52 protein-coding genes and 1 tRNA gene (1 of these 53 only partly in view) are annotated in these 55525 nt (G+C 64.6%); 22 read left to right on the forward strand and 31 right to left on the reverse strand.

What is annotated here, in order from left to right:
* Together J7I12_RS10085 and J7I12_RS10090 are read left to right on the forward strand one after the other, a co-directional pair.
* Positions 1-201: the 3' end of an adenylate kinase gene (locus J7I12_RS10085; RefSeq protein WP_118229929.1), read on the forward strand. The gene continues 471 nt to the left of window position 1, outside the view; only the last 201 of its 672 coding nucleotides appear in the window; its start codon lies off the left edge, out of view; its stop codon occupies positions 199-201.
* Positions 202-470: 269 nt separating this feature from the next.
* A complete protein-coding gene (locus tag J7I12_RS10090) occupies positions 471-692 on the forward strand; it encodes a TraR/DksA family transcriptional regulator (RefSeq protein ID WP_118229930.1) in 222 nt (73 codons plus the stop codon).
* 644 nt (positions 693-1336) lie between these two features.
* On the opposite strand, the gene J7I12_RS10095 is transcribed toward J7I12_RS10090, so the two are convergent.
* A tRNA-Phe gene (locus J7I12_RS10095) sits at positions 1337-1412 on the reverse strand.
* Between the two features lie 170 nt (positions 1413-1582).
* On the opposite strand from J7I12_RS10095, the gene J7I12_RS10100 reads away from it, so the two are divergent.
* Together J7I12_RS10100 and J7I12_RS10105 are read left to right on the forward strand one after the other, a co-directional pair.
* Positions 1583-2923, forward strand: coding sequence for a chloride channel protein (locus tag J7I12_RS10100; protein ID WP_118229931.1), 1341 nt, complete (start codon positions 1583-1585; stop codon positions 2921-2923).
* A 158-nt stretch (positions 2924-3081) separates the two neighbouring features.
* The gene (locus J7I12_RS10105) at positions 3082-4347 is read left to right on the forward strand and encodes a phenylacetate--CoA ligase family protein (protein WP_118229932.1); all 1266 of its coding nucleotides are present in this window, start codon (positions 3082-3084) and stop codon (positions 4345-4347) included.
* Positions 4348-4647: 300 nt separating this feature from the next.
* Here the strand turns inward: J7I12_RS10105 and J7I12_RS10110 are convergent, their stop codons facing one another.
* From J7I12_RS10110 to J7I12_RS10125, 4 genes are all read right to left on the reverse strand, one after another.
* On the reverse strand, positions 4648-4938 hold the full coding sequence (locus J7I12_RS10110) for an HMA2 domain-containing protein (RefSeq protein ID WP_242621239.1): 291 nt from the start codon (positions 4936-4938) through the stop codon (positions 4648-4650).
* Positions 4913-7051, reverse strand: coding sequence for a heavy metal translocating P-type ATPase (locus J7I12_RS10115; protein ID WP_288908598.1), 2139 nt, complete (start codon positions 7049-7051; stop codon positions 4913-4915). The genes J7I12_RS10110 and J7I12_RS10115 overlap by 26 nt, the downstream gene beginning before the upstream one ends.
* Positions 7052-7062: 11 nt before the next feature.
* On the reverse strand, positions 7063-7320 hold the full coding sequence (locus J7I12_RS10120) for a hypothetical protein (RefSeq protein WP_118229934.1): 258 nt from the start codon (positions 7318-7320) through the stop codon (positions 7063-7065).
* A gap of 259 nt (positions 7321-7579) precedes the next feature.
* Positions 7580-7828, reverse strand: coding sequence for a FeoA family protein (locus J7I12_RS10125; protein WP_118229935.1), 249 nt, complete (start codon positions 7826-7828; stop codon positions 7580-7582).
* A 241-nt stretch (positions 7829-8069) separates the two neighbouring features.
* On the opposite strand from J7I12_RS10125, the gene J7I12_RS10130 reads away from it, so the two are divergent.
* The 6 genes from J7I12_RS10130 to J7I12_RS10155 all read left to right on the forward strand — a co-directional run bounded on the left by J7I12_RS10130 (position 8070) and on the right by J7I12_RS10155 (position 16414).
* The gene (locus tag J7I12_RS10130) at positions 8070-8606 is read left to right on the forward strand and encodes a hypothetical protein (RefSeq protein WP_288908596.1); all 537 of its coding nucleotides are present in this window, start codon (positions 8070-8072) and stop codon (positions 8604-8606) included.
* A 203-nt stretch (positions 8607-8809) separates the two neighbouring features.
* Positions 8810-10930, forward strand: a complete 2121-nt coding sequence (locus J7I12_RS10135) for an AsmA family protein (protein ID WP_498793651.1) — start codon at positions 8810-8812, stop codon at positions 10928-10930.
* Positions 10931-11219: 289 nt separating this feature from the next.
* Positions 11220-12068, forward strand: a complete 849-nt coding sequence (gene motA, locus J7I12_RS10140) for a flagellar motor stator protein MotA (RefSeq protein WP_118229938.1) — start codon at positions 11220-11222, stop codon at positions 12066-12068.
* Positions 12069-12200: 132 nt separating this feature from the next.
* On the forward strand, positions 12201-12911 hold the full coding sequence (locus tag J7I12_RS10145; RefSeq protein ID WP_118229939.1) for an OmpA/MotB family protein: 711 nt from the start codon (positions 12201-12203) through the stop codon (positions 12909-12911).
* A complete protein-coding gene (locus J7I12_RS10150) occupies positions 12911-14668 on the forward strand; it encodes a glycosyltransferase family protein (RefSeq protein WP_302413134.1) in 1758 nt (585 codons plus the stop codon). The genes J7I12_RS10145 and J7I12_RS10150 overlap by 1 nt, the downstream gene beginning before the upstream one ends.
* Before the next feature lie 186 nt (positions 14669-14854).
* Positions 14855-16414, forward strand: coding sequence for a lipopolysaccharide biosynthesis protein (locus J7I12_RS10155; RefSeq protein WP_288908017.1), 1560 nt, complete (start codon positions 14855-14857; stop codon positions 16412-16414).
* 82 nt (positions 16415-16496) lie between these two features.
* Here the strand turns inward: J7I12_RS10155 and J7I12_RS10160 are convergent, their stop codons facing one another.
* The 3 genes from J7I12_RS10160 to J7I12_RS10170 all read right to left on the reverse strand — a co-directional run bounded on the left by J7I12_RS10160 (position 16497) and on the right by J7I12_RS10170 (position 17989).
* On the reverse strand, positions 16497-17147 hold the full coding sequence (locus J7I12_RS10160) for a Maf family nucleotide pyrophosphatase (protein ID WP_118229942.1): 651 nt from the start codon (positions 17145-17147) through the stop codon (positions 16497-16499).
* A 63-nt stretch (positions 17148-17210) separates the two neighbouring features.
* A complete protein-coding gene (gene yfcE / locus J7I12_RS10165) occupies positions 17211-17768 on the reverse strand; it encodes a phosphodiesterase (protein ID WP_118229943.1) in 558 nt (185 codons plus the stop codon).
* Positions 17768-17989: a Trm112 family protein gene (locus J7I12_RS10170; protein WP_118229944.1), complete on the reverse strand. Its 222-nt coding sequence runs from the start codon at positions 17987-17989 to the stop codon at positions 17768-17770. The genes yfcE and J7I12_RS10170 overlap by 1 nt, the downstream gene beginning before the upstream one ends.
* A 183-nt stretch (positions 17990-18172) precedes the next feature.
* On the opposite strand from J7I12_RS10170, the gene J7I12_RS10175 reads away from it, so the two are divergent.
* Positions 18173-19048: a PHP domain-containing protein gene (locus J7I12_RS10175; RefSeq protein WP_118229945.1), complete on the forward strand. Its 876-nt coding sequence runs from the start codon at positions 18173-18175 to the stop codon at positions 19046-19048.
* A 4-nt stretch (positions 19049-19052) separates the two neighbouring features.
* On the opposite strand, the gene J7I12_RS10180 is transcribed toward J7I12_RS10175, so the two are convergent.
* Positions 19053-20867, reverse strand: coding sequence for a KUP/HAK/KT family potassium transporter (locus J7I12_RS10180; protein WP_130958011.1), 1815 nt, complete (start codon positions 20865-20867; stop codon positions 19053-19055).
* Between the two features lie 190 nt (positions 20868-21057).
* On the opposite strand from J7I12_RS10180, the gene J7I12_RS10185 reads away from it, so the two are divergent.
* Complete coding sequence (locus J7I12_RS10185; protein WP_118229947.1) at positions 21058-21834, forward strand: helix-turn-helix transcriptional regulator; 777 nt, start codon at positions 21058-21060, stop codon at positions 21832-21834.
* 231 nt (positions 21835-22065) lie between these two features.
* Here J7I12_RS10185 and J7I12_RS10190 read toward each other — a convergent pair whose 3' ends face one another.
* Both J7I12_RS10190 and J7I12_RS10195 read right to left on the reverse strand, forming a co-directional pair.
* The gene (locus tag J7I12_RS10190; RefSeq protein ID WP_302548517.1) at positions 22066-23733 is read right to left on the reverse strand and encodes a cobyrinic acid a,c-diamide synthase CobB; all 1668 of its coding nucleotides are present in this window, start codon (positions 23731-23733) and stop codon (positions 22066-22068) included.
* Positions 23734-23736: 3 nt separating this feature from the next.
* On the reverse strand, positions 23737-25014 hold the full coding sequence (locus J7I12_RS10195) for an IMP cyclohydrolase (protein ID WP_288907963.1): 1278 nt from the start codon (positions 25012-25014) through the stop codon (positions 23737-23739).
* A gap of 141 nt (positions 25015-25155) precedes the next feature.
* On the opposite strand from J7I12_RS10195, the gene J7I12_RS10200 reads away from it, so the two are divergent.
* The 5 genes from J7I12_RS10200 to J7I12_RS10220 all read left to right on the forward strand — a co-directional run bounded on the left by J7I12_RS10200 (position 25156) and on the right by J7I12_RS10220 (position 32497).
* Positions 25156-25572, forward strand: coding sequence for a hypothetical protein (locus tag J7I12_RS10200; protein WP_242621238.1), 417 nt, complete (start codon positions 25156-25158; stop codon positions 25570-25572).
* A gap of 339 nt (positions 25573-25911) precedes the next feature.
* Positions 25912-27189 (forward strand): adenylosuccinate synthase, encoded by a 1278-nt coding sequence (locus tag J7I12_RS10205; RefSeq protein ID WP_118229950.1) that lies wholly within the window; start codon positions 25912-25914, stop codon positions 27187-27189.
* A gap of 19 nt (positions 27190-27208) precedes the next feature.
* Entirely contained in the window at positions 27209-28111 is a 903-nt protein-coding gene (locus J7I12_RS10210) for a DNA polymerase III delta subunit-related protein (protein WP_118229951.1), read from the forward strand.
* A gap of 271 nt (positions 28112-28382) precedes the next feature.
* The gene (locus J7I12_RS10215; protein WP_288907871.1) at positions 28383-31430 is read left to right on the forward strand and encodes a transporter substrate-binding domain-containing diguanylate cyclase; all 3048 of its coding nucleotides are present in this window, start codon (positions 28383-28385) and stop codon (positions 31428-31430) included.
* A 5-nt stretch (positions 31431-31435) separates the two neighbouring features.
* Complete coding sequence (locus J7I12_RS10220; RefSeq protein WP_118229953.1) at positions 31436-32497, forward strand: asparaginase; 1062 nt, start codon at positions 31436-31438, stop codon at positions 32495-32497.
* Between the two features lie 442 nt (positions 32498-32939).
* Here J7I12_RS10220 and J7I12_RS10225 read toward each other — a convergent pair whose 3' ends face one another.
* Positions 32940-33797 (reverse strand): tRNA (adenine-N1)-methyltransferase, encoded by an 858-nt coding sequence (locus tag J7I12_RS10225; protein WP_118229954.1) that lies wholly within the window; start codon positions 33795-33797, stop codon positions 32940-32942.
* A gap of 247 nt (positions 33798-34044) precedes the next feature.
* Here J7I12_RS10225 and panC point away from each other — a divergent pair, with 247 nt between their 5' ends.
* Together panC and metK are read left to right on the forward strand one after the other, a co-directional pair.
* The gene (gene panC / locus J7I12_RS10230; RefSeq protein WP_118229955.1) at positions 34045-34893 is read left to right on the forward strand and encodes a pantoate--beta-alanine ligase; all 849 of its coding nucleotides are present in this window, start codon (positions 34045-34047) and stop codon (positions 34891-34893) included.
* Between the two features lie 39 nt (positions 34894-34932).
* On the forward strand, positions 34933-36105 hold the full coding sequence (gene metK / locus J7I12_RS10235; protein ID WP_288907870.1) for a methionine adenosyltransferase: 1173 nt from the start codon (positions 34933-34935) through the stop codon (positions 36103-36105).
* A gap of 244 nt (positions 36106-36349) precedes the next feature.
* Here the strand turns inward: metK and J7I12_RS10240 are convergent, their stop codons facing one another.
* The 19 genes from J7I12_RS10240 to J7I12_RS10330 all read right to left on the reverse strand — a co-directional run bounded on the left by J7I12_RS10240 (position 36350) and on the right by J7I12_RS10330 (position 52059).
* Positions 36350-36925, reverse strand: coding sequence for a virion core protein, T7 gp14 family (locus tag J7I12_RS10240; RefSeq protein WP_288907869.1), 576 nt, complete (start codon positions 36923-36925; stop codon positions 36350-36352).
* Complete coding sequence (locus tag J7I12_RS10245) at positions 36925-37380, reverse strand: GNAT family N-acetyltransferase (RefSeq protein WP_242621237.1); 456 nt, start codon at positions 37378-37380, stop codon at positions 36925-36927. Before J7I12_RS10245 ends, J7I12_RS10240 begins: the two co-directional genes overlap by 1 nt.
* A 198-nt stretch (positions 37381-37578) precedes the next feature.
* Entirely contained in the window at positions 37579-40065 is a 2487-nt protein-coding gene (locus tag J7I12_RS10250; RefSeq protein WP_302548799.1) for a phage tail protein, read from the reverse strand.
* A 3-nt stretch (positions 40066-40068) separates the two neighbouring features.
* Entirely contained in the window at positions 40069-40503 is a 435-nt protein-coding gene (locus J7I12_RS10255; RefSeq protein ID WP_302548801.1) for a tail fiber assembly protein, read from the reverse strand.
* Between the two features lie 17 nt (positions 40504-40520).
* Positions 40521-42131 carry a hypothetical protein gene (locus tag J7I12_RS10260; protein WP_302548803.1) on the reverse strand — a complete coding sequence of 537 codons (1611 nt, stop codon included), beginning with the start codon at positions 42129-42131 and terminating at the stop codon, positions 40521-40523.
* A 22-nt stretch (positions 42132-42153) separates the two neighbouring features.
* Entirely contained in the window at positions 42154-42744 is a 591-nt protein-coding gene (locus J7I12_RS10265; protein WP_118229748.1) for a phage connector family protein, read from the reverse strand.
* A 108-nt stretch (positions 42745-42852) separates the two neighbouring features.
* On the reverse strand, positions 42853-43296 hold the full coding sequence (locus tag J7I12_RS10270; RefSeq protein ID WP_118229747.1) for a hypothetical protein: 444 nt from the start codon (positions 43294-43296) through the stop codon (positions 42853-42855).
* A gap of 96 nt (positions 43297-43392) precedes the next feature.
* Positions 43393-44382, reverse strand: a complete 990-nt coding sequence (locus tag J7I12_RS10275) for a major capsid protein (protein WP_118229746.1) — start codon at positions 44380-44382, stop codon at positions 43393-43395.
* Between the two features lie 44 nt (positions 44383-44426).
* Positions 44427-44927: a hypothetical protein gene (locus J7I12_RS10280; protein WP_288907864.1), complete on the reverse strand. Its 501-nt coding sequence runs from the start codon at positions 44925-44927 to the stop codon at positions 44427-44429.
* Complete coding sequence (locus tag J7I12_RS10285; RefSeq protein ID WP_302548608.1) at positions 44908-45252, reverse strand: Bbp19 family protein; 345 nt, start codon at positions 45250-45252, stop codon at positions 44908-44910. Before J7I12_RS10285 ends, J7I12_RS10280 begins: the two co-directional genes overlap by 20 nt.
* Complete coding sequence (locus tag J7I12_RS10290) at positions 45252-47054, reverse strand: portal protein (protein WP_288907862.1); 1803 nt, start codon at positions 47052-47054, stop codon at positions 45252-45254. Before J7I12_RS10290 ends, J7I12_RS10285 begins: the two co-directional genes overlap by 1 nt.
* A 2-nt stretch (positions 47055-47056) precedes the next feature.
* On the reverse strand, positions 47057-47803 hold the full coding sequence (locus J7I12_RS10295) for a GNAT family N-acetyltransferase (RefSeq protein ID WP_302548607.1): 747 nt from the start codon (positions 47801-47803) through the stop codon (positions 47057-47059).
* A complete protein-coding gene (locus tag J7I12_RS10300; protein ID WP_302548606.1) occupies positions 47803-49125 on the reverse strand; it encodes a terminase large subunit domain-containing protein in 1323 nt (440 codons plus the stop codon). Before J7I12_RS10300 ends, J7I12_RS10295 begins: the two co-directional genes overlap by 1 nt.
* Positions 49126-49277: 152 nt before the next feature.
* Positions 49278-49538 carry a hypothetical protein gene (locus J7I12_RS10305; RefSeq protein ID WP_288907860.1) on the reverse strand — a complete coding sequence of 87 codons (261 nt, stop codon included), beginning with the start codon at positions 49536-49538 and terminating at the stop codon, positions 49278-49280.
* Positions 49538-49942: a DUF2730 family protein gene (locus tag J7I12_RS10310; protein WP_118229740.1), complete on the reverse strand. Its 405-nt coding sequence runs from the start codon at positions 49940-49942 to the stop codon at positions 49538-49540. The genes J7I12_RS10305 and J7I12_RS10310 overlap by 1 nt, the downstream gene beginning before the upstream one ends.
* 53 nt (positions 49943-49995) lie before the next feature.
* Positions 49996-50319 carry a hypothetical protein gene (locus J7I12_RS10315; protein ID WP_118229739.1) on the reverse strand — a complete coding sequence of 108 codons (324 nt, stop codon included), beginning with the start codon at positions 50317-50319 and terminating at the stop codon, positions 49996-49998.
* Between the two features lies 1 nt (position 50320).
* Entirely contained in the window at positions 50321-51007 is a 687-nt protein-coding gene (locus J7I12_RS10320; RefSeq protein WP_302548605.1) for a glycoside hydrolase family 108 protein, read from the reverse strand.
* 256 nt (positions 51008-51263) lie between these two features.
* Positions 51264-51827: a Mor transcription activator family protein gene (locus J7I12_RS10325; protein WP_118229737.1), complete on the reverse strand. Its 564-nt coding sequence runs from the start codon at positions 51825-51827 to the stop codon at positions 51264-51266.
* Positions 51814-52059 carry a hypothetical protein gene (locus tag J7I12_RS10330; RefSeq protein WP_118229736.1) on the reverse strand — a complete coding sequence of 82 codons (246 nt, stop codon included), beginning with the start codon at positions 52057-52059 and terminating at the stop codon, positions 51814-51816. Before J7I12_RS10330 ends, J7I12_RS10325 begins: the two co-directional genes overlap by 14 nt.
* Positions 52060-52437: 378 nt before the next feature.
* Here J7I12_RS10330 and J7I12_RS10335 point away from each other — a divergent pair, with 378 nt between their 5' ends.
* The 3 genes from J7I12_RS10335 to J7I12_RS10345 all read left to right on the forward strand — a co-directional run bounded on the left by J7I12_RS10335 (position 52438) and on the right by J7I12_RS10345 (position 55319).
* Positions 52438-53118 carry an XRE family transcriptional regulator gene (locus J7I12_RS10335; RefSeq protein WP_118229735.1) on the forward strand — a complete coding sequence of 227 codons (681 nt, stop codon included), beginning with the start codon at positions 52438-52440 and terminating at the stop codon, positions 53116-53118.
* Between the two features lie 332 nt (positions 53119-53450).
* On the forward strand, positions 53451-54902 hold the full coding sequence (locus J7I12_RS10340) for an SLC13 family permease (protein WP_242621242.1): 1452 nt from the start codon (positions 53451-53453) through the stop codon (positions 54900-54902).
* Positions 54903-55001: 99 nt separating this feature from the next.
* The gene (locus tag J7I12_RS10345) at positions 55002-55319 is read left to right on the forward strand and encodes a P-II family nitrogen regulator (protein ID WP_118229733.1); all 318 of its coding nucleotides are present in this window, start codon (positions 55002-55004) and stop codon (positions 55317-55319) included.
* Positions 55320-55525: the final 206 nt, after the last annotated feature.

Consider the following 55525-nt stretch of genomic DNA (forward strand, 5'->3'; position numbering starts at 1 on the left):
CTTTCTTCTCGTTCCGACGACCAGGACGAGGCCGCCATCAACAAACGGCATGACATCTATTACAATACCACGGACGGCACCCTGGCTGCCGCCTATTTCTTCAAAAATCTCGCCGCTCAAGGCAAGACCAAGTACATTGAGCTCAACGGCGAAGGCAGCATTGATTCCATCAAGGAAACTCTGCTCTCCAAACTGGCCTGACCTTTAACGCCCTCCACCCCCCCCGATGACGCGCGTGCTCATGGGGGGTGGGGCGGCGTTTGTGTCGTCCGCACGGGGTCCAAGCCCCCAGGCCCCGGCCATGGGACTTTACAGAACCCGTCCGCTGGAATACATATCCGACTTCGCGCTGCCTGGCGCGACACGGCAACCCTGCTTCTGGAGGGTTGCCGCTTGCTTTAACGCCGTCCAACTGCGCTGTCGGGCGGCGTCAACATACCGAACGCAAAGTCCTTTTCAAGGAGTCACGCATGGATGTGTTTGATCAGGCCACAGAATTGGAACGTCTGGACCGCGAATCGGCCCTGGTGCGGGCGCGCGCCGCAATTGACCGAGGCGGCCCGGAATGGATAGACGGCGTGGCCTGCTGCCGCGAGTGTGGGGATCCCATCCCCCAAAAGCGGCTGGACGCGCTGCCCGGAGTGGGGTTGTGTCGCGCCTGTCAGGAAGAACGCGAGGGCGAAGGGCAGTAGTTTTTTTGCTGCCGCCAGGGTGGGCTCTACGCCCGGCAGATTTTCCCCTTGCGGGGGAGCCCCTTGCCATTTTTTTATTGCCCTGCGGGCACGGCGGCTTTTCTGCATACAGCGTTTAGGCCGCCTCCGGCGAGGGCAGGGGGCCAAGGGCGGGACTGCGTCCCCCCTTAGGCCCCCCACACCCCCCATAACCCCCGCTTCCAAAGACAGCCCGACCATGGCCGGTGCGGCTGGGACGCGGCGCATAAGCGCCGTACCCCCTTATGCCGGGCACAACAGCCGCAGCCCCCACAGCCCGTAGCCGCAGCCGCGGCCCATGACTGGCCAGCAGCGTTGCCCCACAAGCTGTCACAGCGTTTGCCGTCAGCCTTTCCTCAATCCTGACTGGGCGATAGCGGAACTGTGCCCCTTTATGTCGCGCTCAACTTCCCCAAAAACTGCCCGTTGAAGGGGCTTGCCCCCGTCTTTGGTGTAGACCCAGAAACCTGTCGGAAAAACTGCCCGTTGAAGGGGCTTGCCCCCGTCTTTGGTGTAGACCCGGCTTGCCCCCGTCTTTGGTGTAGACCCACCCGTAGACCCGGAGAGGGTTTTATCCAAACGAAAAAAGGGCTCAGGTATTTCTACCTAAGCCCTTGATTTCTATGTGGTGCCGAGGGACAGAATTGAACTGCCGACACGGGGATTTTCAGTCCCCTGCTCTACCAACTGAGCTACCTCGGCCCGCAGGCTGCCGCACTTCAGTTGAAACATTCAGCGGCTGGAAAAGTCTTGTACCCGCTTGGGCCTCCTTTGGCAAGTGTTTCGCGCCATATTTTTTTGCCAACGGCTTGAAAAGCCCTCGACTTCCGGCCATACTGCCCCTGTTGTCACCCCATCCCAAGGATACTCACGTGCCTTTTCGTGCTCCTATTCCGCCCACGCTCCGCGATCTGCAGGCCCTGCGCAATCTGAGCGTGCGGCGGGTTGCGGCCCAGGCTGTCCTTACCGGCGGCGTTACCGGGGCCGTTATCGGCTTATTCCGCGCGGCCTACGATCTGATCAACGAGCGGGCCACGGCCCTGCTGCGCGCTTACGACCTTCACGACCCGCTGGTCATGGGCCTGATCGGCGCAGGCCTTGTCCTGCTGGCGGGGCTGGCCCTGTTGGCCCTGCGGCTGGAGCCGCTGGTGGGCGGCAGCGGTATCCCGCAAGTGGAACTTATGGTGCGCGGGCAGGCCCGCATGTGCTGGTGGCGCGTGCTGCTGACCAAGTTCTGGGGTACGCTGGTTTCCCTTACCGGCGGGCTTTCCGTTGGGCGCGAGGGCCCCTGCATCATGATGGGCGCGGCCGTGGGTGAAGGCGTGGGGCGTCTATGGCGGGAAAGCGACGCCCGGCACATGCCCCGTTACCTGGTGGGCGGCGCTGTGGCCGGCATGACTGCCGCCTTTGGCGCGCCCCTGGCCGGCATGTGCTTTGCCTTTGAGGAAATGAAGACCATCCTCAGCGTGCCGTTGCTGCTGTTTACCGGGCTGTGCGCCCTTTCTTCCTGGTATGTCATTGAGGGCCTGTTCGGTTTTGGCCTGGTGTTTCCCTTCCACAGTCTGGCGGCCCTGCGCTGGGACCAATGGTGGCTTATCCCCACCCTGGGCCTGAGCATGGGGGCTCTGGGCGCGCTCTATAATGTGGCGCTGCTGCGGCTGACCCGTTTTGAAGACCGCTGCCGTCTGCTGCCCCGGCCTTTGCGGGTGCTGCTGCCTTTTGCCTGCGCCGGGGCCTTGCTCTACGTCTACCCTCAGGTGCTCGTTGGGGTGGGGCTGAGTGCGACGGCCCTGGAGGCGCTGCCCTTGCCTCTGGACGCGCTGCTGCTTCTGCTGGCCGTCAAAATGGCTTTTTCCTGCCTGAGCTTTGCCTCCGGCGTTTCCGGCGGTCTGCTTATGCCCCTGCTGCTCATGGGCTCCCTGGCCGGGGCCTGCGCCGCGGCCGCGCTCAACCTGGCCCTGCCTATCCCCCCCGCACAGACTGCCACCGTGCTGACCCTGGCCATGTCCGGTCTGTTTGCCGCCTCAGTGCGCGCTCCCCTTACGGGCGCGGCCTTGCTGCTGGAAATGACCGGGGCCTTTCATAACGCGCCGGTGGTGGTGCTTACGGCCTATATAGCGGCCTTTACCGCCAATGCCCTGCATGTGGAACCCGTCTATGATAGCCTGCGCCGTCGCTGTCTGGACTTGGCCGGACCGCCCGCCATGTCTTGATCTCTGGGCGACGGGCCCTGCGAGCCACCCCGACGACACGACTTTATTGGCATATATCATGGTGAAATAACTGATTTTTTAAAAAAATGCTTGCGCTTTGGTTTTTGAATGGCTATGGTCACCGTTTATAAAGCCAACTAGGCTCTTGTGGAGTAGCTATGACCCGTAAAGACCGCACCGAAGGCATTTTCAGCCGTCGCGAAGTGCTGGACGAAAGCGAACGTCGCCAGTACTGCCTTATTCAGCTCAAGGAGCTGCTCGCCTATGCGTACCGCTATTCCGAAGACGTAAAAAAACGCTTCGACCGTGCGCAGTTCAATGTGGAAAAGTTCAAGACGCTCTCGGACATCAAGCACATTCCCATTCTGAAAAAGAAGGAACTTATCTTTTTGCAGTCTATGGGACCGCGTCTGGGTGGGCTGCTGACCAAGGACATTGGCGAACTCAAGCGTGTTTTTCTTTCCCCCGGTCCCATTTTCGACCCCGAAGACCGTGGCGAAGACTACTGGGGGTATACGGAGGCCTTCTACTCCGTGGGCTTCCGGCCCGGCGACGCGGTGCAGAACACCTTCAACTACCAGCTGACCCCGGCGGGCCTCATGTTTGAAGAGCCCCTGCGCAACCTGGGCTGCGCGGTCATCCCGGCCGGGCCCTCGGACGCCGCCACCCAGCTGGACATCATGCAGAAGCTGCGCGTTTCCGGCTATGTGGGCACGCCCAGTTTTCTCATGCACCTGGCGCAGAAGGCCGAAGAAAAAGGCCTTAATCTGCGTAAGGATCTCTTTCTGGAAGTGGCCTTTGTTACCGGCGAGCGCCTGTCCGAAAAAACCCGTTCGCAGATGGAAAAAAAGTACGACCTGGTCATGCGCCAGGGCTACGGCACGGCGGACGTGGGCTGCATCGGCTATGAATGCTACCACAGGACCGGCCTGCACATTGCCAACCGCTGCTATGTGGAAATCTGCCATCCGGATACGGGCATTCCGCTTAAGGACGGCGAGGTGGGCGAGATTGTGGTCACGGCCTTTAACAAGACCTATCCGCTCATCCGTCTGGCCACGGGCGACCTTTCTTATATTGATCGCAGCCCCTGCGCCTGCGGCCGCACCAGCCCGCGTCTGGGCAGCATTGTGGGCCGCGTGGACACTACCGCCCGCATCATGGGCATGTTCGTCTACCCGCACCAGGTGGAGCAGGTCATGAGCCGGTTTGAGGAAATCAAACGCTGGCAGATTGAAGTCACCAACCCCGGCGGCATCGACGAAATGACCCTTTATGTGGAGACCAGCGGCTTCAAGCGCGAGGAAGAACTGCTGCACCAGTTCCGTGAGAAGATCAAGCTGCGTCCGGAACTGCGCGTGCTGGCGCCGGGCAGCCTGCCGCCGCAGATCCGTCCCATTGAGGACAAGCGGCACTGGGATTAGCTCTTTTTCGTCTCCGGCGAAGTCCAGAGGCCCTTGGCGGCCGGGGCGCGTAGACCGCGTTTCCCGCCCCCAGGGGCCTTTGGCGTCTGGGCTCCGACCGCCGCGCAGAACGCTGCCTGCCGTACCTATTCTGTACGCAACCAACACGATTTGCCAGAAACAAACCCGGCCAGGGTACGCACGCCGCAGTCGCGTAGGGAAAAACGTTTTTTGAAGGATGAGGGGCGTGGGGGGAAGGGAACTTTTGTTCACAAAAGTTCCCTTCCCCCCACAAAAATGGTTTCTTCCCCTACGCCTTTCCTACGCTTGCGGCGGGGTGGCGGGCTTGCCGGCCAGGACGGCGTCCAGGTATCGGGCCCAGGCTTCGCCGAGGGCAAAGAGGCGTTCGCGGGGCAGAGCGCTGCTGTCGTAATGGATGAGCAGGGAGCCGCTCAGGGTATTGCACTCCACGGCATGTACGCCGGGCACGGCTTCCATGCCGGTTTTGGCGGTATGGGCCACATGGTCGTGCAGCAGGGCAGGATGGCGGATGCGCACGCGGCCGTCCATGAAGCTGCGTACGTATTTAAGCAGATGCAGGGGGGCGCTCAAAGCGTATCTCCTCTTCCGGCAGGGCAGGGGGCAGGTGGGGGCGCATGGCGTTGAGGGCCACGCCCAGGGTAGTGAGGTTGTGCAGCAGGGCCGAGAGGCCTGGGCCCAGAACCATAAACATGCCGCCCAGCAAAAAGAGGCTGTTGAGAGTCATGGTGGCGGCGAAGTTGTAACGGATGCGCTGCAGGGTGCGCTGGCCCAGTAGGCGTGCGCTGACCAGTCCTTCCAGGCTGGGATGGGTGAGCAGGACGTTGGCCACCTCGCGGGCCAGGTCCGTGCCGTCGCTCATGGCCACGCCCACGTGGGAGGCTGAGAGGGCCGGGGCGTCGTTGATGCCATCGCCCACCATCAGCACCTTGCAGCCCTGGGCCGTAAGCTCCTGAACAATGCGGGCTTTGTCGGCGGGCAGCACCTGGGCGCGGAATTCTTTGATGCCGACGCTGGCGGCCACGGCGCGGGCCGTGCGCTCGTCGTCGCCCGTAAGCATGAGCACGCGTTTGACGCCCAGGTCCTGCAGGCATTGCACCACGCGCGGCGCTTCAGGGCGCAAGGGGTCTTCAATAGCCACCATGCCGGCCACGCGGTCGTCCTCGCTCATAAAGAGCAGGGAGCGGCCCATGGCGCTTTGGCGTTCCATTTCTTCCCGCAGGGGGGAGAGGTCCACGCCTTCGTCATGTTCCACATAGTGGCGGCTGCCCACGCGGATTTTTTTGTTGTGCAGGGTGGAGGCCACGCCGTGGGCCACCACATAGTCCACACGGGCGTGTTCTTCTTCGTGCTGCAGGCCCTCCTGCGCGGCCTGGCGCACCACGGCACGGGCCACGGGGTGGGGAAAGTGCTCTTCCAGGCAGGCCATGACGCGCAGCACTTCGTCCCGCTGAAAGCCCGGCGCGGGAAAGACCCCGGCCACGGCGGGGCTGGCCTGGGTGAGGGTGCCGGTTTTATCAAAAACCACGGTATCCGCTTCGCTGAGGGCCTCCAGGTAGCGGCCTCCCTTGATGGCCATGCCGTGGCGCGCGCCTTCGCGCATGGCGGCCAGCACGGCCAGGGGCGTGGCCAGCTTGAGGGCGCAGGAGTAGTCCACCAGCAGGACGGCGGAGGCCCGGCGGAAGTTGCGGGTCAGCAGCCAGACCAGACCGAAAAGGCCAAAGGTAAAGGGCACGGCCATGTCGGCCAGGCGTTCGTACTTGCCCTGGATGCCGGCCTTGAGGGCTTCTGATTCTTCAATAAATCTGACGACCTGACGCAGGCGGGTGCCGTCGCCCACGCTTTTGGCGCGGATGACCAGGCGGCCTTCCTCCACGGCGGTGCCGGCGTAGACCGTGGCTCCCGGCGTGCGGCGCACGCCCAAGGGTTCACCGGTCATGGAGGACTGGTTCACCAGGGCGCAGCCTTCCACCACTTCGCCGTCCACGGGGATGGAACCGCCGTCGCGCACCACCACCAGGTCGCCTTCGCGTACCTGGGAGAGGGGTACGGAAACTTCCGTGCCGTCCACCAGCAGCCAGACGTTTTCTACATTGAGGGCCAGACTTTCGGTGAGCGTGGCCATGGAGCGGCGACGGGTCCAGTATTCCAGGGTTTCGCCCAGGCCCAGCAGTACGGTGAGCATGCTCACCGTGCGGAAGTCGCGCATGACGAGCGAAGCCCCGATGGCGGCCGCGTCCAGCACGTCCACGCTGAGCCGGCCGTGCAGCAATGCGCCTACCCCTTTGCAGAGAAAGGGTACGGCCGCGGCCACGGCGGTAACGATGCGCAGGGCAAAGGGCAGCAGAGGGCGTACAAAAATATAGCGGAACAGAGGCATGAGCCCTTGCACGGGGGTGAGCTCGCCTTCGTCCGGTCCCTGGGGGATATCCAGGCTGTCGTAAGATGCGGCCGCGCCCACCAGCAGGGTCAGGGCATCGGTGCGGGCTTTGTCATCGGCATAGAACAGCAGCAGGCTGCCCGTAACGGGGTTGCAGCGCACGTCCTCAATGCCGGGCAGGGTGGCCAGGGCTCCGGCCAGAGCCGCGCCGCTGGCCGGAGCAAGAGGGGAAGAAGCGCGCACGCGCATTCTGCCGGAAGCGGGCGTGGCAAGGCCACGCAGTTCATGGACAATGTAGAAACGCATGCGCGGTCCGCCTACGCCTTGGCGGCGTCCTTGGCGGACGTCTTACGTTTTTCGGAAGCCTGGCGCGCCTCGGCGGTCAGATCTTCCACATCTTCCTTAAGGGCCTCCACCTTGCTCATGAGGGCGTCCTTGACGTCTATGCCCCGGCTGAGGAGGTCCGTGGCCAGAGGTTTAAAATTCACCTTGCCGCGCGACACGGCCACAGCGCCCACAGCACCCACGACCACGCCGCCCACAAACCACAGCGCATACTTCCAGCCATTATTCATGATAAAATCTCCTGGCATTACAGTGACAAAACCTCAATGACGGTCGTAAGCCAACGAACTGCGCCCCGGCAGACCGTACGGCGAACATCGCCTTGAAGCAGACCCCAAACGCGGTTCTGAGGGAAAACACAACAGACGCCCCGACGCCTGATGCTTCCGTCCCGCAAGGGATGGCTACGGCGTCGGGGATTCGCCTGCGCCCTCCCGCAGTACGGAATCCGAGGACTACGGGAGGGGAAGGAACCCCTGCTGTGTCAAATTAGCCGGCAGCACCGGAGAGGTCAACCTTGATGTAGTCGGCCTCACTGTTGCGCAGCGAAATAGTGACGCCCGAAAGGCGCAGGGCCACGGGGTCTTTGAGGGGCGCGCGGCCCACTATGGAAACCGTGGTGCCGGGGATGAGGCCCATGTCGCGGATGCGACGGTTCATTTCGCCCAGGGCTTCCACAGCGGCGATCTTGCCCTGCTGGCCCACCTGCATCTGACGCAGATTGACAATCTGGCTCATGCGTGTACTCACTTGATAAAATGCCCAAAGCGACGTGTTGCCCCGCGCCGGCCCGCTCCGCGACGCCGCCCGAACGCGGAAGTCATGGCGGTGCTGCCCGCCAGGGGCACGGCTCGCCAAGCAGCTTGCCCTCATGCCGGACTTGTGTCAAGAGAAAAGAAAATCAATTTCAACGCACTCTTCGCGTCCTCCGGGTGGGCCGACGGTTCTCGGGTAGCGGCGCGAACGTCAAGGAGATGTCATGAAAGAGGCTTTGGAACGCCCGTATGTGGCGCATGTGATGGAAGGCCGGGCGCGGCTGCGCCACCCTGTTCTGGCCGACGCCGCCAGGCGCGCTGCGGCGCGCGATCTGGCCTTGGGGCAGCCCGGCGTGCTGGAAGTGCGGCCCGGGGCGGCCTCGCTTTTGCTGCTGCTGCGTCCAGAGGCGGATTTCCCCGCCGTCTGCGCCGCTCTGGAAGCCGCCCTGCCCGATCTGCGCAGGCCCGTGGCTGAAGTGGTTGCCGCGGAACGGGCGGCAAAGCGCGCCCTGCGCCGGTCCCGCGCCCGGGCGGAAGTCCGCCAGGGCAGCCCTGCGCCGCTCTGCAGCAGGGATAAAAACGGTCGCGTTGTCATTTGCGGCGTCCCGCAGCGCAAGGTTGAAGTCCGCGCCCTGCTGGGAACCGCTGCCGTCTGTCTGACCGCCGGCCTGGCCGGAGCGGGGCGGCTGCATGTGCTGGCCGGCGCGGCCTGGGCGGCCCTGGCCGTCCACCACGTCTGGGTCCGCCGTAAAGCCCTGTAGCGTCCGGCAATTTAAAGAATATACATTCGCAGAACTGCCGGAACGTCTCCTTGACGTGCCACAGCGCAGAGGCGCGGCGTTTGCGCCCCTGTGGCGGGCCTGCCCCGCGCCTTGCCTAACCGGGACGCATCCCGTATACTCAGAATGCTGCCGGTAACTGTTCGCGCTTGCGGCGGACGGAACCGGCGGCCCAGGGAGACGGGATGCGAAGGGTTCTGCTCGCCGTACTGGCGCTCATCATACTCTTGGGGGCCGCGGGGGCCGTGCTGCTGGGCCGGGTGGACACCGACTTTGTGGTGCGCCGCATTGCTGCAGCCACGGCCCAGGCCACGGGGCAGCCGCTGGTTTTTGCCAGTGCGCCGCACATCGCTTTTTTCCCGCCCGGCGTGCGTTTCGGCGCGGCCCGCTGGGGGGCCGACCCGGCCGCCGCCAAGGCTGATGAAGCGTCGCGGGCCGCCCGCGGCCCCACGCTGACTGTCAAGGGCGGCATGGCCCAGCTGGAGTGGGCCGCCCTGCTCGCCGGCAAGGTGGTGGTGCGGGAAGTGCGCCTGGACAACCCCGTGCTGCGCCTGGACGCCACCGCTTTTGCGGCGCGCGCGCCTCATGAGACGAGCCTTGCGCCCGCAGCTGCTCCACAGGCCGCCAGGGAGCAGCCCGGCGCGCTGCCGGTGGAGCTGGACCGCCTGGTACTGCGCCAGGGCAGCGTGCTCTGGACCGACGCCGCCGGGCGGACGGCCCAAATTGACAGCATCAATTTTTCGCTGGAAAATCTGCGCCAAGGCCAAGAGGCTACCTTGCAGTGCGACTTTGTTTTCAGTCTGTCGCAACAGGCTGTGGGCGGGTCTGAGCCTACCGCCGTTGGGAGCGGCAGTACGGCCCCGGCCGAAGAAACCGCCGCGGCAAGGCCTGCCGCAGCCCTGACCGGAACCCTGGCCCTTTCGGCCAAGCTGAGCTATGCCCCGCCCCAGCTGCTTTTTCGGCAGGCTTCCGTCACCGTGACGCCCTTGGGCGGCCCCCTGCCGGAAAAAGCGGGCCCCCTGCAGCTGGCCGTGGAAGGCGCGCTGCTGCCTCTGGATGCGGCCGGCCCCCTGTTGCGGCTGGACAAGGCCCGGCTGACCACGCCCCAGGCCCACGCGGAGGCCCGCGGCAATGTGCGGCTGACGCCGCTTGCCGCCAACGTGGACGTTACCGTTGAAGCCGCGCCGCGTGCCCTGGCAGCGCTCTGGGGGCGGACCTTTAAGCCTGCGTCCGCAGGCGACAAGGACGCGCTTACAGCTGCGGCCCGCATAGCCTACGCCCCCCACGTTCTGACCATCAATGATTTGAAGGCGCGCTGGGACGCGGCTACCCTTACGGGCACGGCGCGCCTGACCCTGCCGGACGCAGGCCCGGCGGACCTCAAGGCCGACCTGCGCGCGGACACCCTGGACCTGAAGACTCTGCCCGCCGCTGCCGGGCCCGCCGCGCCCCAGACCGCTGACGGCAACGATAAGGCACAAAGCGTCGCCGCCGCTCCGGCCGCCCCCCCCACGCCCCAGCGCTCGACCCTGCCCGGCCTGGACCTCAACCTGGCGGTGGAGCGCCTGCGCTACGAGGCGCTGACGCTGCACGCCGTGCGGCTGGCCCTCAAGGGGAGCGCCGGGCGCTACGACATCGCCGAGGCCGCCGGAATGCTGGACACCGGCGGCACGCTGCGGGCCACGGGCAGCGTGGACGTGCCGGACCAGCGCTGCGCCCTCAAGGGCACAGCCGCTCAGGTGCGTCTGGGCCCGCTGCTGGAAGCCCTTGGCAAAGGAACATCGGTGGACGGGCTGGCGGATTTGCGCCTGGACCTGCGCGGCCACTGCGCTTCAGCGGCGGCCCTGAACAGCAGCCTTACGGGCGACGGCCTGCTGGAAATCCGCCGTCTGCGCCCCGGCGCCGCCGCGTCCCAGCCCATTCCCGGCCTTACCGGCAAACGGGCCCTGGTACCGGAAACCTTTGACCTGGTGCGCGCGCCTTTTACGGCCAAGAACGGGCAGCTGACCGCCCGGCCCGTCACTGTCACGGCCACGGATTTCAACGCCAGGGGCGAGGCCCGTCTCAGCCTGCCGCGCCAGTATCTGGAGGCCGAAGCCGAAGTGCGCACCTTGGGCCTGAGCGTGCCGGTGGTGGCCAAGGGGCCCTTGCAGCATCTGAGCTACGGCGTGGACCCCCGCTTTGCCCTGGACATGGCCGTCAAACTGCCCGGCGCATTGCTGGACACGGGCGGCAAGGCGGGCAAAGCCGGCGGCGAGGCCGTCAAAGACGCGGGCGGACTGCTGCGTCGGCTGCTGGGCAGATAATCCTTTGCGAAAAAAGAATTTTCTATTGTCTTGCCTTTTTGTGTATATGGACTAAATATTTTAGGCACTGTGACGTTAAGAATGGAGACGTCCCGTTTCCGTCGGCGGATTTTTCGTCGGGGCGGGAACGACGCGGCGCGGCGCACTCCACGCGCGGGGCCCACCATGACGTACAAATCGGCCCGTAAGGCCGGCGCGCTCCACACGGCCCCCAGGGCCGGAACGCCGGCCCCATAGCCCCCGGACAGCGGGGCCACCACTGGCAAGCCCTGAGCCCACAGGCGGCAGTATGTATCTAGTTATCGGTCTGGTCATAGTCGCGCTTTCGGTGTTTACCGGCTACACGCTCTCCCACGGCGAGTGGGCGGTGCTGTTCCAGCCTGCTGAATTCATCATCATTCTGGGCTGCGGCCTGGGCGCGTTTTTCGGTTCGCAGACCAAGTACACCTTCGGGCTCATCGTCAAAAGCCTCAAGCACCTTTTTGCCGACCCCGGCTCCAGCAAGGGGCGCTATCTGGAAACCCTGGCCCTGCTCTACGCCCTGTTTTCCAAGATGCACCGCGAAGGCGTCATCAGCATTGAAAGCGACGTGGAAAAGCCCGAATCCAGCCCCATTTTCAGCAAATATCCCAATATTTCCAAAGATTCCAAGGTAGTCAATTTTATTGGCGATACCCTGCGCGTCTACCTGACCACCGGCGACCCGGCCGATATTGACAGCCTTATGGACGTGGACATCAACACCATGCGCGAAGAAGGCATTCTGCCGGCGCACGCCGTATCACACATGGCTGAATCCATGCCCGGCATGGGCATTGTGGCCTGCGTGCTGGGTGTGGTGCTGGCTATGGGCAAAATCAACGAGCCGCCGGAAATCCTGGGCCACTACATTGCGGCCGCCCTGGTGGGCACCTTTTTCGGTATTTTGTGCTGCTACGGGCTGTTCGGTCCCATGGGTTCCAAGCTGGAAAACTACGTGGCCGAAGAACATTTTTATTATCATTCGGTCAAGGAGGCCGTGGCTGCGGCCATTCGGGGTTCCACCCCGCTCATCGCCGTGGAGTACGGGCGCAGGGCCATTCCCTATCCCTTCCGCCCCGCCTTTGCGGAGATGGAAGAACGCCTCAAGAGCGGCTAGCCCGGCGGGCCTGCGTCTGGCCCCCCTGCATGAGGCACGCCCGGGCGTGCTCCGGTTTTGCCGGCGGCCGGCCCCGCAACCTTGCGTGACGGCGCGCTTGGCTCGGCAGACCATGACCAACACGGAGGAAGTATGGGTGGCGGCGCATGGAAAGTGGCTTACGCCGACTTTGTGACGGCCATGATGGCCTTTTTTTTGCTGCTTTGGGTGCTCAGCATGGTGCCGCCCGACACCAAGGCGGGCCTTGCCGCCTATTTCAGCGGCGACCGCAACTTTGACTCCAGCTCCACATCGCCCATTTCCAACAATCCCTTTATTCAGAATACAGACAAAATCGACACCCGCGACCTTAAAATCAGCGAAGTGGAAAAATCCCACTACGCCATTGCCCAGAAAATCAAGCAACTGCTTATGGCCGACGCTGTCCCGCAAAGCGCTTCGGGCATCAGCGCCGATGATGTGGGCGTGCAGCTGCGGGTCAATTCCGACGTGTTGTTCAAGCCCGGCAGCGTGGAGCTGCTGCCCCAGGGCGACAAAGTGCTGCAGTCCGTGCTGCAGCTCATGAACGAGTACAATCTTTATCTGGTGGTGCGCGGTCACGCCGACGCCACTGAAACACGCCCGCCCTTCACCTCGGCCTGGGAGCTTTCGGGCGCGCGCGCCGCCGCTATGGTCAATTATCTGGCTACCAATGGCGTCAAGCCCACCCGCATGCGCGCCGTGAGCTACGGCGATACCCGTCCCCTGCGTCCCGGCCTGGACGAACAGAGCCGCGCCGCCAACCGGCGGGTGGAATTTTTCTTCCACCGGCCAGAGGTCATGTCCTACAGCGTGGTGTACTGATGGCTCCACGCAGTCCTGCCGCAGGCTTAGCCCCTCGCCGTGTCTGTCTGCCCGACCACACGGGCGTGGACGTGCATTTGCCGCACAGCCCGCAAGCCTGGGAATGCCGGGGCCAGGGGGCGGCCGTGCTGCTGCTGGGCCTGGGGCCGGGCCGGCCGCAGGATCTGCCCTTTGTGCGCGACGCTGCCGCCGTGTTCTGGCTGGAGGCCGCAGTCACCCAAAAAAATCTGGAAGCGCGCGCCCCTGAGGCCGCCGCCGCCCGCCGTCCGCTGCCCGCGCACTGGCGCGAGGTTTCGCCCCGCGCAGCCGCGGCCCTGGCCCCGCGCTGTCGCTGCTGTTTTTACCTGCCCGGTCTGCGGCTGGCCCCGGACTTCTGGGGCCCTCTGCTGGGCCGTCTGGACGCTGCGCTGCTCTCGGCGGACGTCGGCGACGTCGCGGCCACGCCGGCCTGGACCAGACAGACGGACGCCGTACGCCCCGACTCCTTGTCGGCCGCCGATCTTGCCGATAGTACGGGCCCCGGCCCCATTTTGCTGCCGGGCGGCGCGGACCAGCTGCTGCACGCCGAGCTTTGTCAGGCCTGCGCGGCCTGCGGCTACAGCCCCGTGCTCACCAATCTGCCCCGGCCGGAGCAGGGACGGGATCTGCAGCCCGGCCGACACGCCCGCGCCGAGGACGCCCTGGCGGCCTGGCGGGATCTGTTGCCCGCGCGGCGGCCCGCCATGCTGCTTTCCGTCAACCTGCGCGGCCTGGACCCACAGGGCCGGGTTTTCCACCTCTGCCGCGCCCTGGGCATTCCCGTGGCCATCTGGCTGGTGGACAACCCCTGGCATGTGCTTTCCGCCCTGCGCCTGCCCTGGTGGCGCGAGGCGCACCTTTTTGTCACCGATTCCGGCTTCATCCCCGGACTGCGCGCCTTGGGCGCCTGGGACGTAACCCATCTGCCCCTGGCCGCAGCCCCGCACATGTGGCGCGGGGAGGACGCGGACCTGCCGGAAGGCACGGCCCCGCCTTTGTTTGTGGGGCGCTCGGCCTTTCCCGAAAAAGAGCGGTTTTTTGCTGCCGTGCGCCTGCCGCAGGCCGTCGGTGAAGAAGCCGCCGCCCTGCTGCAGCAAAGCCAGGGCCCGGCCGACGGTCCCAACTTTTTTTGGTGGCAGCAAAGCCTGGGGCTGCGCAGTCCCTGGCCCGGCAATGAGGTGCGCCGCGCGGGCCTCGGTGCAGAGCGCTGTTCCCAGGCCAACCGTGCGCGCTGGCTCAAGGCCGCCGGGGCCTGTTCCGACGGAGAATTGCGCGTGGTCGGCGACGGCGGCTGGCGGGCCCTGCTGCCCGGAGCCGCTCTGCTGCCGCCCGTGGACTACTATACCCGCCTGCCCCAGCTCTACGCCACGGCAGCGGCCGTGCTCAATGTCACCAGCCTGTTGTTGCCCCACAGTCTGAGCCAACGCCACTTTGATGTCTGGGCCGCCGGAGGCCTGCTGCTCAGCGACGCCACGCCAGGACTGGACCTCTTTCCCCGTGAGTTGACGGAACCCGTTACCCTGCGCGGCCCGGAAGACTTTGCCCGTCGCCTGGCGGAACTGCGTTCCCGGCCTCAGGAGGCCCACGATTTGCGTCTGGCTTGGCGGCGGCATCTGCGCGCCCGGCACAGCTATGTCCAGCGCCTCCGGCGCATAGCCGACGTGCTGGGCGAGCCTCTGCCTCCGGAGGAGGGCGAGGAGGGGGAAAAAGGGCTTTGCAGGGGAAGCGGGCGGCTGTAAAAAAACGTATTCGCCTTTCCGGCGCACCCCGCAAAAAATTTTATTTCTGCTGCAGTCTGGCGCAGGGTCTTCCGGGCGCGATGGGGGCAGAGGGGCCGCCTGGCTTTGGCCGGCCCGCATGGGCGTGCGCCCCGGCCCCGCGGCGTTTTCCTTGTAGCCCGTCCGGAAGTGCGGTAATTTCCGGCCATGCAAAGCGCCACCCCCACCCTGGCCCGCCGTTACGTTTTCAAACTGCTGGCCAATGTCGCCTCCGTCCCGGTCTATCTGGCTATGGAAGCCATTTTGCCGCGCGCGCTGGGGCCGCGCATGTACGGCAACTACAGCTTTGCCACCAATCTCTTTCAGCAGCTTTCCGGCTTTCTGGACATGGGCACCTCTACCTGCTTTTATAATGCCCTTTCCCGGCGGCAGGAAGAATGCGGCCTCATCGCCTTTTATTTACGGGTAAGTCTGCTGGTGCTGGGCGTCAGCGCGTTGGCCGCCCTCTGCCTGCAACTGCCGGATGTGGGCGGGCTGCTCATGCCCGACGTGCCTCTGTGGCTGGCCCCCCTGGCCGCCCTGTGGGCTTTTCTGACCTGGTGGGGACGCGTGCTGCGTTCCATGAACGACGCCGTGGGCGTCACCGTCTCCTCAGAGCTCACGCGCACGGTCCTTTCCCTGCTGGCCGTGGGCCTGCTGGGCCTGCTGTTCTGGATGGACTGGCTGAACATCTACAGCCTTTTTGTCCAGCAGTACTTCATGCTGGGGGCCACGGCCCTGGGCTACTGGCTGGTGACCCGCGCCTATTGGCGCAGCCGCAGCCAGGTTCTCAGCCTGACCTTGACCCCGGCGCAGACCCGTGCCTACGGCCGGGAATTTTTCGCCTACAGCCATCCTCTGTTTGTCCAGGCTCTGCTCTCCTTCCTGCTGCTCTCGGCGGAACGCTGGCTTTTGCAGTGGTTTGACGGCAGCGTGCAGCAGGGCTTTTTTGCCTTGTCGCAAAAGGTGAGCATGGCCTGTTTTCTGTTTGTTTCGGCCATGACGCCCCTGATCATGCGTGAGCTTTCCATTGCCTGGGGCCACAACGACCGCGCGGCCATGGGCCGCCTGCTGGACCGCTTTGCCCCGCTGCTCTATGTGGTGGCCGCTTATTTTTCCTGCTTTACCCTGGCGGAAGGCGCGACTCTGGTGCGCTTTTTCGGCGGCGCGGAGTTTGCCGCCGCCACCCTGCCCGTGCAGATCATGGCCCTTTACCCGCTGCATCAGGCCTACGGGCAGTTGGCGGGCTCCGTCTTCCACGCCACGGGGCGCACCCGCGTGCTGCGCAACATGGCCGCCCTGGAATGCGTCTATGGCTTCAGCACGGCCTGGTTTCTGCTGGCCCCGCCCGATCTTTGGGGCTGCAACCTTGGGGCTGTGGGCCTGGCCATCAAGACCGTGGCCGTGCAGATAGTCACCGTCAATCTTTATCTCTGGCTGGCCTCGCGCTTCATTCCCCTGCACTTCTGGCGCAATCTGGCCCACCAGGTCTGGAGTCTGGCCGTGCTCCTGGCTCTGGCCTTTGCCTGCCGGGAGGGCACCCTGTACCTGGCCCCCAGCCTGGGCCTGGGTGGGGTGGATTCCATCCCGCGCTTCATCCTTTCCGGCGCGGCGTACACCTTCTCCCTGGGGGCGCTCTGTCTGGGCGTGCCGGCCGTATTGGGCCTGTCTCGTCAGGATGTGCGGGAATTGCGGGCCCGTTTCCAGGCCAGGGGACGTCATCTGTGAGGAATTTGCCGTAAGGACGCGCCACGGGCGGCGCAAAAAATCTGAAGGCGGCAGAACAACCTGACCCCCAAAACGCGGAGCGTCAGGCCCCCTGCCCGTGCCCGTCTGCGGGCCGCATCCAGCCCATTGCCAGCAGGGCCTGCGCCAGCGGGGCCAGCGGCAGGCCCACCACCGTGCTCCACGAACCTTCCACCCTGTCCACAAGAAAAGCTCCCTGCCCCTGAATGGCGTAGGCCCCGGCCTTGTCGTCGGGTTCGCCCGTGTGGGCGTAGGCCCGCAACGCCGCCTCAGGCCAGCGTCCGAAGCGCACCCGGCTTACGTCGCTGAAGACCCGCACTGTCCCTTGCGGCGGCGTCAGACACACGGCGCTGACTACCGTATGTTCACGGCCGTTGAGGCGCAGCAGCATTTCCAGCGCGTGCGCCCTGTCGCGAGGCTTGCCCAGGATGTCGCCTTCCAGGGCCACCACCGTATCCGCGGCCAGCACCAGGCTGTGGCCCCGCTCTGTTGCGGCAAGCCCCTGGGCTGCAGCCGTCGCCTTGGCTGCCGCAGCCCGGCAGGTGTAGGCCTCAGGGGTTTCGCCGGGCGCGGGGCGCGGTTCTGCCCCCGTGGGCTGGGCCAGGGTGAAAGGCAGCCCCCATTCTTCCAGGAACTGCCGGCGACGGGGTGAAGCCGAAGCCAGCACGAGGCGGCAGCCGGGCCGGAGCGTAAACAGCGGGGCCCATGCTTTCATGCCGCAGCACCGTGCCGCGTCGGGGCAGACAAGAGGGGATGACAGGAGGCGGGCATGGGAGTTTCAGACCGTGGGGGCGTGGCGCAGCACTTCGCCGCCGTGCGTGTCCAGAACGCGGAAGACGCCGTCCGCATACAGCCCGTAGCTGGGCGGAAAGCCGCCCTTGGGCAGGGCCAGGGAGCCCGGATTCCAGAAGTGCAGCCCGTCCAGGGTTTCGCCGCGCGGCACGTGGGTGTGCCCCCGCAGCAGCACCGTGCCGCGCGCAAAGCCGGGGCAGGGCGGCCGTTCGGGCACATGGTGCCCGTGGCTGGCAAAGACGCGCAGGCCGTCCACGGCGATCCAGGCGTTGTCCGCCACGGGAAAGGGCAGCAAGGCCAGGTCCACTTCGGCGTCGCAGTTGCCGCGCACGGCGGTGACCGGGCAGGGCAGAGCGGTCAGATCCGGCATGGTACGCAGCAGTTGCGGCGTGTCATAACCCGCAGGCAGCGGATTTCGCGGCCCGTGGTAGACCAGATCGCCCAGCAGCACCAGCAGGTCCGGGCGCAGCTCATTGGCCCGCTCCAGCAAAAAATGCAGGGCCGGCAAGGAACCGTGCAGGTCCGAAGCTACCAGCAGGCGCATCAGCCGCGCTCCACGGCCTGGGGATGGCCGGCATCCCATGTGGGGCGGTCCTTGGCCTCTTCGTCCAGCATGATGGGGATGTCCTCCCGCACGGGGTAGACCACCTTGCAGGCCGGGCAGGCCAGACCAACGGTTTCACCACTTTCTTCCAGGGCTTTGAGCCCGCCCAGGCAGCGCGGGCAGGCCAGAATACGCAGCAATTCTCCGGTTTCCAGGGGCATGGGTTCCTCCAGACAGGTAAAAAAACAGTATAGGCGCTTGTGTCGGCGAGTTCAAGACTTGCCCGCTTGCGCCTCATTGCGGTATACTGGTATCTTCGCAGTGCCCGGCAGCGCCGGTGCGACTCCGCGTCAGGGGTCGGCGACGCGGCGGCTGACCAGGGAAATCTGCAACCAGGACGCGCCATGCGACGTATAGATCTCCACACCCACACCACCGCTTCAGACGGCACCGACACCCCCGCCGAGCTCGTGCGCAATGCGGCCAAAGCCCAGTTGGCCGCTGTGGCCGTAACCGACCACGATACCCTGTCCGGCCTGGACGAGGCCGCCGCCGCAGGCAGAGAAGCGGGCGTCATGCTGGTGCGCGGCTGCGAAATATCCACCGGCACGGAGCTGGGCGAGCTGCACATTCTGGGCCTCTGGCTGCCGCAGAACGTTGCCCCCCTGCAGGAAAAACTGATCTGGCTGCGCGCTAAAAGGGACGAGCGCAACGTGGGCATTGTGGCCAAACTCCAGGCCCTGGGGCTGGAGGTGAGTATGGACGAGGTGCGGGCCGAGGCCAAGGGGGAAAGCGTGGGCCGCCCGCACATTGCGGCCGTGCTGGTGCGCAAGAACTATGTGCGGGACCCCGGCGAGGCCTTTCGCGTTTATCTGGGATGCAAGGGCAAGGCCTATCTGCCCAAGGCCGTACTGGAGCCCGAAGACGGCGTGGCCTTGCTGGCCCGTCTGGGCGCCACCGTGAGCCTGGCCCACCCCTTGCTCTGGAAGGCTCCGGAAGGCTGGCTGGAAAAAATGCTGGGCCGCCTCAAAGACTGCGGCCTGGACGCCATTGAAGCCTACCACAGTGAGCACTCGCAGCAGGATGTGCGCACTTGCCTGGCCTTGGCCAAGCGCTTCGGCCTGGGCGTCAGCGGTGGTTCCGATTACCACGGGGCCAACAAACCTGCCATCAGCCTGGGCAAGGGCTACGGCGGCTTGTTTGTGGGCTGGAATATTCTGGAAGACTTGCTGGCCCGCCGCCGCGCCGCCGGCCTGCCCTGCCCGCAGGAAGCCGCCTGATTTTTTACAGCGTCACCCGGCTTACCACCCCATGCACCGCATGGCTGGGCAGTTTGTAGAACTGCACAAAAGAGGGGGCCAGGCGCTTGATCAGGGCATAAATCCTGCCCAGAGGTCTGGTGGTGATGATGTCCTCCACGCCATAGAAGATGGCTCTGGGCCGGATGCCCGCCGCTGCCAGAATGGCGGCGATATCCACAACCTCCATATATCCCGCGCTGATTGCAAATACGCTCAGCCCGTCCGCAGGGCCCGCCGTCATCTGCCATTCCAGCCCCAGGGGCTCATACGTGCGCGCCACGCTCAGCATGATGTTGCGCTCGTACATGATGCCGTTCATGAAGATGGTCTTCACAATATAAGGCGAAACAGTGTCCAAACTGCGCAGAAAAAAGATGGCCGTGCCCGAAATGGGGCGGTTTTTGCGGCGCAGGGCCGCAAAAGCGGGCAGAAAGATCTTCTGCCGCATGGGCCGCATGCGCGCGTACACGGCCCGTTGCCCCCAAGTATAAATCAAAATGAGCGAAAGGGGCGCCAGCGCAATGACGATGGACCAGTAGCCCCCGTGCGGCAGCTTGTAAAAGTTTGCCAGCAGGTAAACCACGTCCAGGGCGCAGATGCCCAGAGCCAGGGCGCAGTGCCCCTTTCGGCCGCGCAGGCCAAAAATCCAGACCATGAATACGGCCGTGATGGTCATGCTGCCCGTGACGGCCAGACCGTAGGCGGCGGCCAGCCGGTGCGACTCTCCGAAGCCGCAGATGACCATGATGACAGCCAGGCAGAGCGCCCAGTTGACCGTATTGATGTAGATCTGGGAGTGCAGCTCCGGCGAGGTGTAGTCTACCTTGAACAGGGGCATGATGTGGGTGGCCATGCTCTGGTACATAATGGAAAACAGCCCGCTGATGAGCGACTGGGAAGCGATGACCGTGGCCAGAAGACAGAGCGTCAGAAAGGGGATGTAGAGCAGCGGCGCCTGGCTGTGAATCAGGGAAAACAGCACGTTGTCCACTTGTGGGTGCCCGATGAGAAAGGCCGTCTGGCCCATATAGTGCAGCACCAAAGCGCAGAAAACCATCCCCCAGGCTACCAGAATGGGCTTCCGGCCCATATGCCCCATATCCGCATAGAGAGCCTCGCCGCCCGTGGCGCAGAGGATGACCTCGGAAAGCACAAAAAAGCCTTTCAGCCCGTTGTGCAGCATGAAGTCCAGTCCATACCAGGGGTTCAGGGCCTTGAGCACCTGCGGGGCCTGCGTCAGGGCCACCAGGCCCGATGCGGCCAGAACCGCGAACCACAGGGCCATGACCGGCCCGAACACAGCCGCCAGCGCGCCGCTGCCCCGCCGCTGCAGGGTAAACAAAATCAGGGCGATGCTCAGGGCAATGCCCACCAGCACGCCGCGCGGCAGACCCTCCAGGCCGGGAATGACGGTCAGCCCCTCTACGGCGGAGAGGATGCTGATGGCCGGGGTGATGACCCCGTCGCCCATAAGCAGTGAAATGCCTACATAGGCCAGCAGGGTGGCCGCGCGCGCGGAGCGGTTTGACCGCAGCAGCGGCCGCAGCAGCGAGAGCAGCACAATGGTGCCGCCTTCGCCTCCCTTGCTCAGGCTCATGGCCAGCCAGGCGTACTCCACGGTGACCAGCAGCAGCAAAGTCCAGATGATCAGGGAAAGAATGCCCACAAAATGGGCCTCGGTACGCGCCGTAAGCATAAAGACTACGGCCAGAGTATAGATGGGGCTGGTGCCGATGTCGCCAAAAACAAGCCCCAACGATTTGATTACATTGGCTGGAGTGGCTTTTTGCTGTTCCATACCTTCTCCTTGCCGCGCAAACGCCCGTAGAAGCCGCCCCCCAGGGCGCGGCGGGGACGTCAGTATGGGACCATAGAGCAGCCCCGCTCGGCTGGCAAGTCTGCCGCCGCTGCAACAAGGGGTAGGCAAAATCGCTTTATTGGTATATGCTATACAAAATCCATAGTCCTTTTCCCCACGGGAGGCCCCCATGTCTAAGCAAGAAGCCGCCCCGCCCCCTCCGGCGCCGCCCCGCCCCCAAACCTCTGCCGCCGTAAAACCCCGCTCCCGCCGCCCCGGCGTCGCCCTCCACAAGGGCGAAAGTGGCCCCATCTTCGCCAATGCCGTGCGCGTGGCCGGCATGGTGGCCCGCACCCTGGGGCCTTTTTGCGAAGTGGCCGTACATGATTTCAGCGATATGCAACATTCGCTCATTCACCTTGAGGGTTCTTTGACGGGACGGCGCGTGGGCGCGCCCGTCGCCAGCATGGTAGCCAAGGCCCTGCGTCGGGGCGGCGACGCGGTGGAGGACGCCTTTGCCTTTGCCTCCACCACGCCTTCGGGCCTGACGCTCAAGTCCTCCATCTGCTTTCTGCGCAACGGTCGGGACGAGGTGGTGGGCGCCATTTGCCTGCACTTTGACCTTACGGATCTGGAGCGTTTTCAGGGCGTGCTGCACGGGCTGATGCGCTTTGAAAACGCTCCGGGCAGGGAACTGACCGAGCTTTTTCCCGCCTGCCTCAGCGACACCAGTGATTCCATCATTGAAACGGCTATCCGCAAGGCGGGCAAGCACCCCGCCGCCATGAACCGGGAAGAAAAAAAACAATTTGTGCGCATGATGGACGAAGAAGGCGCGTTTCAGGTCAAGGGCATGGTGCAGCACCTGGCTCGCGCCATGCGCATTTCCATCTACACCGTCTACAATTATATGCGCCAGATCAAGGAAGAGGAGCAGGGCAAGGGCTTGGGCGGGATGGAGGAATAGACCTTGCGCAGCAGCGCAGATTGCCTTTGAGGATAGGCATTCGCAAAGATTGCGGCACGCGCGTTCCGGCGCTTGCCAGCACAAATGTGGTGCGCTTGCGCCTCCACGGCGGGCGGCTGCTTACGCAAGCGTCAGGGCATTGCAATGGTGCAATGCCTGGGCCGCGCGCGGTGGCCGGACCAGCCGGCGGCGCAGAGCCAAGGAGGGAATGCCGCCGCAGACGCACAGGCTTCAGCCGCGGGCCTGGCCACTGTTTTCGCGTTTTTCCCGGGCGCGTTCGGCAAAGGCCCGGGCCGCGGCTGCAAAGTTGTGTGCCCAGCAGGGCACGGCCGGGGCAAAAATGTGGGTATAGGAGGCCCAGACCTGCCCGCGCGTCAGGCCGTCCAGGGTCTGCCCCTGTGCCCGGCCCATACCAACGCCCTTGTCCAGGCGCAGGGCAAAATGCGGCGGGTTGCCTTGCCAGCGACAGCGGGAATAGTGGAACTCATGCCCGCGCAGTTCAAGCCCCAAGGGGAAAAACGGATTGGCCGCCGTAACCCGGCCGCAGACATAGCCGAGGCCCTGGGGCCGGGGCAGGAACTGCGCCGTCACGGGGAAAATTCCGGCCATGGGCCACAGTCTGCCTTCGCGCTCAATGCCCTGGGAGAGCAGCATGAAACCGCCGCATTCGGCGTAGATGGGCAAGCCCGCGTCTGCCAGGCGGCGCAGGCCCGTGAGCTGCGGCGAAAGGCTCAGTTCCGCCGCACAGTCTTCAGGGAAGCCGCCGCCAAGGTACAGGCCGTCCAAAGCGGGCCAGGGGGCCGCGTCCAGCGTGGAAAGCCGGATGAGCCGCGCCCCGGCGCGTTCCAGGGCTTCCAGATTTTCGCCGTAATAGAACCACAGGGCCGCGTCCCGCACATAGCCGATGCGCGGGGCTGTCTCCCGTGCCGGAGCGGGCGCTGCGCAGGGCGCGCGCTCTGCGACAACAGGGGGCACAACAAGCGCGCGTGGCGCGGCGCTGCAGATGCAGACCGCCGGGGCGGGGTCGGGGGGGGGCGTCCCCGTGGCGTGGGGGGCGCTTGTTGTCTGGTCCGCAGAAACTGTGGCCGCTAGTTCGGGCGTAGCGGGCCAGAAGGCCGCCGCCGTGAAGGGCGGGGCGTGACGGGCCAGGCCCAGCACGGCGGGCAGGTCCAGATGTTCGCGGGCCAGGGCGGCCAGACGCTCCAGAGCGTCGGCGGCCTGCGGCCCCAGGGCGTCGCCGCGGGCGGCCAGGCCCATATGTCTTTCGGGCAGGGGGTTGGCGGCCAGACGGGGCAGCGCGCCCAGCACGGGCAGATCCGTATAGGTTTCCAGGGCGCGGCGCAGCAGATTTTCATGCCGGGCTGAGCCCACCCGGTTGAGCACCACCCCCACCAGGGGCACGTCCGGTTCAAAGGCCTGCACCCCGCGCACCACGGCCGCCGCCGTGCGGGTCATCTTGGTGCAGTCCAGGCTGAGCAGCACGGGGCAGGCCAGCTCTCGCGCCAGGGCCGCCGTGGAGCAGCTGCCTGCCACGTCCAGGCCGTCAAACAGGCCCCGGTTGCCCTCCACCAAGCCCAGCACGGACGCCGCCTGTCCGGCGGCGTCTGCGCCGCCGGGTCCGGAAAAAACCGCGCAGGCCGTGCGCAGGGTGTGGACAAACAGGGCGCGCAGCCGTTCCGGCGGCAGAAAGTAAGGGTCCAGGTTGGTGCAGGGCCGCCCGGCGGCCAGGGCAAGCCAGGCCGCGTCAATATAGTCCGGCCCTTTCTTGAAGGGCTGCACCGTAAGCCCCTGCCGGCGCAGAGCCCCGGCCAGCCCCAGAGTCAGCAGGGTCTTGCCGCCGCCTCCGGCCAGGGCCGTGACGCAGAGCCGGGGCAGGGCGCAGGGACCGGAGGACGGCATGGCCTAGTGCTTGAAGGAGCGCTGGCCCGTAAAGACCATGGCCACCTGGGGTTGGGCTTCGTTGCAGGCCATGATGACCTCGGCGTCGCGCAAGGAGCCGCCGGGCTGGGCAATGGCCCGCACGCCCTGAGCCACGGCCACGTCCACCCCGTCACGGAAGGGGAAGAAGCCGTCTGAAACCAGCACGGAACCCGTCAGCCCGCCGCGGGCTTCTTCGGTGCGGCGCGCAATGTCTTCCAGGGTGCGGGCCGCGTCCGCATCGGTAGCGGCCTTTTGTTTGAGCTCGTAGAGGGACAGGCCTTTTTCACGAAAGGCCAGCATATCTGCATACTTGGTACGCGCTTTGTGGGCCGCCAGTTCCACGCAGCCCACCCGGTCCTGCTCGCCGGTGCCGATGGCCAGGGTGGCTCCGTCGCGGGCAAAGATGACGGAATTGGAGGTCACTCCGGCCTCCACGGCCCAGGCAAAGCGCAGATCGTCCAGCTCCGCCTTGCTGGGCGCGCGGGCGGTGACGGCAAGGCCCTCTCTGGTGGAGGCCGTGGCGGGCAGAAAGTCCGCGTCCGTGAGAATGCGGTTCACAAAGGATTTCTGCACAATGATGCCGCCGTCCGCCAGGCTTTTGACGTCCAGGAAGGCCGAATGGGTCAGCTCTTCCAGCCGCCCCAGGCCGGGCAGTTCCATAATGCGCAGATTTTTGCGGCTCTTGAGGATGTCCACTGCGCCTTCCTCAAAGGCCGGGGCGGCCACCACTTCAAAGTAGTTGGCGGCCACCATTTCTGCAGCCTCACGGGTAAAGGGGCGGTTGACCACCACAGCCCCGCCAAAGGCGGCGATGCGGTCGCACCAGAAAGCCTTGTCCAGGGCCGTACCCAGGCCCTCGCGGCTCCAGGCCGCGCCGCAGGGATTGTTGTGCTTGAGGATGAGCGCGGCCGGGCGGTCCGTAAGGTACTGCAGAATGTTGGCCCCGTTGTCCACGTCCGTGAGGTTTGTCTTGCCGGGGTGCTTGCCGGCCTGCAGCATCTGCCCTTCAGTCAGGGCCGAAACAATGCCGTTGCCCGGTCCCCGCCAGTTGAGGCCCCCGCAGCTCAACGAACCCTCCGCCAGGGCGTAGAGCGCGGCGGGCTGGTCCGGATTTTCGCCGTAACGCAGGCCTTTTTCCTCCTTGTCGAGGGTCCAGGTGCGTTTGTGGTAGACGAGTTTTTCGTCCCCCAGCAATATGGTCAGGGTATCGGGGAAAGCGTCCTTGTGGACGGTGCTGTACATGGATTTGAGGTCCGCCATGAGTGCCTCCGCGCTTGACTGGTAAGAAAGTCGGTGCATAGCACAAAGCGCCGCAAACAGCCAGCCCCGCGCACTGGCGCCCCTCCCGCGTTGACGCGGCGGCCAGGGCGACGTACACTATCTCGCCCAATGGGAGGAATCATGGAAAAGCTGCTGCTCCGTCTGGCCCGACAACTAGACGCCATTGACGAAGCCTCGCTCATGTCGCTGTGGAGCAAATACGCCACCCAGACCAGCCGGTTCGAGCCCACCAAGCGTTGGGAAGAGGCCGCTCTGGTCTTTTCGCTTATCCAGGCCAAGCGCTGGAAAAATCAGCTGTTCAACTATCACTGGGCCCGGCAGAGCCAGGCCCCCGACGCCGATCTGCCCGGTGCGGCCCCCCTGCTGCCCGACTTTGACCTGCAGCAGCCTGAAACCCCGCCCCCCAGTCACTGCCGCGTTTTGGCCTTTCGCCCTGCCCGTGAAGACGCGGACGCGACGGGCAACCCGGGCGTGAACCCTGATGTGGACCCCGCCCCCGAAGACTCGGATCCCACCCCAGAAACCCCGCCCCTGTAGGTCCTGCTGCCGGGCGACAGCCGCAACCGCGCGCCAGACGTCCGCCCGGCCTCAACCGCCCAGCACCCGCTCCGCAACCGCGCAGACAGCCGCTTTTGCGCCTAGGACGGGGCCGTTGCGCGTCCCGCAGCGGGTTGCCCTGGGCCCGCCCGGCCCCCACACGACCGCCGCAGGCATGTGGTCCGCCGCGTTATTCGGGCATTTGACTTGCCCGTGCATCCGGGATAGGTATCCTCAAAGGCTTTGCGTCCCGTTTCCGGGCCGACGCGCCACTACTCGGACGTGGACGCGGTTTTTACTATCCGCCGCCCTTGCGCGGCCTTTCAGGCAGGGAGAATCATGGCGAATACGGTCATCATCGGCGCTCAGTGGGGCGACGAGGGCAAGGGCAAAATAGTGGACATGCTGAGCGCCCAAAGCCGCGCCATAGTGCGCTTTCAGGGCGGCAACAATGCCGGGCACACTATTAAGGTGGGCGGGGAGGAAACTATCCTCCACCTCATCCCTTCGGGCATTCTGCACGCGGACAAAATCTGTCTGATCGGCAACGGCGTTGTGCTGGACCCCCACGTTTTTCTTGAAGAAGTAGACCATCTGGCCGCCCGTGGCGTGGACGTGAGCCCCGCGCGCCTGGGCATCAGCAAAAAAACGCACCTCATTCTGCCCTACCACAAAAGCCTGGATCAGGCCCGCGAAGCCCGCCGCGCCGGTCATAAAATCGGCACCACCGGCCGGGGCATCGGCCCCTGTTATGAAGACAAGGCCTCCCGCGTGGGCCTGCGCGCCGGCGACCTCCTTGCGCCCGACCTGGTGCGCGCCAAGGTGGCTCACGCCCTGCAGGAAAAAAACGTCCTTCTGCGGGATCTTTATAAATTTGAGCCCCTGGACCCCGCCGCCGTGGCTGACGAGCTGCTGGCCCTGGCCCCGCGCCTCATCCCTTACCTCACAGATGTGGAGGCCCGTCTGCAGGAAGTGCAGCGCCAGGGCGGCGACATCCTCTTTGAAGGCGCGCAGGGCACGCATCTGGATATCGACCACGGCACCTATCCCTTCGTGACCTCTTCCAATACCGTGGCCGGCAACGCCGCCGCGGGCGCGGGCGCGGCCCCTTCGGCCCTGACCCGCGTGGTGGGCATTGTCAAGGCCTACACCACCAGGGTGGGCTCCGGCCCCTTTCCCACCGAGCTTCTGGACGACACGGGCAGCTACCTGCGCACGCAAGGGCACGAATTCGGCGCCACCACGGGCCGCCCCCGCCGCTGCGGCTGGCTGGACGCCGTGGTCCTGCGCGAAAGCGTGCGTCTCAATGGCCTTACGGATATTGCCCTGACCAAACTGGACGTTCTGCAGAATCTGCCTGCCCTGCGCATTTGCGTGGCCTACGAATATGAGGGCCGTCGCCTGGAGTATCCCCCGCAGGAAGAAGGCGGCCTGGGGCGGGTAACCCCCGTGTATGAAGAACTGCCCGGTTTTGAGGAGGACATTGCCGCTTGCACCGCCTTTGAGGCCCTGCCCCCCACAGTGCGCGCCTATGTGGAACGCATTGAGGCGCTCACGGGCGTGCGCGTGAGCCTGGTTTCTGTGGGCGCGGAGCGTCGACAGACCATCGTGCGCTGAGGGTTTGCGGGCTGCCCCCATGGACGCGCTGCTGCCCGCGCTGGCCTCTCCGGCCTTTGACGCTTTCAAGGCCGTATTGTGCCGCCTGGCGGCCGCCCCGCCGCAGGTGCTTCTGCTGGAAGGCGGCAGTGCGGCCCAACGTCGGGATATGGCGCTCTACTGGGCCATGTGCTGCAATTGTGCGCAGGTCGCTGTCGCGGGCGCACCCTGCCTGGCCTGCCCCGTATGCCGCCAGATGGCCGGCGGCGAGCATCTGGATCTGGCTGCCTACGATGGCGGCATCAGCAACCGGGAAGATACGGAAAACCCTGGCCTGGTGCGCGCCTTTACCATGGAAAACGTGCGCCTGCTGCGTCGGCGGCTGCGCGACGCTCCTCACGGCGGGGGCCGCCGGGTAGTTTTGCTCATGGGGCTGGGCCAGACCAGGGACGAGGCTGCCAACGCCCTGCTCAAAGCGCTGGAGGAGCCCTCGGCCACCACGGTTTTTGTGCTGCTGGCCCCCCAGCGGGAACAGCTCTTGCCCACCCTGGTTTCGCGCGCTTTTTGCCTCACGCTGCCCTGGCAGCCCGATACGGCGGCTGAAGCCGCCTTGGCCCCCTGGGAGGACGCCCTGGCCGTTTTTTTGGAGACCGGGCAAGGCTTTCTTGAGCGCGCCTCGGCCAAGGGCGCCATGGATGCGGCCGGCGCCGACGCCTTGCTGCTGGCCTGTCAGAAAGCCATGATCCGCGTTCTGGCGGCCAATGCGACGCCGCAACGGCTGGACGCGGCCCTGGCTCCGCTGGATGCGACCGGGCGCGCCGTAGCCTGCCGCTGGCTTGCGGAAGCGCAGGAAGCCCTGCGCTATGGGGTCACTCCCGCCAGAGTGCTGGAGGCCCTGGCCGCGCGCCTGTTTGTGCTGCGGCGGCAACGCGGCGTGGCCTGAAGGTTTTTCCCGGCCCGTTTTTCGCCGGGCCGCGCGACCCGTCAAGGGCATGCGCTCTTTGATGTCCCGCGCGTTTTGAGGCCCGCGCGCCGCAGGGCGGAAAGGCGGCACCCCGGCTGCGCTGCCTCTGGCCGGGCTCCCGGCGTGGTTTCCGCCCGCTCAGCGCGTCGTTGCGCGCCAACGTCTACCACCACGAAGGCCGCCTATGCTCCGGCACCTCAGCCTCCTGCTCCTCGCCCTCCTGTCTGTTTTGGCGGCGCCTGTTTCCGCCATGACTCAGGAATCCCGCGTGGTCCGGGTGGGGGTGTTCCCTATGCCCGGCTTCAACCGCATAGAAGACAACGTTGTTACCGGGTACAACTTTGCCTATCTGGAGCAAGTGTCCAAGTACACGGGCTGGACCCTCGCCCCCGTGGTGCTGAACAACTGGACAGAAGCTCAGAAAGCCCTGGACGAGGACCGCATTGACCTGCTGGGGCCCACGCTGCATTCGCCCGAAAGGGAAAAACGCTACCTGTTCTGCCTCTACCCCAGCGGCACCACCTTTACGGCCCTGGTCACCCTGAGCAAAAATACCGCACTTACCTATGAGGATTTTCCGGCTTTTGCCGGGCTGCGCATCGGTACGGCGCGCGCTCCCTTCTGGCGCCAGAACTTTGCCTCCTTTGCCCGGCGCAATGACTTCAGCCCCCCCCCGCTGCAGGTCTTTGAAGACATGGAGGACGCTCGCCAAGCCATGCGCGCCGGCACGGTGGACGCCATCCTGGGCATTGTCTTCAACCTGCGCGATGACGAAAAGCTGCTGGCCAAATACGACCCCGCGCCTTTCTACTACATCACCACGCCGCAACACCAGGCCCTCATGGCTGAAATGAACCATGCCGTGGCCCAGATAAAGCTGGAACAGCCCGACCTGGAAAACCGCCTGGCCCGCAGCTACCTGGTCCGCAGTTACCAAACCCCCCTGAGCAGAAGCGAACAGGACTTTATTGCCGCCGCGCCCTTGCTGCGTGTGGGCTACAACCCCGACCGCAAGCCCCTGTCCTGGCGCGACCCCGCCACGGGTCTGGCCCGCGGCATCCTGCCGGACATTGTCCGTCTGCTGGGCAAGCGCAGCGGCCTGAACTTCACCTTTGTGCCGCTTACGGATAAAAAACGGGATCTGGAAGAATACTTCGCCAACGACAGCATAGGCCTGGGCGTCGGCCTTATGTATCTGGACCAGCTCAAACAGGCCACGTTGCAGCGGCTTTCCGCCCCTCTGCTGCGCAGCAGCCTGCACCTCTATGTGCGCCGCGGCACAGTCCTGACCCCGGACAAACCCTTCACGCTGGCCCTGCTGGACGGCTGGCGCGGCGGCAGCCGCTATGGGCGCGCCACCTTCCCCAAAGCCCGGCTGCGACGTTATCCCGACGCGGCCGCCTGCCTGGACGCCGTGGTTCGCGGAGAGGCCGACGCCCTGCTCTATACCTCGCTGGAAGTCACCTACCTGCTCACCCGCCCACAGTACAAGGACATCACCTTTCTGACCGAATATCAGGACCACGAGGACGACCGTCTGGCCCTGAGCCCCTCCATGCCGCCCCAACTGCTTTCCATCCTCAACAAGACTCTGAACGACCTGGACGAGCGGGACAAGAGCCAGATCATTTCCGATAACATTTCCAGCATGGTGGCCCCAAGTTCCCTGAAGGATCTGCTCTATGAGCACCGTGCCGCAATTCTGCTGGCAGTGGAGCTGGTGCTGTTTTTGGCGGTCTTTGCCACCTATGCCGCATATCTGCGCCGACGTTCGCACAGGGCCACGCAGGAAAGCGAACGCCGCCTGAGCGCCCTGACGGCCAATATCAACGGCGGCGTCATCAGCCTCCTGGCGGATCCGTCCCTGCATATCGCTCAGGCCAATACGGGTTTTTGGCGGCTGTTGGGCCACAGCGCGCCGCCCCAGGAAGACGCCCTCGTCACCTGGCTGCCCCCGGAAGACGCGGACAGGCTGCGCGCGGCCATGAGCAACAGCACGACCGCCCTGAGCCTGGAGCTGCGCCTGCGCCACCGCGGCCAGACCTGGCTGCCCGTGCTGCTGCGCGGCGCGCCGGCGCCGGGAGAAGACGGTCCCGCCCCCCTCTTCCATTGTGTGGTAGTGGACATTACCGAACAGAAACATATGCAGGACGAACTGGAACAGGAAAAAGAACGCTACCGCATCCTGGTGGAGCAATCCCAGGACATTATCTTTGATGTGGATACGGAAAAACGTCAGTTTCAGTGCTCCCCCAACTTTTTCGCCAAATTCGGGCGCGAGGCCACCCCCTTGTTCAATTCCGGCGGCCGCCCGCGCAATGCCCATGTGGTGCACCCCGACGACAAGCCCGCCTTGCTGGAACTGCGCCGCAGGATCTATGCGGGCGAACACACCGCCTTCAGCGTCATGCGCATTCCCACCGTGGAGGGCCGCTACATCTGGTGCCGCATTCAGGTCACGCGCATCAGCAGGGACGGCGCGCCGCTGCGCCTCATCGGCAAAATCGTGGACATTGATGAGGAGGTGCGGCGACGGGCCGAACTGGAACGCCGTTCGCAACGCGACAGCCTTACGGACCTCCTGAACAAGGCGGCCTTCAGAGAGCAGGTGCGCTCCTGTATGCCCGCGCGTCCCGAAGGCAACCGGACGGACGCACTTATGTTCATGGACCTGGACAATTTTAAGGTGCTTAATGACACTCTCGGCCATGTGGTGGGCGATGTGGCCCTGGTGGACGTGGCCGAGGCCCTCAAACGCACATTCCGCAATGTGGATATTCTGGGCCGCTTCGGCGGCGACGAATTTTGTATCTTTTTGCGCGGCATCACCCGTGAGGTGCTGCAGGCCAGGGCTGAGGCCGTGCTGGCCGCGTTGCGCCTTTCCTACGCCCGCGAGGGCCAGAAGGTGGATGTTACCGCCAGCATCGGCGTCTATCTCTTTGACGGGACAGAAAGCAATTATGAAGAGGCCCTGCAGCGCGCGGACGCTGCCCTCTACTATGCCAAGGAAACGGGCAAAAACCGCTACACCTTCTTTGACGAGGTGACGGACATTGCCGGCACAGGCTCCTTCCACGCCTTTTTCCCGGATATGTCCGCCCAGGACGCGGCCCTGCCCCCGGCGGATGCGCCCCATGCCCCTGAAACGCCAGCCGTGAACGCCCCGCAGCCCCACGTCGCAGCGCCCCATGCCGCAGCGCCCCATGCCGCAGCGTCGGGAGCCGCACAGCCGGACCCGGACGCCGCCCCCCAGGAAGCCGCAACGCGGCAACGGCCGCACCCCTCCAAGGAGTCCTGACCCGTATGTCCCCTCTGTGCCCCTCTGTTTCCCACGTGCAAACCGCCGCCCCCGCCGTCAGCCTGCCCCAGGTGGCCCTGCTGGCCACGGGCGGCACCATCGCCGGCGTGGCGGCTTCCCCCCTGGAACAGATCGACTACGCCGCCGGCGTGCTGGGCGTGGAACGCATGCTCGAAAGTCTGCCCGGCATTGAAGGCGTGGCGCGCATTGTCCGCCGCCAGTGCGCCAACCTGCCCAGCGAAAACTGTACTCCAGAGCACTGGGCCCTGCTGGCTCAGGGCTGCGCTCTGGCCCTGCAGGATCCGGAAACCTGCGGCGCAGTGCTCACCCACGGCACGGACACCCTGGAAGAATCCGCCTTCTACCTTTACCTGACTCTGCCCCCCGAAAAACCAGTGGTCCTCACCGGGGCCATGCGCCCGGCCACCTCCCTCAGCGCAGACGGCCCCATCAACATCCGCGACGCCGTGGCCGTGGCCGCCAGCCCCGCCGCCTGCGGCCGGGGCGCGCTGTTGGTCATGAACGGCCGTATCCTTTCCGCCCGCACCGCCATAAAAATCGCCACCGTGGACGTGGAAGCCTTTGCCGCGCCCGAATCCGGCGGCCTTGGGCGGGCCATCAACGGGCAGGCCCTCTTTTTCGCCGACTGCGGTGGCCCGGCCCCCCTGGCCGGCGCTTATGCCGCCCTGGCCGGCCGGGCCGATCTGCCCCGGGTGGACGTGCTCTACGCCTGCGCCGGCATGGCCACAGATCTGGTGCGTCACAGCGCCGCCCACGCCCAGGGCCTGGTGCTGGCCGGCATGGGCAATGGCTCCATGCCCAGCGCCGTGCGCGACCTTCTGCGTGAGGCCGCAGGCCAGGGCCTTACCGTGGTCCGCGCCAGCCGCACCGGTGCGGGGCCCGTCACCCCTTTGCCGGGCTACGCCCCTTTCATCCCCTCCGGTATGCTTTCCCCTGCCAAGGCCCGCGTCCTGCTGATGCTTTCCCTCGCCGCCACCGCCCACCTGCCCCCGGCCCACCGCCAAGCCGCCGCCGCCGCGGCCTTTGCCCAGGGCGGACGACTGTAGAGAGGGAGAAGTCTGTGGGACGGTTGTGGGGAAAGTTGTGGGGGAATGCTTGTGGGGGAAAGGGAACTTTTGATCGCGGCTGCCTTCATCCGTAGCTTTTTTCGTCGCAGAGGCTGCAGCTGACCAAACGTTTTCTCCCTCCCCCCATCCTTCAAAGAATTTTTTCCTCAGACAGCAGGGCATTGCAACTTTAGAGCAGTTAGCGAATGAAATGAGCTAACTGCTCTGCAAGGATTTTCTTGAAAATCCTTGCCACGAAATGCGAGAAGGCAGGCTTTTGCCTGCCGTAAGCGAGCATTTCAAGTGTTAAATGCTCTAAATGCCCGGGCGACTGCGTACGCGGACGCCCGCCGTGGAGGCGATTTTGCGTCCTCCTGCCAGTGTGCGCCGGAAGGCGGAACGCAACGTTGGGCTGTGGTCCTGGCTGGACCGGCAGTGGCGTTTATGCTTCGTCGCCTTCTTCCAGCCGGGCGCGGCGGGCGGCTTCCTGTTTGCGTTCGCGGGTGCCCAGGGGGCGCAGAGCGAGGAAGTCGGCGTTCTGGTCTTGTTGGCGGCAGAAGATAAGAAAACCCGTGTGGGCGATCATGCGGTCTTCGGGGCGCAGGCGGTCGGCCAGGGGCTTCCAGCGGCGCATGAGGATTTCGCAGACTTCCACATCGCCGAAGGGGCCGCGCTCCAGCCCCAGCAGGAGTTTGCCCACCTGGTCCACTGTGGGCAGCAGAAAGCCCAGGGTGGCCCCGGGGCGCACGGCGGTCAGGGCGTGGTCCAGGTATTCCCAGGGGGTGCGCACGTCCAGAAAAAGGGCGTCAGCCCCGCTTATGGCAAAGCCGTTGGCAATGTCCTGGTGGTGCAGCTCCACGTTCCGGCCCACGCCGGCCCACGTCAGGTTGCGGCGGGCCAGGGTCAGAAATTCCTCGCGGGCCTCGTGGCTGACCACCCGGCCCGTGGGGCCGCAGAACCAGGAAAGCCCGGTGGTCAGCCCGCCGGAACCGCAGCCCGCTTCAATGATGGTCCGCCCCGGCCCGGCCCCCAGGCGCAGGCAGATGTAGGCGATGTCCTTGGGGTAGATGATCTGCGTCTGGCGCTTGAGCCCCTTGAGGCGATCGTGGAGGGTGGCCTCCTGCACCTGCATGGGCACGCCCGTATTGGTATAGAGCACGTCGCCGTAGTGGGACGCGGCCACATCCGCGGCGCGCAGCACGCCGTCGTTGCCGTGCCAGTCTTTGCCTTCTTCCAGGAGTTTTATGTAGCGGCGGCCCTTGGGCGTCACAAAAACAACAAGCGAACCGTAGGGGATCATGCGTTTCCTTCTGGCTTGAATAAGGTGGAGCGGGGGCCGGGCCCCACGCTGCGGGACGCCGCAGGCTGGCGCGGCGGGACGGGACGCCGCAGGCGCATGGTGCGTCGGCGTTCTGGTTTTGTCCGCGTCCTGGGGCTTGTGGTCAGAAAAGCGTCCTCTTGTCAACGGTGGACGGCGCTTTTCCTTTACAAGAGCGCGCGGCCCGTGTATAAGGGGGAATCCATTAACTATATCACAATACCTTGATATGCAGATATTAACTACACCTCACGAATTGGAAGCGCAGTGCCGCGCCTGGCGTAAAGCCGGGGATGACATCGCCCTGGTGCCCACCATGGGCTACTACCATGCCGGGCATGAAGACCTTATGACCCACGCCAGGGGTCTGGCCCGGCGGCTGGTGGTGAGCCTGTTTGTCAACCCCACCCAGTTTGGCCCCGGCGAAGATCTGGAGGCCTACCCGCGCGATCCGGAGCGCGACGCAGCCATTGCCGCCGCACACGGGGCGGACGTGTTGTTTCGGCCCGAACCCGGCCTGATGTACGCTCCGGACCACGCCACCTGGGTGGAGGTGCCGGAGCTGGCCAAAGGCCTGTGCGGGCAGACCCGGCCCGTGCACTTTCGTGGCGTGTGCACTGTGGTGCTCAAGCTCTTTTTGCTCACCGGGGCGGACGTGGCGGTGTTCGGCCAGAAGGACTGGCAGCAGCAGGCCATTTTGCGCCGCATGGCGCGCGATCTCAATGTGCCCGTGCGCATCGTGACCCGTCCCACCGTGCGCGAGGCCGACGGCCTGGCCCTTTCTTCCCGCAACCTTTACCTGACGCCGGAGGAACGCGCCCAGGCTCCGGAAATTCGCCAGGGCCTGCTCTACGCCCGTAAGCTGGCGGAAGAAGGCGAAACCAGCGTCAGTCTGCTGCGCGAAGCCGTACTGCGCCGTTGGGCCGAGCGCCTGCCCCTGGGCCGGTTGGACTACCTGAGCGTGGTGCACCCCGAATCCCTCGCGCCCCTGACCGAAGCGGGGGACGCCGCCCTCATGGCCTGCGCCGTGCGCATGGGCAAGGCCCGGCTCATCGACAACATTCTGCTCCGTCCGTAACCCCTTCGCGTCGCGCTCGGCGCACCCAAGGAGAATCGCATGCAAACCAAGGGCAAATACTACTTTACTTCCGAATCCGTCACCGAAGGTCATCCCGACAAGGTGGCTGACCAGATTTCCGACGCCGTGCTGGACACCCTGCTGGCCCAGGACCCCGACGCCCATGTGGCTTGCGAAACCCTGGTGACCACGGGCATGGCCCTTATAGCCGGAGAAATAACCACCAGCGGCTACGCCGACCTGCCCAGCGTGGTGCGCGAAACCATCAGAAACATCGGCTACAGCAATTCCGGCATGGGCTTTGACTGGCAGACCTGCGCGGTCATCAACACCATCGGTCATCAGTCGCCGGATATTGCCCAGGGCGTGCGGCGCGAAAAGCCCGAAGACCAGGGCGCGGGCGACCAGGGCATGATGTTTGGTTACGCCTGTGACGAAACCGCCACCCTTATGCCTGCCCCCATCTACTGGGCGCACCAGCTCTCTCAGCGCCTTTCCCAGGTGCGTAAGGACGGTCTGGTGGACTTTTTCCGCCCTGACGGCAAGACTCAGGTTTCTTTTGAATACCAGGACGGCAAGCCCGTGCGCATCAACAACGTGGCGGTTTCCACCCAGCATGCGGAAAGCGCCAGTCAGGCCGATGTGGCCGAAGCCGTGAAAAAACTCGTCATCCGGCCTGTACTGGAACCCACCGGGTACTTTGATGAAAAGCACTGCGAAATTTTCATCAACACCACGGGCCGCTTTGTGGTGGGTGGCCCCATGGGCGATTGTGGCCTCACCGGGCGTAAAATTATTCAGGATACCTACGGCGGCAGCGGCCACCACGGCGGCGGGGCTTTTTCCGGCAAAGATCCCTCCAAGGTGGACCGTTCCGGCGCGTACATGGGCCGCTACATTGCCAAAAACGTGGTGGCCGCCGGTCTGGCCCCGGTCTGCGAAGTGCAGATCGCCTACTGCATCGGCGTGGCCCAGCCCGTGAGCGTGCTCGTCTCCTCCCAGGGCAGCGGGCACATCCCCGACGAAGTGCTTACCCGCGCCGTGCGCGAGGTTTTTGACCTGCGCCCCTACTTCATCACCAAGCGCCTGGACCTCAAGCGCCCCATCTACCAGAAAACCTCCTGCTATGGCCATTTTGGACGTGAACTTCCCGAATTTACCTGGGAAAAAACCGACGCTGTGGCCGACCTGCGCACCGCCGCCAAGGTGTAAAGGGCGGGGGAAGGGCGCTTCTGTTTCGTTGCGCCCTTGCGTGTTTTGGCAAGAAAAAACGCCGTTGCGGGCCGGGGAAAGTACCTTTGGTACGGTCCCGACCGCAACGGCGTTGTGTTTTGTCTGGAGAAAAAAGAGGCCCGTAAACTTTGAACATACCTATTTATAAAGGGAATCGGCTCAGGGATGGGGGCTGCATCCGCTGGTCGCCGGAGGCGGCCTGTTTTTCTCCTTTTCTCCGTTGTCAGCGCAACTGCGCGCCGCGCGCGCCGATGGTGTAGAAGTTGCGTCCCACACGGGAAGCGCCGTTGAGCAGTGTGCTGGTAAGGCCCAGGTAGTCGGTCTGGGCGCGGCTGTTACTGTATTGCGACTGCAGCTGAGCGTCGGTGGCCTGGTTGCGCAAGGCCCAGGCGCGCACGTCCTGATTGGAGGCGTTGTTTTCGGCCTGTTGTCGGAGGGAAAGGGCGTCCAGTTCGCCTTTTTCGGCCGTATCCAGGTTGCGGTCCAGGGTGGAGCCCACGTCTACGGTCGCGCCGCTGGCTCCGGCTTCGGCACGTTGGCTGCCGATGATGCGGGCGGCCTCCTGACGTTTTTTCACGGCGTCTTCATAGCCCTGACGTCGCTCGGCGCGGGCGGCTTCTTCTGCCACCTGGGCGTTTTGCTCGGCAACCTGGGCGTTGCGGCTGGCCAGCCGGGACTGGTAGTCGTTCTGGGCCTGCTGGTTGGCAGACTGCTGCAGGGCGCTGGCCGTGCCCGCCACAGCTCCGGCCAGGGCCACGGCGGCGGTAATGGCGGCGGCCGTGCTGGTGGCTATGGCCATCAGCGCACCTCCTTGTGCCAGACGGTTTCTGTAAGGCGCGCGCCCAGCCGACGGTAGAGGGCGTCGCAGGGGCGCGAGGCCGGAGAGCTGTACTGGATGAGCCCTACGCCCCGTTGGCGCAGGGCGGTTTCGGCGTGGTGCAGCAGGTGCAGGGCATTGGGACCGCGCCGGAGGTCGGGGCGCAGATAAAGGCCGTCCAGGGCGGCCAACAGCAGGCCCCGGCGGTGGGGACAGGGCACCAGGGTAAAGGCGGCGTAGCCCGCCAGCGTTCCGTCCTGCCGGGCCGTGCTCAGGTGCAGCATATGCAGGGCTTCCAGCTCGGCGTAGCGGGCCAGGTCAAGCACCTTGTTTTGCGGCCCGTGCAAGGGGGCCTCCACCTCCTGCCAATGGGCGTCGGCCAGGGCGCGGGCTTCCTGTCCGGCGTCGGCCAACGTTTCGCTTTGTACGCAGAACACAACTGCCTCCTTGAAAAACAGGTTCATGATCGGGCGCTGTTTGCCAATGCCGCCACAAAAAATTCTATTTCCCCTAGAGCAGTTAGCGAATGAAATGAGCTAACTGCTCTACAAGGATTTTATTGAAAATCCTTGCCACGAAATGCGAGAAGGCAGGCTTTTGCCTGCCGTAAGCAAGCATTTCAAGTGGTAAATGCTCTAGCCGAAGGCCGTATCCACCACCAGGGCCAGGAGCCGCCACGGCAGGGGCCTGTCCTGCACCAGCCATACGGAGGTCTGGGCGTCCTGACCGCCGCCGGGGGTGAACTCCAGGTCGCCGGAGAAAGGTTCACAGGGCGCGCCATACGTTGCGGGCAGGAAGGGGAAGTCGTAGAGGATTTCCCGGTCCGGGCCGTATTTGCCGCCCACGCTGCGGTAGAGGCGCACGGCGCAGCGACCGTAGGCCCGGCGCTTGCCCAGGGTGGAACCGGTCTGCGCGTCGGCCTCCACGGGCAGAGGGGCCAGGGCGGCCGTGTAGGCCAGGCCAGCGTGCACCACCTTGGCCGGGTAGGGCAGGCTGATTTGCCCGCCCTGTACCACGCAGCCTTCCACAGGACTGCCGTCGGCCAGCACGGACACTTCCCGCCCCTCCAGATGGTCCAGCCCCGTCACCACGTCCAGGCCTGTTTCACTGCGCTGGGTGATGCCGCAATCCACAAAGAAGGCCTCTTCAATGGCCGTATCCTGGCCGAAGGGCGCTTCCAGCTTTTCCAGAAAATGACGGGTGACGCCGTTCACCTGCCGTTCCACCACCAACAGCAGCACGTCCGAATCTTCGCCGGAGAGGACGGACACGGAGCGCACCTTGCCATCCGTGGGGTGGCGGGACCAGCCATAAATTTCGTGCTCCTTCATGTAGGTGAGGGCCAACAGCGTGCCGTCGTTGCGCACGCACCAGATGGTAGAACTTGGGGTCTGCTGGTAGGCCCACTGCAAGATGCTGTAGCCGTCAAAAAGGTGCGGGGCCATGATGGAGAGGTCGTTGCCCGCGTAGCCGTCTTTTTCCAGCGAATAGAACAGGTCGCGTACCCGCGAACCGTGGCGCTGCACGTGCATGACGGAGTTGCCGATAATGAGCGGCGCAAGCCCGCCGGAGCTGCCCCAGTAGCTTTGGGCCACAATGCTCACGCCCGAAGGGGTGATGACGCCGTCTGTGCCCGTGGCCTTGTATTCGCTGCCGGAGGTGCCCAAAAGCAAATCGCCAAAACTGGCTATCCACTGGATGCTGTCAATGGAGCCGGAGGCAATCATGTATTCCACGGGGTCGTCGTCCTGCAGGGGGCGGGACTTGCGGAAGTTTTCAAAATCCCCGGTGCGGGACATGTAAAAGTAGCCGGGGCTTTTTTTGCCGCCGCCCAGAGCCATGCGCTGCTGATGAAAGGCCACGACGCCGGGGTTGTTGCCGTCGGCAAAGGGGTCCCAGTCTTCCTTGGGCGTATCAGAGGTGTCGGCTTCGTAATTGTTATCGATAAATTTCAGGGTTGCGCCGGCGGCAAACACGGGGGAAACGGCATAAGCCCCCACCGTGCCGGAGGGGTAGGCCGCTTTGTTGCCCAGCTGGCCGGTGGTATAGGTGCTGTATGTGCCACTGGGGTCGCCGTCTTCGCAGGGCAGCATGACCCAAAAATAACTTTTGCTCGTGGAGGAGGAAGAAAGCCAGGTTTTTGTCCCGTTCGAGTTGTTGTGATATCTCCAGGTGGTGGTATTCGTTGTTTTTGTCACCCGAACAAAGGCCTTGTTATCAAGGATAAAGGCGTTCTGCGTAGTGGATGCGGACACTTTGAGCTTGCTGGTGCTGTCCACATTGGCGGTGTGCCCATTGCCGTTGACCACGGTGCGGGTAATGCTGCCAGCATAGTGACTGATGTCGCAGGTCAGACTGCCCATTTTGAGGCCAGCCAGCTCGCCGCCCTCGGCGCTGGCGGCCTTGGTGACGCCGATAAAGCCGTAGTACCCGGCTTCTTCGCGGTAAACGTTGTATTCCGTAGCGTCGTCCACGGCCGACCAAGTGACAGTGGCGCTGTTGCCCTGCACCCAGTCAGAGGGATGTTTACCCGTGGTGACGGCTCCTGCTTCTGACGGCAAGGATTCGCGGCCGTCGTCGTCCACGGCCACCACCTTGTAGCGCAGTGTGTAACTTCCGGCAGTGCCGCTGAACTTCACCGTGGGCGCGGCTGGGGCGTCCAGGCTCTGGTTCAGGACGACCTCTTCAATCTCCCAGGCGTAGCCGCCGCCTTCCGCATCCGTGCGCAGGATTTTTTGCAGGGGGTAGTCCGGATGGGCCAGATAGACCACGTCGCCCACTTGCGCGTAGGAAAGACGCAGCAGGTCGGCAACGGTATAGGGCGTGACCACATCCACATCCAGAAGGGCCGTGCCGTCGCTTACGCGCAGGCGGTGGCCCGAGAGGATAAGGACAAAGTTCTGTCCGGCCTCTTCATTGAAGCTGAAGGGGATGAGCACGGCATTTTCCTCCCCCAGGTCGGCCACAAAGCGGGTGCCGGAGCGCCGGGCCGCGTCGCCGTGCAGGCCTGGCAGCATGTTTTCCATGCAGGCCACGCAGTTGCGGTAGCGGGTCAGGTCGTAGCGCGCCCCCAGGGTGGGGGAGATTTCGCCGCCGGTAAAGTTTTGCAGGGCTATGCGCATGGGTCAGACCCCTTGCACGGCTGGCAGTTCCGGCCAGGGCGTCAGTTCGCCGCCGCCGTCCCACGGCGCACCCTCCTGGCCAGGCAAGTCGCGCAGTGTCTGGCGGTAGGCCTTGACGGCGGACAATGCATCGGCGCTGATGGGGTAGTCCGGCAGCAGGTACTTGTCCGTGGCGGTCAGCTTGGCGTCGCGCGCGACACGGAGCTGTGTAAAAAGCTCATCCTCTGTGGGCGGGGGCGGTGGGATGAATACAATGCTCCCATATTTTGCAACTGATGTGTTGTGAGGTCCTACAAAACTTTCGTACACCGACATTCCAGCATCTGAAATCGCTGCATCTGATAGCTCGTGCCATTGCGAATTGAGGAACGCAATTCGGTCATCATGGCTCGCTACGCGCAATACAAAGCCATTTGATGCTATGAAAATTCCGTACATATTTCACCATTCCATATTTATTGATAGGCTTTTAGCTGTATGTTAGCACCTGCAGTGAGTTCTATGACGCGAATAATAACTGTTTCTTTATTTGGAAATACTATGTAGCAGTTTGACGATGCGTATTTTCCATCGGTACTATAGCCAAGTACATAGCCAGATGTTGCAGATGTACCTGTTTCTCCTTGTCCACCGTCAGCACCGCTTATAGTCTTTAGCTTTGCAATTCCTGTGGGCGTACTCCTGTTCATTACTATAAAAAGTGGCTTTCCAATTACGACACCAGTTATCTGCCAGTCCCCAGGCATGGATGGCTTAGTCGACAACAGGAGTGATGTACCCACCTGCATGGCTGTGTCCCAAGCACATTTTTGCGTTGCTAATGCCGTGCCAGTGGCGGCAACTGTATCCGTTTTCGTTATCCAATCGTCCAGCTTCCCACTTGCGTCAGCCTGCGGCACGGCGTTGGCCGTGGGCGTGGGGGTTACAACACTGCCTACGCTCAAAAACGCCGGGCCGTTGTCAATCGTCGCCCCCGTTACCATGTCCGCAGCCGTCGCAACACGGCCGATTCCCCTCGTGCTTGTGGTGGCTGACTGCGTTTTTCCCTCAACTGCTTCAACCCTGGAAACAAGGTTATCCGGCACCGCGTCTTTTGCCTTGTGCGCGTAGTGTTTGGCGCTGTATTCCCCGGACTGCACTGGCACATCTGCATCTTCAGAGGCCCAGCGCCGGGAGAGGTCTGCACTGTCAGCGGCGGCGGTGGCGCTGTCAGCCGCAGCTATGGCCTTTTGGCTGGCCGTAGTCGCGCTGCCAGCGGCAGCGGTCGCACTACTGGCTGCGGCTGTAGCCTTTTGAGTAGCTGTGGTCGCGCTGCCAGCGGCGGCTGTAGCACTGTCAGTTGCAGCGGTAGCGCTGCCAGCGGCATTGTCGGCCTGCGTGGCTGCGTTTGCAGCACTGTCAGCTGCAGCGGTAGCCTTCTGGCTGGCGAGGTCTGCACTGTCAGCGGCGGCGGTCGCACTACTGCCAGCGGCAGCGGCCTTTTGGCTGGCCGTAGTCGCACTGTCAGCGGCGGTGGTGGCTTTTTGGCTGGCCGTAGTCGCGCTACTGGCTGCGGCTGTAGCACTGTCAGCCGCAGCGGTAGCAGAAGCGGCCGCGCCGGTTGCGGATTGTTCCGCCTGGTCGCGGGCGTCAAAGATATCTTCGACCATGTCCTCCGGCGTGGTCGCGCTCGTGGCCGACAGCTTGACAGCGCGGCTCAAGCCCTCGCGTAACTGCTGCCGTTCGGCTGCGGCCTGGTCCAGGGCGTCTTCAATAACCTGGGGGTCGAAGCGGGAGGCGGAAACCAGGTCCACTTCCTGAACAAAGGGCATGTCGCGGGTGATGGAGAGCACGGCCCCGGCGGGCAAGGGGCTGCCTTCGCGCAGGTAGACGACGCTGCCGCCGCTTTCGGTAAGGCTGATGCTGCACTGGGCGGTGACGTCTTCCTCGGTCTGCTCTGTGGCGCCTGGCATGGTGACCGTGACGGTGAGCTGGTCCGCGCTCCAGACCTTGAAGGCAAAGGGGAACGTGGTGGCAACGCCGTTGCCGTGGAAAACGGTGCGGCTGGGGCTGAAGGGCATGGTCATGGCAGAGGCTCCTTAAAGAATGTCAGCGGGCCAGAAGCCAGGGGTCTTCCGCAGGGCGCTCCCTGCGTTCTGAGGCGTCGGCGGCCTGGGCTCGCGGCAGGTCGGCGGCATAGAGCTTCTCCAGTGCGGCGATCTGCTGGCCCGCATCTTTGAGCAGGGGTACGGCCACCAGGGCCGCCAGCTTGCGGGCCAGAATGTGGGCGAAAAGGTCGTCGAACAGGCGGGGGTTTTGCACGTCTTCTGTGTACAGGGCCAGGGCGCGGTCCGAATCCGTCAGCAGCAGAGGGGCGTCCCCGGCGGCGTTGCGGCCCAGGCGAAAGGGGCGCGGCGCAAGGCCCTGGTGCCGTACGGCGTGCACCTTGAGGCACAGGTCGGGCAGGGCATAGGCAAAGCCGAATTCGGGCGCGTAGCCTTCGGGCAGGGCCTGCGGCGCGAGCCAGGCCCTGCGCTGGGCGAAATTCCAGGGAAAGTCGCGCAAAACCTGCCGCCGGGCTGTATCCCAGTACAGCCGACACTGCAGGGCTTCTGGGGTATTTTCCTGTTCCGCGGCTACGCCGCGTGCGCCCAGGAAACCCAGGGCGCGGTTCCAGATGCTGATTTGATTGATGCTCATGCCACGCTCCTGAAAAATGGTTTGCGGAGGCCAGGACAGCGGGACAAGGCCGCTGGCGGCAGGGGAAAAGGGGAGACATCCGTCCCCTTTTCCCCCAGAGGTGCGCGCTCAGCGGACCATGAGGGCCGCTTCGTAGGGCAGGTCTTCTTCTCTGGTCAGGGCGGCGAAGATGCGGCCCTGGCTCACGTTCTGCCCGGATACGGGCGTGAGGGAAAAACGCAGACGCAGGTAGGGCTGGCGCGCGCCCTGGGGCAAAAAGCGCAGGTAAGGCCGCGCGCCCAGATCCAGAGTGGGGGCCGCCGCGCTGTGGGCAATGCTGACGCTGCCGCCCGGCACGCTGGTCCAGGGGCCGTCGGGCTGGGCGGCCTGCTCCATGTCAATGCTCAGATTCTGGACTTCGGCGGGCAGAAAGGCTTCGGTAACGGAGAGGCGCAGGGGCATGGGCTCCATGCGGCCCGGCAGCTTGCAGGCGGTCAGGGCCACGGTGTTGCCCGTGGCGTTGGCGGTGAGGGAGCCTTCAAAAAAAACGGCGTTGCGATCGATGATGGCCATGGGATCTCCTTGCGGGATGTGGAAGTGAGGGGCGGGATGGAACTGAAGGATGGCCCCGCCCGGCGCGCGGGGCCCCGCCGGGCGGAAGCCGCGGGGCTAGACGGGGTCTTCGGTGGAAAGCACGGCGTCGCACTGGCGCACGGGCCGGCCGTGAAGCACGGGCACGGCTTTGGCGTCAAAAAATTCGCCGTACTGCAGCTGCACGTTGCCCGCGTCGGAATTCTGCAATTCCAGGGCGGTGAGCACATCGGCATTGGCGTACCACACCGCTTTCTGACGCAGATGCTGGGGCATGCGGTTTTTGGCTTCGATGGTCAGCTTCTGCAGGTCCACAAAGCCGCTCTGGCCCTTGCGTTTGCCCAGGGCCGCCACGGGCAGGTTGGCGATGCGCGCCACGCCGCGCCAGTCACGCACGGCCAGGCCGCAACGCCAGTTGTACTTATCGCCCACCACCTGGTATTTGCGGCCGTCCGGATCCTGAGTCATGTAGGTTTTGAGATCCTCGTGAGAGAGTCCGCCCGTGCTGCCCTTGGGGTAGACTCCATGCACGGACTGCGCGCCCCAGGCGACCAGCCAGAGCGAGGTGCAGCCGGTGGCGTCGCGTCCGCCGGCGTCCAGCACGTTGTTGGCGTCCTGAGCCGGGTAGCGCATGGCCAGGCCGTTGAATTCGTCAGGGTTCAGATTGCTGTTGCCGTAGAAGAGGGTGGCGGCCACCTTCTGACGCATGGCCTCGGCAAAGGCGATGCCTTCGCTCATGCGGAAGGCCCGGTCGCGGCTGCCGTAAAGACGCAGCTCCTCCACATCCAGTTCCATGATGGCTTCGAGAATGCCGCAGCCTTCCTTGACCTGGCTCCACTGGGATTTGCTGGGCGGCGTGCCCTGGTAGAGCCTGCGCCAGTAAACTTCCGGCAGGCCGGTGCGGATGCGGGTGAGGTGGCCGTCGCTCTGGTTGGCCTCCATCCAGAGCACATCGTCCACGATGTCGTTGGTTTTGTTCATGAGCTCAATGATCTGCCCGGCTTTTTCACCGCGGTAGAACTGTTCCATTTCCGCCAAAGAAACCACAAAACCCAAAGAAGTGGCCATAGTTGCCTCGTTGGTTGCAGGGTGTGACAGTAAAAAAGGGGAATCTAGCCCCGCGCGGACCAGCCCGCGTACATACGTTCTTCCAGGGGCGGCATGGCGGCGCTGTGGGCCTCGCCGCGCACCAAGCCGTCTTCCATGAGGGCGTCGGCAATGTTGTTGAAGAAGCGCAGGACGGACAGGTTGTTGCCGTAGCCGGTTTCCTCCAGCAAACGGCCGATGTGACGATCCGGATCAAAGCGGTCCAGGGCCAGCTGGGCGCGGGCCACGCTGGCGGAGAGGTTTTCGCCGCCCAGCTGTGGATCCTGGGCGGCTTCGCGCCGCCACTGGTCCACCTGGGCCTGCCAGGAGGCGCGCTGGGCGACCTCGTGCTCCCGCAGCTTCTGGGCCAAGGGATCCTGCGCCGGGGCGTCGGGTGTCGCTGTGTCCGGCGCGGGCATGTCGGGCGCGGGGGCGCTTTCCGCGGGGGCAGGCGCAGCGGGCGCGCCGCTGGTCCCGGTAGTGTCCGGGGCGGGGGCAAGGGGCAGGTCAGGGGTGGTCTGGCTCATGGTCTTCGTCCTCCTGTGGGTTGAGCAAACGGGGCAGATATTCCGGGTCGGCCCGGCGCAGCAGGCGCAGCAGACGCGCGCCCACGTAGCGGCGGCCTTCGGTAAAGCCCAGGCGCAGGGCGTCCGCGCCGGGCGGGGCGTCTTCCAGGTTCAGGGCGCTGAAGCAGCGGCATTCTTCCAGCAGCCAGCGCAGCAGCAGGCGGCCCTGGGGGTGGGCCATAAGGCCCGTGAGCGCCTCGCGCAGAGCCGCTTCCGCCTGCAGAGCGCGGCTTTGGGCCAATTTTTGTCGTTTTTCGGCCTGTTCATATGGGGCAAAGGCGTCCATCAGCGGGCCTCCTTACGAGGAGGCGCTGGGCTTGGGGCCGCTGCCGCGGCAGACGGCGGGGACCATGCCGGGCGGCCCAGACCGCGGATCAGGTCGGCCAGACCGTCCAGGGCCGAACCTTCCTGCCCTTGCGGGCCGTGCAGCGGCGTCTGGGCCAGCTGGCGCGCCATGTCCACGCCCTGGCGCAGGTTTTGGGTCAGGGCGGCCACGCGGGACGATTCCGCTCTGGCGGCCCGCAGTTGTTTTCGCTCCTCCAGGGGACGGCTCAGGCTGACGGGCAGGCCCAGGCTGTCGGCGTAGCTGTCCAGCAGCCGGTCCACGTTGAGGGCGTCCAGGGCTTCGGGCCAGGCGGCGGAGGCTTTAAGGGTCAAGGCCAGATATTGGTCTGTGGCGCTCACGCCCACCAGTTTTTGCGCCTGGGCCAGCAGGGAGACGAACTCCACCTTGAGGCGACGGCCCGTGAGCTCCGGCGGGCAGGGCGGCAGCATGTCCAGCTCGGCCATGCACAGGAAGGTGCGGTCCATGAGCGGGATGAACAGCTCGTCGTGCAGGCGTTCCAGCACGGGCCCGATGAGCACCAGTTTTTCCTCCTCGCGGGCGGCGATCTCGCTGGCCGTGACCCGGCTGCGGCCTTCCAGAATGAGCTTGAAGAGATCGTTGTAGAGCCCGTTGCGGATTTGGTTCTGCACGGCTTCCATAGCCTTGCGGGCCGTGGCCAAGTCCGGATTGACCTGCAGGAGCGGCGTGGCCGCCTGGGGGCTCTGGCCGGGGGCGCTGTCCACATAGTTGATGCCGCCTGGGGTCAGGTCGAGCCCTACGGAGCGCAGGCCCGCGGCTACGCTCATGGGCGGATCCACGGCCTTATGGATGGCCTTGAGGGTGGTGACGCCCATTTGTTGCAGCATGCGGCAGTCGGGCAGGGCGTCCATGGCCGGGGAGCGGCCGTAGACGTCGTTGCCGGCCACGTCCCAGCGTGGTCCGAAGCCGGGGAAGGAGCGGAAGCCCGACTGCCGCAAAGGGTGCCCCTGGCCTTCGCGCCCTTCCAGCCAGTACACCGAGGCCACGGGCATATGCCGGGCCGTGAGCAGCGCGGGGTTGCGCTCCGTGCGCGGATATACGGCCTGGATGACGTTGTGCCGGGCATCAGGCTGCACCGCGGCCTGGCGGCGCAGGCTTTCCGGCAGGGCCGCCGGGCCGAAGGCCTGGAGCAGCTGGCGCAGGGTCATGGCCGTGCGGCGGAAGACCGTGTCCACCCGCCGGGCCGCGTCGCAGTCCAGGACGTATTCCCCGGCGCAGAGGGGCAGAAAGCGGAAGCCGCCGCGGACGTCGGCCAGCTCAAACACAAAGGCCGTGCCGAAAGCGCCCAGTTCACCGTAGATGGTGTGCATGGCGTTGTAGAAGTTGGAGCGGTGGAAAACCGCGCGCATGCGCGCGGCCACCTCGTCCAGCCAAGCCTGTACCGGGCGTTGGCGGGCCAGGTCCGCATCGTCCAGGCTGAGGCGGAACCAGGGCCGGGCCGGACTGGTCAGCCCGCCTTGCAGCCCTGCCGCCAAGGTGCGCATGGCCAGAATGCCCGTAGCGTCTACCAGCCGACGGTTGAGCAGGGGGCCTTGTTCTGCCGCGTCCGCTTCGGGCTGCAGCCGACAGCGGGTGGGCAGAAAGTGGTCCGCCAGGCTTTGCCAGGCCGTGTCCCAGGGGGCGCGTCGGCGCAGCAGGGCCTGATAACGCCGGACCAGATCCGGAAGGCGGGCGCGTAGCGCGTCTTCGCCTGTGGGGGCGTTCTGTGTTTCCCGGTTGGTCATGATTATTGCCCCAGCAGGGTTTTGCGGGTGGTTTCCGCCCGGTTGAGCGGACTGGTGTGCACAGCGGCGTAGAGCCCGGCTGCGCGGGCGGCCTTGTCCTTCTGGATCTGGCGGGCGGCCGTGGCCGCTTCTGTGACGGGCTTCTGCACTTCCTGTTTGGGTACGGGCGTCACTTCGGGCACGCTGGGCGTGTCGGCGCTGCCTCCTCCGAATCCCATAAGAGCCTCCTTGGGGTTGACGTTGCGCAAGTCTGACGGTGTGCAGCAGACCAGCACGCCGTCCACAAAGCGGTTTTTCCGGGCGTGACGGCAGGCTTGCGGCAGCCGGGCCAACAACCGAAAACCGCAGGCTTGGGCCAGACGCCAGGCGTGGCGGTTGGGCGCGGGACAAAGGCCCAGCACCGCCGCGCAGTCCAGCCGGGTAAAAGCCCAGGCCAGGCCGTCGCGGGCCATGGGCACGGCCAGCCGGGCCGCGGCCCGGAAGGTGGTGAAATCAAATTCCCAGAGCTTGCCCCGGCGCGGCGTGAACAGGGCGCAGGCCAGCATGGCGGCGGGGTCGTGCCCGCCTGCGGCCGGATAGCAGCAGAGCAGCACGCTGTGGGCCGGGTCCGTAATGCGTTGCCAGTCGTCCAGGCTGGGGGCGGCAAAGGCGCTCATGGCGCAGCCCAGCAGCCCTTCGGCAGACATGCGGACAAAAACGGCGTCGCGCGTGGCCTGGTCCTGGGCGGGCAGGTAGTGGAAGCAGGGCATCAGTCTTCTCCGAACATGTTGTAGCGGGTTCTGGCCCGGCGGCAGCCGTCGACGGTTGCCGCCACGGGACGAAAGCCCGTGGCCGCGTAGCGCAGGGCATCGGCCCCGTGGCTGGTCCAGTCGTGCAGGGGGCCGGAGCCTGGTCCGCCGGGCCGCCACTGCCGCCGGTAGGCGCGCAGGGCCTTGATGCCCGTGGCGCAGTGCTCCGCGTCAAACCAGCAGCGCGGCAGCAGGCGGCGCACGGCGTCGATGCCGTCGGCCAGGGGCAGGGCCGGGGCCAGACTGAAACGCAGACCCATGCGCGCCGCGCATTCCCAGCGGCTCTGGCCTGTGCCCAGTTCCCGCACCCGGATGTCCTGCGGGGCCAGATGCTGGCCGTAGCAAAAGCCCCGGCCAGGCAGATCCTCCCCCGGCGCGGCCGGGCCCGCCGGGCGGGCTTTTTGCTCCAGCACCCGCACATAGTGGGCCAGCCCTTCGCCTGAGGCTTCGTAGTAGTCCACAAAGCGCCAGGTTCCCGATGGCTCCACCTGGAAAAACCAGATGGCCGTGGCGTCGTCCATGCCCAGGTCCCAGGCTGTGTGCACGGGCAGTTCCGGAGCCACGGGCAGGGCGGCGATGCGCCCTTCGCGTTCGGCCGCGTCCACCAGGGGCGCGTAGTAGGCCCCGCGCACCGCCGCGGCGAACGAGCACTCGAATTCCTGCGCAAACTCCGCCGCCTCCATGCTCTGGCGCGCGGCCTCCAGCTCCGCCTGCGGCAGGTAGCCCGTTTGCGAAGCGGGAAAGCGGAAACGCGACCACAGTCCGCTTTGGTCCGCGCCGGCCTGCTGCCAGGCGTCATAGAGCAGGTTATCCGTGCCGTGTGGCGTGCCGCAAAACAGCGCCCGTCCCTGGCGATCCGCCAGCATGGGCCGCAACACCTGGCTCCAGACCTGCCGGGGCATGTCCGCCGGTTCGTCCAGTACCAGGTCGTCCAGGTACAGGCCGCGCAGGGCCTGGGCGTTTTCCGTGCCCAGCAGACGGATGCGCCCGCCCGTGGGCAGCAGACAGGCGAGCTCGCTTTCCAGAAAGCGCGTGCCCGGTACTGCCCCGGCAAAACGGCGGCAGTAGTCCCAGGCTACGGCCTTGGCTTGCCCCAGAAAGGGTGCGGCGTAGGCCGCCCGCCAGTCCTCCCGGCCTGAAAGGAGAGCCTGACGGATCAGGTCGTTGACGGCCGCCACTGTTTTGCCGAACCGCCGGTGGCAGAGCAGGACGCAGAAGCGCGTGCGTTCCTGGTGGAAACGCCACTGTAACGGACGCGGCGTATAGGGAATGACGTGGAGCATGGCGACCTGCGGGTTGCTGTTTGAAGGTCCGCGCCGGGCGGGCCCAGCACGCTGGAGGGGCGGATGGCGCGTGGGCAGCCTGCGCTTATGGGAAAAGGGTTTCCCAAGAGCGCTACCCCTGGACCGGCGGAGCGGTTTTCTTTTTGATCCGACTATGGTTTTTTCGGGGGCTGATCCGGAGCGGGACCGGCCCAGGTTACGCGCAGGCGTGGGGCCTGGGCCGGCGCGGCGGCCGCGTCCAACGCGCCGAGGATGGCGTGGAGTTCTTTGATTTCTTTGACGATATCAATGCTTTTTTCAGCTATGTCGGCTTGATTCAGGCTGTTGGTGAGCAGGGCGAGGCGTTCTTCCAGGCTGCGCAGCAGCCCCTGCACGCCGGAACGGGGTTGCGCCGGGGCGCGCCGGGCGGCCATCAGCGGCGGGCTCCGGCGGCGCTGCCGCTGTAAGGCTGTCGGCGGACGGGCAGGCTGTGCAGGCGGTCCTCCTGACGCTCCAGGCCGTGTTCCAGCCGGGTCAGCAGGCGGTCCAGACCGCTCATGCGGGCGCTGAGGGCCTGCAGCTCACCGCGCAGGGCGGCCAGTTCGTTGTGCAGGCCGGTGAGGGCCGCCGTGCCGGGGATGGCGCGCAGGCCATTTTCCAGCCCGGCCAGGCGGCGGTTGGTGGCGGCTTCGCAGCGGGCCTCGCGCTGCAAATGCAGCAGATAGTCGTCCTGGCGGACAAAGGCCCGGCGCAGGCTCCAGAGGGCCCAGGCAAACAGGGCCTGGACCGCCAGCACCAGCAGGCTTGCGCCCGTGGAGGAAAAAAGGTCGATAGGCATGGGTTGCGCTCCGTGGTTGCAGGTGAAGGGGCGGCGGCAAAAGCCTTGTGCGGCTAAAAACCCAGGCCCAGCATGCCCAGCAGCAGGCCCATGATCTGGTCCAGGGCCGAGGGCGGCAGGCTGGCGCCCCAGGAGGCGAAAAACAGGGGGATGACAATGAGCCTTCCCACCACTTCCCAACAGAACAGCAGGCTGAGCATCCAGCCCAGAAAGGAGCGCCAGAGCCGCAGCCGACTTTGGGGCGCGCCGGCCACTTCCGCTTCATTGATGCGACTTTGCGCCGCGTTCTGCGCATTGTGGTCGGGCAGGACGCGCTGCAGGGCCGATCCCGCCATGGTGCCGAGGCCGCTGAAAAGTTTGCCGAGCAGGGTCCACATATCAGTCCTCCTCCCGTTCCAGCCGGGCCAGATAGTTGTGCAGGTCGCGCACCCGGTTGCGCCAGCCCGCAAGAAAGGCCTTCATGGAGGGGCGACGGGCGGCCAGATCGCGGTAAAAAGCCTCGCGCAGGCGCAAGGTCTGGCGGGCTGCGTACCAGTGCAAACCGGCTGCGGCCAGAGCCGCGGCCAGTTCGGCCGTGCGTTCGCCCATAAGACCGTCTTCGGCAATGGCCGTGTAGTGGTCCAGCTGGGCTTCACCCGTGGCGTTCATGGCCTGCTGCATCTGGCGCACGGCGCGCGCCGGGCCCTGGTTTACGGCCCCGTCGTAGAGCACAACGGCCAGGGGCAGGGGCAGGGCCGCGCATCCCAGGGCGTCCCAGAAGTGTTTTTTGAACAAAATCTGCGCCTGCGCCTTGGTGCAGGCACGGATGTCGTCGGCGTCCACATCGCCGTCCGTATCCAGGTCCAGTCCGTCGCAGGGGCAGGCGGCGGTGGCGCGGCGGACGCACTGGGCGCAGTTGCGCTGCTGGCGCAGGCATTCTTCTCTGGCCTGACGGGCCAGATCCTGCACCCAGCGCAGGGAAACGCCGTGGTTGGTCAGGCCGCCGGGGTCGGCAGGATGGTCGGTCAGGCCGCCCTCCCAGAGGGCGGTGAAGGCGTGGGCTTTCTGAAACGCGGTAGCGGACATGACGGGCTCCTTGCTGGTGGACTTAGCTGTCGGCCGCCGGGTTCTGAATCCGACCGGCGGGCGCGGCGCGTGAAGCCACCATGCCGCAAAGCGCGTTTGGTGTAAGACTGAAAGGCTTCAGCAGGGGGCAGACCTTGCCTGGTGCGGGTTGCGGCGGCAGGGGCGGGGGCTTGTGCGCGGATGCGTGCAAAAAAAGCCTGTCAAATGACAGGCTTATGAGTATTGCTTAATAAATATTAAAATATATAATAAATTATTACGGTGTATTATCTGAAAGTGCAGGGGGTCTGGAAGCGGCCCGGAGGCTGTGCAGCAGCCGGGCCTGCGGGGGAGCGGAGCCGTCTTTTTTCAGGATTTGCCAGACGCGGCGCTCCGAGATGCCGTGACGGCGGGCCAGACCTGCCACGGCGGCGGTGCTGCTGACGCCCTGGCGGGTGCTGCGGCTGAAGTCGTCAATGATGTCGTGCTGGCGCATTTTCTGAAACAGGGCCTCGCAGCGGGGCACATAGAGGCTGGTGCCGCCAAAGGCCGCCATGAGTTTACGCAGGCAGCTCGTGCCCAGGGAGCGGCGCAGGGGGTGACGCGGGTCCGGCAGGCGGCGAGGCACATGCAGGTTCTGGCCGCCGTAGAGGTGCAGCACGCGCTGGAACTGGCGCGGGTGATCCAGAATATCCCAGATAAGCCGGGCGCTTTCGGGCAGGTGCCGCGCGAGCTCGCGCCACTGGCGTTCCTCTTCGGCCAGGCGCAGGGCGCGGCCCCAGGCCCCGCGCACCTGGCGGTCCTGCCGGGAGGCTGCGGGCTTGGCGCTACTGGGGCACACGGCAGGCCTCCGTCAGGAGCGGGTGCGACAGGGAGGGGAGGCTGTGCGGGGGTGGGCAAAGGGGCGCGGACCAGGGAACTTCTGCCACAGGTCTTTGCGCCAGCTGTCCTGCCAGCAATCGGAGGTGGTCGCCCATAAGGCGCAGAACGGGCCGCTGGGCGGCGTCCGCCTGGGCCTGCAAGAGGTCCAGCACAGCGCTCAGGTTACGGATGTCATCGTGCAGTGCGTACATGCTATGCTCCCGTGGAAGATATTGCCGGATGGCGTAAAAATAGATTTACAAATTTTTGTTTCTGAATCAAGGAAAACTTTTTTATAAAAGAAAAGTTTTAATATATTATTTTAATTCTATTATTATATTTATATCTGCGCAAATAGCCCATATAGGCAAAAAATTTTTTATATCAATATAGGAAAACCTTGCTAAGAAAAAGGCTTCGGGGTACAGTGCTGGGGCGGCGTGCGCGGTTTTGTTTGCTGTAACGGGCGTTCTTCAGATTTTTCCGCCGCGGAAGGCGGCCCTGGCGGCCTTCCGGTCCCTAAGGCTCTGGCGGCCGCATTGCGGTGACAGAGGAAAAAGAAATGACAACCGCGAGAAAGGTAGACAGCCATGAACGCAGTGAGCCTTGGACGCGACGAGGCCGGAGCCTTTGCTAGGCGTCTGGCGCAACGGCGCGAGGCTCTGGGCCTGCGCAAGCAGGATCTGGCGAAAAAAATGGGCTTGAGCCTGACCACTATTCAGCAGTACGAGCGTGGGCAGTGGCCTCGTGGCGGGCACGCCGTGCGCCTGGCCCGGACTTTGGGCTGTTCTCTGGACTGGCTTCTGGCCGGCAAGGGCGAGGCCGAAGGCGGCGTGCTGGACACGCCCGACGCCAGGCTGGTGATGGTGCCCATGGTGGAGGCCCGGCTTTCGGCGGGCACGGGCAGCTTTGAGACCAGCGACGAGGTGCTGCGGCACTACGCCTTTCGCTGGGATTTTTTGCGCCGCAAGGGCAACCCTTCGCGCATGGTGCTGCTGCGGGTTTCGGGCGACAGCATGCAGCCGCGCATCATGCACAACGACGTGGTGCTTATTGACCAGAGCCAAAACGTGCCCGTGCCGGGGCGCATCTATGCTGTGGGCGTGGAGGACATGGTCTATCTCAAAATTGTCAATGCCGTGCCCGGGCGGCTTATCCTGAGCAGCTCCAACGCGCTTTATGCGCCCATTGAGGCCCCTACCGGCGGGCAGCTGGCCGACCTGGTGCGGGTTATCGGCCGTGCCGTGTGGGTGGGCCGTGAGTTGGATTAGGGTTGTTTTGTCCGTAGAATGGTAAAATTTCAATTAAAAATTATGCAATGACTAGAAGTAATAATGTGTATATAATTTATAGTGATATATAATAAAATTATTTTTTGTATTGTTACGTGTAAAATGCATAGATATTAAGTTGTGAACCCTTTTTTCAGCAGCATCCCCTTGTCTTGATTTGCCCAGCACAACCAGGTATGATTCCATAAGAAACGGATACTCTGCGTGCGGTTCTCCGCCCGGCAGTATTTTTGCGGCGCTGCCCTTTGCGGGCGCTCTTGCCGTTGCCAGAGCTTCTTTTGACGTCATCAGGGGATACCATGCTGCGGATTATGGCCAGGAATTTTTTGGGAAAGGCCCCACTATGGTATAAATATTCAATTTTATGCTTTTTGCTGTTGAATCCTGCCGTCTTTTTCTTGGTCAGCCCCTTTGTGGCGGGCTGGCTGATTCTGCTGGAGTTTATTTTTACTCTGGCCCTGGCCCTGCAGGTGTACCCTGTGCCTGCCGGAGGGCTGCTGGCCCTGCAGGCCGCCGCCATCGGCCTGGCCCGGCCGGAAACGATATACAGCGAAATAGCCGCCAACCTGCCCACCCTGCTTTTGCTTATTTTCATGGTGGCCGGCATCTACTACCTCAAGGATGTGCTTTCGCTGGTTTTCACCAGCCTTTTTCTGCAGTTCAGGAAAAAATGGCAAGTTTCGCTGGTGTTTTGTGTGGCCACCGCCGCGCTTTCCAGTTTTTTGGACGCGCTGACGGTGCTGGCCGTGCTTATTGCCGTCATTTTTAATTTTTACGCCATCTATCATCGGGTGGGCAATGCCTACGCGGGCATTCCCAAGGAGCAGGCGGAACAGGAAACTGCCGCCTTCCAGGGCTTTCTGCGCAATCTGATCATGCACGCGGCCGTGGGCACGGCTCTGGGCGGCACCCTGACCCTGGTGGGCGAGCCGCAGAATATGATGATCGGTACGAAAATGGGTTGGAATTTCGCCGATTTCTTCAGGCACTGCGGGGTTATTGCCGTGCCTGTGGTGCTGGGCGGCTTTATTCTGTGCCCTCTGCTGGAGCTTTTGCGTTTTCCCGGTTTCGGCTATGAGCTGTCGGACAAAATACGTCAGCTCATTGTCAGGGATTATGAAAAAAGGGCCCGCAAACTCACGGGGCAAAGCGTGTATCAATACGCGCTGCAAGGGCTGGTGGCGCTGCTGCTCATTGTGGCCTTAGGCTTTCATGTGGCCGAGGTGGGGGTGATCGGCATTGGCGTCATTGTGGTCCTTTCCGCCTTTACCGGCATGATCCATGAACACGATTTTGCAGAACCCTTCAACAACGCCATGCCCTTTGCCACACTCATCGTGATCTTTTTTGCCATTCTTGCGGTGGTGCACGACCAGCACCTGGTCACGCCGGTGGTGCAGTGGGTGCTTTCCTTCAAGGGGCAGACGCAGCTGCTTGTGCTCTACGGGGTCAACGGGCTGCTTTCCATGGTCAGCGACAGCGTTTTTGTGGCTTCGGTTTTTCTTTCCGAGATGGACAAGGCCTACAATGCCGGGGCCTTTGACCTGGACTGGTATCAGAATATTGCCGTGGTCATCAACATGGGCACCAATATTCCCTCCCTGGGCACGCCCAACGGCACAGCCGGGTTTTTGTTCCTGCTTACTTCGGCCCTGTCCCCGGTGATTCGGCTGTCCTATCTGCGCATGTTGCAGCTGATGTTACCGTATTTTATTGTTCTTTCAAGCATAGGCGGCGCCATGGCGTATTTCTTTCTGCAATGACAGGCACGGATGGGCGCCAGGCCTTTGCCAGGGGCCTTTTCGGCCGGCAGGAGATATTTTGATTATGACAGCACACTGTACTGCGCCAGGAGCGGACGCATGAATACCGACAATATCCTGATTACGTGCATTGCCTCGGAGGGCCATGCGGATGAAATTATGAGCGTTGCCCGGCAGGCCGGGGCCCGTGGGGGCACGGTTTTGGGCGCGCGGGGCACGGGCACGGAAGAGGACGTGAAGTTTTTCGGCATAAGCATGGTGCCGCAAAAAGAAATGCTGCTGATTGTGGCGCAGGCCGATCTGGTTCAGACCATTGTGGCGGCCATCTGCAGCATGAGCATTTTCAGCGATCCCGGCAGCGGTATTGTCTACACCACCCCGGTGCACCAGTTCCATATCCTTGGGCAGTGCGAATAGAGCATTGCAACGTTGCAATGTTTTGGCGGTTGCGTAAGAGCCGCCCGCCGTGGAGGCGCAAGGGCAAGTTCTTTGCGCGGGTAAGCGCCGGAATGAGCGTGCCGAAACGTTGAGAATACATATTCGCAAAGGGAAGCTGCTCTGGAGCCGTTGCCCTCTGCCATTGCGTCGGCGGCGCAAGATGCGGCAGTGCCCGGCACGCGGCG

It is taken from the genome of Desulfovibrio diazotrophicus (assembly GCF_902498985.2).
GTDB classification, from domain to species: Bacteria; Desulfobacterota; Desulfovibrionia; order Desulfovibrionales; family Desulfovibrionaceae; genus Desulfovibrio; species Desulfovibrio legallii.

Coding starts and splice junctions, on each gene's coding strand:
- J7I12_RS10090 (WP_118229930.1), top strand. CDS start 471: ATGGATGTGTTTGATCAGGCCACAGAATTGGAACGTCTGGACCGCGAA.
- J7I12_RS10105 (WP_118229932.1), top strand. CDS start 3,082: ATGACCCGTAAAGACCGCACCGAAGGCATTTTCAGCCGTCGCGAAGTG.
- J7I12_RS10115 (WP_288908598.1), bottom strand. CDS start 7,051: ATGCGTTTCTACATTGTCCATGAACTGCGTGGCCTTGCCACGCCCGCT.
- J7I12_RS10120 (WP_118229934.1), bottom strand. CDS start 7,320: ATGAATAATGGCTGGAAGTATGCGCTGTGGTTTGTGGGCGGCGTGGTC.
- J7I12_RS10125 (WP_118229935.1), bottom strand. CDS start 7,828: ATGAGCCAGATTGTCAATCTGCGTCAGATGCAGGTGGGCCAGCAGGGC.
- J7I12_RS10130 (WP_288908596.1), top strand. CDS start 8,070: ATGAAAGAGGCTTTGGAACGCCCGTATGTGGCGCATGTGATGGAAGGC.
- J7I12_RS10135 (WP_498793651.1), top strand. CDS start 8,810: ATGCGAAGGGTTCTGCTCGCCGTACTGGCGCTCATCATACTCTTGGGG.
- motA (WP_118229938.1), top strand. CDS start 11,220: ATGTATCTAGTTATCGGTCTGGTCATAGTCGCGCTTTCGGTGTTTACC.
- J7I12_RS10145 (WP_118229939.1), top strand. CDS start 12,201: ATGGGTGGCGGCGCATGGAAAGTGGCTTACGCCGACTTTGTGACGGCC.
- J7I12_RS10150 (WP_302413134.1), top strand. CDS start 12,911: ATGGCTCCACGCAGTCCTGCCGCAGGCTTAGCCCCTCGCCGTGTCTGT.
- J7I12_RS10155 (WP_288908017.1), top strand. CDS start 14,855: ATGCAAAGCGCCACCCCCACCCTGGCCCGCCGTTACGTTTTCAAACTG.
- J7I12_RS10160 (WP_118229942.1), bottom strand. CDS start 17,147: ATGAAAGCATGGGCCCCGCTGTTTACGCTCCGGCCCGGCTGCCGCCTC.
- yfcE (WP_118229943.1), bottom strand. CDS start 17,768: ATGCGCCTGCTGGTAGCTTCGGACCTGCACGGTTCCTTGCCGGCCCTG.
- J7I12_RS10170 (WP_118229944.1), bottom strand. CDS start 17,989: ATGCCCCTGGAAACCGGAGAATTGCTGCGTATTCTGGCCTGCCCGCGC.
- J7I12_RS10175 (WP_118229945.1), top strand. CDS start 18,173: ATGCGACGTATAGATCTCCACACCCACACCACCGCTTCAGACGGCACC.
- J7I12_RS10180 (WP_130958011.1), bottom strand. CDS start 20,867: ATGGAACAGCAAAAAGCCACTCCAGCCAATGTAATCAAATCGTTGGGG.
- J7I12_RS10185 (WP_118229947.1), top strand. CDS start 21,058: ATGTCTAAGCAAGAAGCCGCCCCGCCCCCTCCGGCGCCGCCCCGCCCC.
- J7I12_RS10190 (WP_302548517.1), bottom strand. CDS start 23,733: ATGCCGTCCTCCGGTCCCTGCGCCCTGCCCCGGCTCTGCGTCACGGCC.
- J7I12_RS10195 (WP_288907963.1), bottom strand. CDS start 25,014: ATGGCGGACCTCAAATCCATGTACAGCACCGTCCACAAGGACGCTTTC.
- J7I12_RS10200 (WP_242621238.1), top strand. CDS start 25,156: ATGGAAAAGCTGCTGCTCCGTCTGGCCCGACAACTAGACGCCATTGAC.
- J7I12_RS10205 (WP_118229950.1), top strand. CDS start 25,912: ATGGCGAATACGGTCATCATCGGCGCTCAGTGGGGCGACGAGGGCAAG.
- J7I12_RS10210 (WP_118229951.1), top strand. CDS start 27,209: ATGGACGCGCTGCTGCCCGCGCTGGCCTCTCCGGCCTTTGACGCTTTC.
- J7I12_RS10215 (WP_288907871.1), top strand. CDS start 28,383: ATGACTCAGGAATCCCGCGTGGTCCGGGTGGGGGTGTTCCCTATGCCC.
- J7I12_RS10220 (WP_118229953.1), top strand. CDS start 31,436: ATGTCCCCTCTGTGCCCCTCTGTTTCCCACGTGCAAACCGCCGCCCCC.
- J7I12_RS10225 (WP_118229954.1), bottom strand. CDS start 33,797: ATGATCCCCTACGGTTCGCTTGTTGTTTTTGTGACGCCCAAGGGCCGC.
- panC (WP_118229955.1), top strand. CDS start 34,045: ATGCAGATATTAACTACACCTCACGAATTGGAAGCGCAGTGCCGCGCC.
- metK (WP_288907870.1), top strand. CDS start 34,933: ATGCAAACCAAGGGCAAATACTACTTTACTTCCGAATCCGTCACCGAA.
- J7I12_RS10240 (WP_288907869.1), bottom strand. CDS start 36,925: ATGGCCATAGCCACCAGCACGGCCGCCGCCATTACCGCCGCCGTGGCC.
- J7I12_RS10250 (WP_302548799.1), bottom strand. CDS start 40,065: ATGCGCATAGCCCTGCAAAACTTTACCGGCGGCGAAATCTCCCCCACC.
- J7I12_RS10255 (WP_302548801.1), bottom strand. CDS start 40,503: ATGTACGGAATTTTCATAGCATCAAATGGCTTTGTATTGCGCGTAGCG.
- J7I12_RS10260 (WP_302548803.1), bottom strand. CDS start 42,131: ATGACCATGCCCTTCAGCCCCAGCCGCACCGTTTTCCACGGCAACGGC.
- J7I12_RS10265 (WP_118229748.1), bottom strand. CDS start 42,744: ATGAGCATCAATCAAATCAGCATCTGGAACCGCGCCCTGGGTTTCCTG.
- J7I12_RS10270 (WP_118229747.1), bottom strand. CDS start 43,296: ATGGCCATCATCGATCGCAACGCCGTTTTTTTTGAAGGCTCCCTCACC.
- J7I12_RS10275 (WP_118229746.1), bottom strand. CDS start 44,382: ATGGCCACTTCTTTGGGTTTTGTGGTTTCTTTGGCGGAAATGGAACAG.
- J7I12_RS10280 (WP_288907864.1), bottom strand. CDS start 44,927: ATGAGCCAGACCACCCCTGACCTGCCCCTTGCCCCCGCCCCGGACACT.
- J7I12_RS10285 (WP_302548608.1), bottom strand. CDS start 45,252: ATGGACGCCTTTGCCCCATATGAACAGGCCGAAAAACGACAAAAATTG.
- J7I12_RS10290 (WP_288907862.1), bottom strand. CDS start 47,054: ATGACCAACCGGGAAACACAGAACGCCCCCACAGGCGAAGACGCGCTA.
- J7I12_RS10295 (WP_302548607.1), bottom strand. CDS start 47,803: ATGCCCTGCTTCCACTACCTGCCCGCCCAGGACCAGGCCACGCGCGAC.
- J7I12_RS10300 (WP_302548606.1), bottom strand. CDS start 49,125: ATGCTCCACGTCATTCCCTATACGCCGCGTCCGTTACAGTGGCGTTTC.
- J7I12_RS10305 (WP_288907860.1), bottom strand. CDS start 49,538: ATGGCCGCCCGGCGCGCCCCGGCGCAACCCCGTTCCGGCGTGCAGGGG.
- J7I12_RS10310 (WP_118229740.1), bottom strand. CDS start 49,942: ATGCCTATCGACCTTTTTTCCTCCACGGGCGCAAGCCTGCTGGTGCTG.
- J7I12_RS10315 (WP_118229739.1), bottom strand. CDS start 50,319: ATGTGGACCCTGCTCGGCAAACTTTTCAGCGGCCTCGGCACCATGGCG.
- J7I12_RS10320 (WP_302548605.1), bottom strand. CDS start 51,007: ATGTCCGCTACCGCGTTTCAGAAAGCCCACGCCTTCACCGCCCTCTGG.
- J7I12_RS10330 (WP_118229736.1), bottom strand. CDS start 52,059: ATGTACGCACTGCACGATGACATCCGTAACCTGAGCGCTGTGCTGGAC.
- J7I12_RS10335 (WP_118229735.1), top strand. CDS start 52,438: ATGAACGCAGTGAGCCTTGGACGCGACGAGGCCGGAGCCTTTGCTAGG.
- J7I12_RS10340 (WP_242621242.1), top strand. CDS start 53,451: ATGGCCAGGAATTTTTTGGGAAAGGCCCCACTATGGTATAAATATTCA.
- J7I12_RS10345 (WP_118229733.1), top strand. CDS start 55,002: ATGAATACCGACAATATCCTGATTACGTGCATTGCCTCGGAGGGCCAT.